We start from the raw sequence: 57671 nt of genomic DNA, 5'->3' as shown, positions 1-57671 counted from the left end.
CGCCGCATCCTCGGTTGGCGCACGAGTACGAGCATGACCACAGATCGTGTGCTGGATGCGATCGAGCAGGCCATCTGGACCAGAAACCGGGACGGCCAGGCGGATTTGGCTGGCCTCGTGCAACACACCGACGCGGGCAGTCAGTACACATCGCTCACCTACACCGAGCGACTCGCCGCCGCCGGCATCGACGCGTCGATCGGCACCGTCGGTGACAGCTACGACAACGCGCTCGCCGAGACGATCAACGGCCTCTACAAGACCGAGGTGATCAAACCCCGCAAGCCGTGGCGCACTGTCGAGCAGGTCGAGCTCGCGACCGCCGAATGGGTCGACTGGTTCAATCACCGACGTCTCTACGAGTACTGCGGTGACATCCCACCAGCCGAGCTCGAAGCCACCCACTACGCTCACCACCGAGCCCAGCCCGCCGCTGAGCTCACACACCGATAAGTCTCCGGACACCCCGGGGCGGTTCAGGAGGAGAACTTGATCGACCTCGCAGCCGACGGCACCTTGCCGCAGACCAAGGTCAAAGCCAAGCTCCGCGACATCGAACGCCAGAGACGGCACCTCAACCAGCGCCTCGACACCGCCTCCGCCGACCTCACCGATGCCGCCCGCTTGATCGACGTGAGCCTGAAGCTGCTCGAACGCCCCGAACAGTTGTACCGGCGGTGCAACGACGAGCAGCGGCGCCTGCTCAACCAGGCGGTCTTCCACAACATCTACATCGAGGACGAGGAAGTCACCGACCACGATCTCCAGCAACCGTTCAGTCAGCTCCATGCCATCCAGCAGACGCAACGATCAACGCGAGACACACAGCACAGCATGCCCACCGTTCCGGTGCCCCGAGACAGCAAAAGAGCCACCCGCCAAGCGGGTGGCCCGTCCTCGCCTTCCGGCGTCGCGGTACTACTCCAGGGCCTTCAATCAGGCACGTGTTCTAGTAGTACCTCTAAGGTGGAGCTGAGGGGATTCGAACCCCTGACCCTCTGACTGCCAGTCAGATGCGCTACCACTGCGCCACAGCCCCGTGTTCTCCTGTTGGCAACCTCGGGATTTCCCGGGCTTTCCGCCCCGGCCCCTCCGTTGCCTGCGGTGAACACTCTACACGACCTTCACGGCCCACTTCACGGGGGGCCGCGCAGCGCGTCTCCCCTGGAAACGGCCCTGAAACGGTGTTCATTCCCCGAAAGTCCGAACACCACGCCGATCCGCCCCGCAGACCGCTCACCCGGACCTACCGCGCGGCGCCGCGAGCTGCTACACCATGAAGCGTGTCCGTGACTCAACGCGTTCCTCCCCAGCTGGTCGCGCCCGAGGTGGAGGGGGCGGACCCGGAAAGACGGCGAGCCAACCAGCAACGCCGCCTGCGCCGGCTCATCGACCGGCTGCTGCACGCGGACGGCGTGCAGGGCCGGCGGCTGCGGGAGGCGGGCGTGTCCGCGGGGGCGGACGTGACGCTCGACGACCTGCCCCGGCTGCCCTTCACCACCAAGCAGGACTTCGCCGACCACTACCCGTTCGGGCTCCGCACGGCGGAGGAGGACGAGATCGTGTGCGTGCACGGTTCCTCCGGCACCACCGGTCGCCCCACGCTCGTGCCGTACACCACGCACGACATCGACGTGTGGGCCGAGGTCATGGCCCGCGCGCTCGGCGGAGCCGGGGCCACCCGCCGCAGCCTGGTGCACTGCGCCTACGGCTACGGCCTGTTCACCGGCGGTCTCGGGGTGCACCACGGCGTGGTGCGGCTCGGCGGCACCGTGCTGCCGGCCTCCAGCGGGGCGACCGACCGGCAGCTGCGGCTGCTGCTGGACCTCGCCCCGGACGTGCTGTGCTGCACCCCGTCGTACGCCATCTACCTCGGGGAGGCGTTCCGCTCGACCGGCATCACGCCCGACCAGCTCTCGCTGCGCTGCGGCGTGTTCGGCGCGGAGCTGTGGACCGAGGAGATGCGCGCGGAGATCGAGGAGCTGCTCGGGCTGCGGGCGCTGAACATCTACGGCCTCACCGAGGTCATCGGCCCGGGGGTGGCCTGCGAATCCCTCGACTCGGAGGGCATGCTCAACATCGCCGAGGACCACTTCTACCCCGAGGTGGTCGACGCCGCCGGCACTCCCCTGCCGGATGGCATGCCCGGCGAGCTCGTATTCACCACGCTCACCAAGACCGGCACCCCGCTGCTGCGCTACCGCACCGGGGACACCGCCTCGCTGCACCCCCCGGCACCGGACTCGCCGCGCACGCTGCGGCGCATGGGGCGCGTGCTCGGGCGCACCGACGACATGCTCATCATCCGCGGGGTCAACGTCTACCCCGTGGAGATCGAGCAGGTGCTGCTGGCCGACCCGCGCGTGGCCCCGCACTACCTGCTCGTGGAGGACCGGCGCGACCGCTCGCGGCCGGAGCTGCGCATCGGGGTCGAGGTGCACCACGCGGGGCAGGACACCGAGCACCTGGAGCAGGAGCTGGTCACCGCGCTGCGCGGCCGGCTCGGCTTCAGCTGCGTGGTGCGGGCCTTCCCGCCCCACCACATCCCCCGCACCGAAGCGGGCACGACGGTCAGGTTGGTGCGGTGGCACCACGGCCCTCCCCCGCTGCCGGGCCTGGAGTGACGCGGCCTACCGCCGACCTGCGCCGGGCGGCCACCGGCCTGCCGCCTGGTGGCACCGGCCTGCACCGGCTGCCGGCCCGCGGCGGGGGCTCCCGCTCCGACCTGCGACCGGGCCCTCCGGAACGCCGCTCCTGCGTCGGGGTGAACCGACGAGGGGAGCGGCACTTCCGCGATCCCCTTCCCGAGCCCGTGACCAGCGTTTTGCGCATTCCTCGCGAAACGTGCAAACCTCGTCCGGGTGAGGTCGTTGCCAGCGCGGCTCCCTACCCGGCCTGCTCCTTGGGCTTGGGCAGGCCGCGGGTGTTCGCCGCCTTGACGAACTCGGCGCGCGGGTGGTGCAGCTCGCCGAGCGCCACCACCTGCCGCCGCAGCGGCAGCTCCATCAGCCAGTCGCCGAGGATGCGGCCCTTCAACGACCACGTGGGCATCTTGGCCAGGTGGTAGACCCGGTGCAGCAGCCACGCGGGCAGCCCCTTGAGCTTCACGCCGTAGACCTCGGCCGCGCCCTGGTACAGCCCCAACCCGGCCACGGAGCCGGCGTGCTTGTGCTTGTACACCTGCATCGGCTCGTCGCGCAGCGCGGCCAGCAGGTTGTCCGCGAGCACGCGTGCCTCCCGCACGGCGTGCTGCGCCGAGGGCCCCAGCGTGGCGTCCGGATCCTTGCTGGTCAGGTCGGGCACGGCGGCGCAGTCGCCGGCGGCGAACACGTTGTCGGTGCCGCGCACCTGCAGCGTCGGCAGGCACTGCACGCGCCCCGCGCCGTCCCGCGGCAGGTCGCTGTCCTCGAGCATCGGGTGCGCCTTCACGCCCGCGGTCCACACGATCGTGTCGGTCTCGAACTCGTCGCCATCGGAGAGCTGGGCGTGGCCGTCGGTGAAGGACTTCGCCGTGGTCCCCAGCTTCACCTCGATGCCGCGCTCTTCGAGCCGGCGGCGGGTGTAGTCGCCCATGGCGCGGCTGACCTCGGGCATGATGCGGTCCATCGCCTCGATGAGCACCCAGCGCATGTCCCGCTGCCGCAGCTGCGGGTAGTACTCGATCGCGTGGCGGGCCATGCATTCCAGTTCGGCCATGGCCTCGATGCCCGCGTACCCGCCGCCGACGAAGGTGAAGGTCAGCAGTCGGCGCCGCAGCTTCTCGTCGGCGGTGCTCGCCGCGATGTCCAGCCGCGACAGCACGTGGTTGCGCAGGTAGATCGCCTCGCCGATGGTCTTGAAGCCCACGCCCTGCTCGGCCAGTCCGGGGATCGGCAGCGCGCGGGAGATCGAACCGGGCACGACGACGAGGTAGTCGTAGCCGATCTGCTCCTCCGTGCCGTCGGCCAGCGTCGCGCTGATGCGCCGGTGCTCCTGGTCGATGCCGCCGACCTGCGCGGTGAGCACCTCACACCGGGGCAGGGCCGCGCGCAGCGGGACGACGACGTGCCGCGGTTCGAGCGAGCCCGCCGCCGCCTCGGGCAGGAACGGCTGGTACGTCATGTGCGGCTGCGTGTCGACCACGGTCACGCGCGCCTCCTGCGGCCGGATCCTCTCCTGCAGCCGCAGGGCGAGGGTCAATCCGACGTGCCCACCGCCGATGACGACGATGCGCGGTTCAGACATGGTGCGCCTCCCTCGCGCCGGTACGGGTACGTCGCGGATCGACATCCCGGTCCGGGTGCCGCCGCAGGTACTCCTGCTCCAGCTCGAACGTGCGGGCGGTGTGCTCCCGCAGCGCGTCGTCGGAGCCGTGCAGGAACGTGTCGTTGCGCGTGTGGTGCAGGTGCCGCAGCTCGCGCAGCAGTTCGCCCTCGTCGAGTGCGTGACCGGGCACTCCGCTGTTCGTGGTCATGTCGTCCTCCAGCGCTGGCCGGCCTGGCTGGTGTGGCGACGCCGGGTCCGCGCGACCCCGGCGCTGCAGCAGGACTACCCGGAGATCGCGGTGCGGGAAACCCGTGATCTCGGCTTTTCGGTCGCGGCGCGCGGGCGGCGGTCAGCCCGCCTGCTTCTCGCGGGTCTCGGGAGCGCCCACCCACGCGGCGAAGGCCAGCACGGCGGCGAGACCGGTGGCGGCGAACGCCAGCTGGAACGACAGGGCCTCGGCGATCGCGCCGGCCACGAGCGGTCCGAGGATCGCCCCGAGGTCGGCCGACATCTGGAAGCCCGCCAGCACCGGCCCGCCCCTGCTCCTGTTCCCGACGACGTCGGCCACGGCGGCGTTCTGCGCCGGGTTGAGCAGACCGGCGCCGATGCCGGCGACCAGCGAGGCGAGCATGAACCACGCGATCGTGCCGCTGAGCCCCAGCGCCACGCTGCCCGCGGCGGACACGGCCAGCCCGAGCAGCACGAGGGGCTTGCGCCCGCAGGAGTCGGACAGCCGGCCGGACACGAGCAGCACCGCCGCGTTGCCCGCGGCGAACACGGAGAGCGCCACCCCGGACAGCGAGCGGTCGACGTGCAGCACTTCGACGACGAACAGCGGGATGAGCGACATGCGCACGCCGAAGACGGCCCAGCCGTTGCTGAAGTTGGACAGCAGCGCGGCGCGGTAGCTGCGGCGGCGCAGGGCGCTGCGCACGCTCATGGTGGTTTCCTCGCCGCCGGTGTCGGGGGCGGCGAGCTGGGAGCGGCGCAGCATCAGCCAGCCGATGAGGGTGGCCAGCGCCAGCGCGACCGCGTAGGAGACGAACGGGAGCCGCAGCGAGAACCCGACGAGCGCACCACCGACGATCGGACCGCTGATGTTGCCGAGCAGGAAGCTCGTCGCCCACATGCCGGAGGCGCGGCCGCGCAGGTGCGGCGGGGCCAGCCGCACGAGCAGGGCGACGCCGGAGACGGTGAACATCGTCGAGCCGATGCCGCCGAGACCGCGGAACAGCAGCAGCTGCCAGTACGCCCCGGCGACGGCGCAGGCCGCCGTGCTCAGGCCGACGATGCCGATGCCCCACAGGTAGACGGGGCGTTCGCCGAAGAGGCCCACGAGCCGGCCGCTGGCCGGGGCGAAGGCCAGTCGCATGAAGGCGAAACCGCTGATGACCACGGACGCGGCGGTGACGCCGACGTTGAAGCTGGTGGCGAAGGCGGGCAGGGCGGGGGCGATGATGCCGGTGCCGACGGCGATGATGAAGTTGCCGAGGACGAGGATCCAGATCTCCCGGGGCATCCGCTCCGCGGCGGGGTTCGCCGGCTCGGTCCCGGTGTCGTCGCCGGAGTGCGCCGGTGCACCTGCGGACCCGCCCACGCTGACCTCCTTCGCTCGGGAGCGGTTCAGGCAAGCACGCCGGCGGCCAACGCCCCAAGACGCGCGTGCCGATGTTCACAACACCGCCGCGCGCCGGCGGATTCCATCCGGTGCCGGATTCCCGCGCAGCGGCCGACCCGCGGACTCCCTACAGCAGTTCGTCGATGCCGCGGGCGTAGGTCGTCACCGGGTAGACGGCTTCGAAGCCGCACTTCTCGGCGAAGCGCTCGGCCGCCCCGCCCTCCTCGCTGTGCGCGGCGACGAGCAGGGCACCGCGATCGCGCAGCGCCTGCACCGCCTCCCGCGCCAGGGCCTGCCCGAACCCGCGGCGCCGGCGTCCCGGGCGCACGTGCAGCTGCTCGACGAGCCCCACCCCGCGGTGGACGAAGCCCTGGGCGAACCCCGCGACCCGCTGCTCGCCGGTGTCGGTGGTCTCGGCGATGACGCGCAGCACGCAGTTCCCGTCGTCCACCCGGTGGCCGAGGTTGCGCTGCAGGCGCTGCTCGGCGGTGGCCGACAGCCCCTCCTCGTCGGCGAGGAGTTCGACCACTCCGGGCAGGTCGTCACCGGTGCAGGCGCGGGTGTGCTCGGTACCTGCCTGCTCGACGCGGTGCAGCAGCGCCATGCCCTCCTCGACCGCCCGCCATCCCGTGTCGTCGGCGATGCCGTCGATCTCGGCGACCGTCGTCGGCGAGGCGTAGACGACGGCCTCGGCGCGCCCCGCCTCGGCGAAGACCTGCTCCAGCTCCAGCAGCGTGTTGCCGACCTCGGCGAGGGTGCCCCACAGCCCGCAGGCGTGGTTGGCCTGCGGCAGCGGGTTGTCCTGGTTGAGCACGACCGCCGCCGCCCCCACCCGGGTCCGCGCGCCGTAGCGCACCACGGCCGAGGCCATCCGGGTGTTCTCCACCAGGCCCGCCAGGTCGCGCGCTTGCCGCGGGCTCAGCAGCGCCTCGTCGTCCGGATCGTGCAATGGGTCCACCCGACCATTCTGAGGGCACGATCGGCGGCCGGTGCACTCGCCCGGTCGGGCCTTTCCGCGAGCACGGGGGGTGATCCACCGCACGTGTCCATCCACATCGGACGGTTTCACTCGGATGCCGCGCCGTTCCTGCGACGTCCGGGTGATCCACCCGGCGACCCCTCGAAAAAGCTCCGCACAGCAGTAAAGTCGGCACCGCGCGTGCCCGCGACGCTACAGGGAGGCGCCGTGTCCGGACGTTCCCGCGAACACCGGCGAGACAGGCACTCCACCGGACCGCCGCTGCCGAGCTGGCAACGCCCCGTCGCCGAGCGCTTCCGCCTGGCGCACGCCGAGGGCTGGTACGCGCTGCTGCACGCGCTCGCCCCGGACACCCCGCCCCACCGGCCGGACGCGGTGCTCGTCGGCCCGCGCGGCGTCCTCGTCGTCCTGCTGCGCGCCGAGCCCCCCGCGGCGGAGCACGCCCGCGGCGCGTTCCGGTGGACCGCGGAACTGCTCGCCAACGCGCGCACCGCCACCGGGCCGGTGGCCGACACCGCCCTGCGGACCACCGCCGTGCACCCCGGCGACCACCCGGTGCCCGCCCCCGCCGACTTCCAGCTGCTCGACGCCCGCGCCGCCGGTGACCTCCTCCACCGCGGCGACGTCGTGCTCACCCCGGACGACGCGCGTGCGCTCGCGCACCACCTCGCCGGCCACACCCTCGACCTCGAACCGCACGGCTGGACCGCGCGCACCCTCCCGCAGCAGCGCAACCGCACCGATCCCGCCGGCACCGCGGCACCGGCCGAACACCCCGGTGACGACGCGGGCCGGGACTGGCGGCTCTTCCCCGACGAGGAGCAGGCCGGCATCGTGCGGCGGCGCTACGCGGGACCGGCGCGGCTCGCCGGCCCGCCCGGCACCGGCAAGACGGTGCTCGCGCTGCACCGTCTTGCGCACTACGCGCGCCGCGTCGACGGCGCGCTGCTGTTCACCGCGCACACCTCCACCGCGTCGCGGGCGGCGCGGGACCGCTTCCGCCGCCTGGCACCGCAGGTGGAGCACCGCGTCGAGTTCGCCCACCTGCACGGCTGGGCCAAGCACCTCCTGCACGCGCGCGGCGAGCCCGCGGAGGTGGACGAGGACGCGGTGCGCCGGGCGCTGCAGGCCGCCTGGCGCGATCCCCGCACCGAACCGCTGCGGCGGTTCCGGCCGCGCCAGGCGTACTGGCGCGACGAGATCGACCGGGTCATCAAGGGCCGCGGGATCGCGGACGCCACCGCCTACCGCCACGTCCCCCGCACCGGCCCGGGCCGGCTCCCGGCCCGGCTGCACGACGCGGTCTGGCACTTCTACCAGGCCTACGAGCGGGAACTGGCCGCACGCGGTGCGCTCGACCACAACGACGTCCTCGCCCGCGCGCTCGCACAGCTGCAGCGGCACCCGCTGTCGCGCCCGTACGCGATGGCCGTGGTCGACGACGTGCAGGACCTGACCCCGCTGGGGCTGCGCCTGGTGCACGCGATCAGCGGCGACGGGCCGAACCAGCTGCTGCTCGTCGGCGACGGGCAGCAGCAGATCCACTCCGGCGGCTGGTGCCTGGCCGACGCGGGCGTTCCGCTGCGCGGCCGCCACGAGGTGCTGCGGTGGAACTACCGCAACCGCGAAGCCCTCGCCGCCGACGCCCGGAGGATCGACGCGGGCAACCGCTTCGACGACGTGCACACCGCGTCCGCAGCTCCGGCCGTCCCGCTCTCCGGGGGCGGGCAGGTCGTCGAGTGGTCCGGGGGCGCCGAGCACCAGCAGCAGGCGCTGCTCGACGGGCTGGCCGAACTCACCGCACGAGCGCACTCGGGCGCGCGGCCGGCGTGGGCGAACGCGGCGGTGCTCACGCGGACCAACGCGACCGCGCGCCGGTGGAAGGACGCGCTGCGCGCCGCGGGCTACCCCGTGGCCTGGGTGGACGAGTGGCGCGGCGACCGCGCGGCGCAGGTGTTCGTCGGCACGGTGCACCGGGCGGCGCACGCCGAGTTCCGCGCGGTGTTCCTCCCGGACGATCCGGAGGTCCCGCCGCCCGAGCACCCGGAGGAGCACGACCAGGAGCGGCGGCTCCGCCTCGTCGCCCGCAGCAGAGCGGCCGACTTCCTCTGGGCGGGGACGATCACCGACGCGGCGTCCGGCTGAGGGGCTCCGCGGAACGGCTGGTGCCGCGGGCCGGCTCGGGGTTCCGCGGGCTCCCAGCCGACCCCGGCCCGCTCGCCCGGACAGCGGACGTCGGGCAACCAGCCGGTGCGCTCACCGGCGCGGGCGCTGCGGCGAACGCGGCGGCCGGTTCTGCGTCCCGCGCTGCGCCGTGCCCGGGGAAGAAGTGCTCCGCGTCCGGTCCGAGCCGGGGCGCGCGCCCGCACCGCCGCGGGGGCGCTCCCGCGAGCCGCCGGGCGGGGGTGGCGTGCCCTCGCGCCGGGACGGGCGCTCCTCCGGGAACGGCCGGTTCGCCCAGGAGTCGAACAGCAGCAGCAGCGCGACCATGACGAGGGCCACGAAGCCGAGCACCCACGTGCCCAGCATGGCCAGCACGATCGCGATGATCACCCCGGGAACGGCCGCCAGCCAGCAGAACGGGTCGATGCGCCCGAACGTCTTGAGCGGCCTCACCCCGCCACGCGGCATCGACGAGCTCCTTCCCCTCCGTCGGGGGCCGGTGCCGGCCACCCCGACCCGCGATCCGCCAGCATGCCACACGCGCGCGCCGCCACCGCCAACGAGGGGCGCGTGCCCTGGAAAATCACCGAAAGCGGGCAGATTCCCGGGAGCACTGCCCGGGGGCGCTCGGCCTCGGCGGCCGCCGGAGCGGGGCTCACCCCTGCCGCGCGCCGGGCACGCGGTCCGCCACGAGCACCGAGGCGCGGTGCAGCACCCGTTCGAGCGGCCCGCGCCCGAGCCACCACCGCCACAGGCCGCACAGCAGCAGCGTCGCGGCGGTGAACGCGCCGAGCAGCAACCACGGCTGCCGCGCCGGCGATCCCGCGCCGGCCTCGCCCAGCACGGGGATGAGCACCAGCGCCTGCGCGGTGTAGGTGGTCAGCGCGAGCGCTCCGGTCGCGGCCAGCGGCGACAGCACCGCACCGCCGCGCGCGTCGCCGAGGAGCAGGCAGACGGCGAGCGCGACCAGGGCGCACCCGCCGGAGCCGAGGATCTCGAACGGGGTGCCGGAGTGCGGCCCGGCCAGCAGCAGGACCGCGGGACCGCCCGTGGTGGGCGCGGCGCCGAAGGAAGTCGTCGCCAGCAGCTCCAGCGGATCCTCGCCCAGCCGCTCGCCCAGCGGGCGCAGCACGGACAGCAGCGGTTCCAGGGCGCGGATCCCGCCGAAGACGTGCAGTCCGAGCCACGAGCCGCCGTAGCCGAGCGCGGCCAGGCACGCCCCGGTCGCGAGCACGCGCAGGCGCACGGCCCGCGCGCGCAGGTCGAGCCGCCCGAGCGCCATGCCGGCGAGGACGAACGGCATCCACGTCAGCACCGGGTAGGTCCCGGTGAGCAGCAGCCGCAGCGCGGCCTGCCCCGCGCCGGAGGGGGAGGTCAGGTCGGAGAAGGCGACGGCACCGCCGGCCGTGCTCTGCTCGATGCCGCTGCGCAGGGCGAACGAGACCACCGGGCCGAGCAGGGCCCAGACGGCGGCGGTGGCGGCGAGCGCCGCGGGCCGCACCCGCAGCAGCGGCAGCGCCAGCAGGAAGTACGCACCGTAGGACGACAGGATCACCATGATCGGCGCGCCGAGTTCGGTCAGCACCATGCCCAGCAGGAGCAGGAGCACCGCGCGCACGGTGATGCGCACCCGGTCCCGCCGCGGCCCCGCTGCGGCGCGCGGGGCGTGCCCACCGCTGAGCAGGGCCAGCGACACCCCGGCCAGGACGGCGAAGAGCACCGAGGCGTGGCCAGCGGACAGCGCGTCGAGGACCTCGGCGGCCCCGCCCGCGTCCGGGGTGAACCGGCTCGGGCCGACGTGCGCGACGAACATGCCGAGCACGGCCAGTCCGCGGGCGATGTCCACGCCGATCACGCGTGCCCGGGCGGGCCTCGCCCGGTCCTGGCTCGCCCGGTCCTGGCTCGCTGGGCCCTGGCTCGCTGGGTCCTGGCTCGCTGGTGGTTCCGCGGGGGTGCGCGCGGCTCCGGGTGCCGCGCCGGGGGGATTCGCATCGGTCACGTGATCAGCCTGCACCGCGCGTGCCTGCTCGCGCGTCGGGCGCGGGTCGCGGCTCGGCCTGCCACCGCGGGCTGAGGGTCCTCGACCCGCGGGGTGATCGCACCTGCCTCACTCGGCCGAGCCCACCGCGGTGCCCCTGGTGGCCGCGGCGTCCTCAGCGGCCGCGGCGCTGCGGGCCTCGGCGGCATCGCGTTCGGCGAACCCGCCGAACTTCCAGACCGCCGCGGCGACCAGCCAGGTGACGAGGAACAGGCCGACGATGACGTACCCCGCGTTCTCCAGCTCGATCCCGCCGATCCAGGCCAGCGGACCCGTCTCGATGCCGAAGCGCTCGACGAGCAGCTCGGCCAGGACGACGCCCCCGATCCCGAAGGCGACCACGACCGAGAGCACCGTCACCGTGAGGTTGTAGAAGATCTTGCGCACGGGGCGCAGGAAGGCCCACCCGTAGGCCCACGTCATGAGCACGCCGTCGGCGGTGTCGAAGATCGACATGCCCGCGGCGAACAGCACGGGAAGCACGAGGATCGCGTACCAGGGCAGGGTCAGCGCCGCCGAGCTGGAGGCCAGCGCGAGCAGGGCGATCTGGGTGGCGGTGTCGAAGCCGAGCCCCATGAGCAGCCCCACCGGGTACATGTGCCACGGCTTGCTGACGTGCCGCATCACGCGGCTGAGCAGGCGGGCGAGGAACCCCCGGCTGTGCAGGTGCCGCTCCAGCTCGACCTCGTCCAGCCCCGCGGAGCGCATGCGCCGGAGCACGCGCAGCACGCCGCCGAGCGCGAACAGGTTCATCAACCCGATGAGCAGGAGGAACACGCCGGCCACGAGCGTGCCGACGAGCCCGAGGGTGGACTGCAGCTGCGAGTTCTCGTTCTGCACCGGGGAGATGAGCGCGCCGATCCCGGCGGCCAGCAGCAGCGCCAGGCCGAAGACCACGCTGGAGTGGCCGAGGGAGAACCAGAAGCCGGTGCCGGCGGCGGGCTTGCCCTCGCCGACGAGCTTGCGCGTGGTGTTGTCGATGGCGGCGATGTGGTCGGCGTCGAACGCGTGCCGCACGCCGAGCAGGAACGCGGTCACGCCGACGCCGAAGGCGCCCGCACCGCCCATGACGTTCTGCGGGGCGACGACGAGGCCGAACACGCCCCAGCCCACCACGTTGAGCAGCACCACGAAGGCGCCCATGCCCGCCAGGGAGCGCAGCACGCGAGGGGTCCACTGCGGCGCGGCACTCGCCGCACCGGTCGTCCGGGTCGCTGACGCGTTCATGGCGCGCCATTATTGTGCAACTGATCGCTGTTGCAAACAGTGTGCGACAGTGCCGACACAACCTTGACGCGACCGCCGCCGACTCACCCTCCCGGGCGCGGAACTCACCCGGGAGGCGGTTCCTCCGCACCCGACCGCCCCGCACGTGGTGAGTCCCCACGAGAAACGTTCACCACGCCCCGGAAGTGGCAGGCGGGAGGAGGGAAGGCTCCCCGCTCAGGCCACCTCGAAACCGTGGTAGTTCGCGACCGCCACTCCGTCGGCGATCAGCTTGTACGTGCCGACCCCGCCGACGAACGGCATGAAGACGCGCTGCTTGCCCGGGACGTTGGCGCCCACGTACCACGACGCCGCCCGCGGCATCACCGTCAGCGCCGCGACGTCGTTCGTCGTGTTCACCCAGTTGTCCTCCGCGTCGAGCTCCGGCTCGATGCGGCGCGCGCCCCGCTCGCGCAGATGCGCCAGCGCACCGCTGATCCAGTCCACGTGGTACTCGATGGACGTCATCATGTTCGACAGCACCGACGGGCTCTGCGGCCCGGTGATCATGAACAGGTTGGGGAACCCCGCCGACATCAACCCCAGGTACGTGCGCGGACCCGCCGCCCACTTCTCCCGCAGCGTCCGCTCGCCGTTGCGGATCTCCACGGCGTCCAGCGCACCGGTCATCGCGTCGAACCCCGTGGCGAGGACGATCACGTCGAACCCGTGCTCGCGCTCCCCGGCGAGGACCCCGCGCTCGGTGACGCGGTGGATCGGCTCCTCGTTGACGTCGACGAGCGAGACGTTGTCCTGGTTGTACACCTCGAAGTACCCCGTGTCGACGCACATCCGCTTCGCACCGAGCGGATACGACCGCGGCGAGAGCTTCTCGGCGAGCTCCGGGTCGTCGACCTTGCTGCGGATCCGGGAGCGGACGTACTCGGCCGCCGCCTCGTTGGCCTCCGCGTCGGAGAGGATGTCCGGGAAGGCCTGCATGAAGCACAGGCCGCCGTCGGCCCAGCGCCGGTCGAGCTCGCGGGCGACCTCCCCGGCGCCGGTCTCGGTGAGGGCCCGGGTGCCCGCACCGCACTGGAACCCGGCCGTGGTCGTCCGGCTGACCTCGCGGAACTCGCGGTAGCGCGTGCGGACCTCGGCCAGCCGCTCCCCGATCGGCCCGTTGTGGGCGGGCACGGCATAGGGCGGGGTGCGCTGGAAGACCGTCAGCTGCCCGACGACCGGGGCGATCGCGGTGATCGTCTGCAGCCCGGACGAACCGGTGCCGATGACGGCGACCCGCTTGCCCGCCAGGTCGACCTCCTCGTGCGGCCAGTGCGACGTCCAGTGCACCTCGCCGGTGAAACCGTCCAACCCGTCGAACTGCGGCCGCGAGGGCACCGACAGGCACCCCGTCGCCGCGATCACGAAGCGCGCGGTGGCCCGCGCGCCGTCGCCGGTGGTCACCGTCCACTCGCACGCGGACTCGTCCCAGTCCAGCATCTCCACGCGCGTGTTGAAGGTGATGCCGGTGCGCAGGTCGTGACGCTGCGCGACGTGCCGGGCGTACGCGAGGATCTCCGGCTGCGCCGCGTAGCGCTCGCTCCAGTCCCACTCCTGCTCGAGCTCCGGGTCGAAGGTGTAGGAGTACTCGATCGTCTCGATGTCGCAGCGCGCGCCCGGGTACCGGTTCCAGTACCACGTCCCGCCGACATCGCCGGCCTCGTCGAAGACCCGCGCGTCGAAGCCCAGCAGGCGCAGCCGGTGCAGCTGGTACAGGCCGGAGAACCCGGCCCCGATGATGATCACGTCGTGGTCGGACATCGGTCAGCCCGCCCTCCCCTCCCGGCGACGAACGCGTCGATGTGCTCGGCGACGAGCCGCATGCCCTCCTCGTGCCCGGGCAGGAGGCCGGCCATCTGGAAGTAGCCGTGCATCTGCCCCGCGGCTTCGTGGAGCACCACCGGCACCCCGGCGGCCTCCAGGGCCCGCGCGTAGGCGACGCCCTCGTCGCGCAGCGGGTCGCACTCGGCGACGGAGACCAGCGCGGGCGGCAGCCCGGCGTGCGTCGCGGCGCGCAGCGGGGAGGCGTCGGGATGCGTGCGCGCCCGCTCGTCCGGCAGGTAGTGGCCCCAGAACCAGCGCATCGTCTCCCGGTCGAGCAGCAACTGGTTCTCCGGCGCCAGGTAGGAGCCCCGGTCGAGGTCGCAGTCCGTCACCGGGTAGATCAGCACCTGGTGGTCGATCCGCGGCCCCGCCGCGTCGCGCGCCCGCAGCGTCATCACCGCGCCGATGTTGCCGCCGGCGCTGTCGCCGGCGACGATCAGCGGGACTCCCTCCGGCGCGAGCTCCGCGGCGTGCTCGGCCGCCCAGGTCAACCCGGCCCAGCTGTCCTCGACCGCCGTCGGGAAGGGGTGCTCGGGGGCCTTGCGGTAGTTGACGAGGACCACGGTGGAGCGCGTGGTGTTCGCCAGCCGACGCCCCACGTGGTCGTGCTGCAGGTCGATGTCGCCGAGGACCCAGCCACCGCCGTGGAAGTACACGACGATCGCCCGCGGGGTGCCCGCAGGGGTGAGCACCCGGGTGCGGAACCGCCCCTCCGCGCCGTCCAGCTTGAGGTCGCGCACCGCCGCGACCTCCGGTCCGGGACCGCTCATGCCCGCGAAGATCGGGCCGCTCATCCGGGCGATCGCGGGAGTCGACTCGTGGATCGGCGGCGTGCCGGACTCCGCGAGCCGGGCCAAGAACGCCTCGGAGGTCGGTTCCAACGGCATCGCACGTGCTCCCTCGACGTCGCCGACGACGGACCGCCGCGTTCGCCAGCCGCCGTCGCCCTCCCGGGGGCTCGTCCACGCCACCGGTGCGCAGCCCCAGGCGGCATCCCCGGCCAGCAGCTCCCGGACAGCAGCCCCGGAGCCCGGCAACTCCGCAGCCCCGAGCGGTGATGCGCATCATGTGCTCGTGATGTTCCACGGTACGGAGCGAGTTGCCGCGGGGCACGAGCCGAACCGGGTGATCCCCGCTCCCGGCCGCCGCCGCACGTCCCCGACCTCGGCGCCGAACCGGGGCGCGGTTCCGCCGGCCCGCGGCTGCGCGCCAGGGGGCCTCCCGAACGGCCCCGGGGCGGCCGCCGGCGGGCGCGGAACGCGAAAAGGGGCCACCCGCCGTGCGGGTGGCCCCTCGTCGTGCTGTGGAGGTGCCGGGATTCGAACCCGGGTCCTTCGCAGCCTCACCGAGACTTCTCCGTGCGCAGTCCGCTACGCCTCTACTCGGCTCCACCGGTCACGCGGACGAGCCGGTGTGACGAGCCCAGTCGCTGTGCGGTGTCCCACGAGGCCCCGCGACCAGGCCACGTGGTGAGCCTCCTCGCTGATGCCGGATTTCGGGACGGAGGCTTACCCGATCCGACAGAGTCGCTCCTCGCTCAGGCGGCGAGGGCGAACTCGCGCTGACTCTTGTTGTCGGCGCTTATTAGTTGACGGCGACGCTTCACGGTGGTCTCCCGCCTGCACCGGCACGCTTCCCTCGGATCAACCTACGAAGTCGAAACCAGTCACCCCCTCATCGCCCGTTCGCGCGGGCACGCTGTTCGAGCTGCACCCCCAGCATAACGCCCGCAGGCGCGCCGATCATTCCCGGTGCACCTGATTCATTCCACCGGAGTGCGCGATCGGCCCCACCGCGCTCAGCGGCGCCCCTTCCGGGCCAGGCCGATGGCGCGCTGCATCTCCCGCTCGGCATCGCGCTTGGCCATGTCGCGGCGCTTGTCGTGCTTCTGCTTGCCGCGGGCGAGCGCCAGCTCGACCTTGGCCTTGCCATCCGAGAAGTACAACGACAGCGGCACCAGGCTCATTCCGCTCTCCTGGACCCTGCCCAGCAGCTTGGCGATCTCCTCGCCGTGCAGCAGCAGCTTGCGGGAGCGCCGCGGCTCGTGGTTGGTCCAGGTGCCCTCGGTGTACTCCGGGATGTGCACGTGCCGCAGCCACACCTCGCCGCCGTCGACGGTGGCGAACCCGTCCACCAGGGACGCCTTGCCCTGGCGCAGGCTCTTCACCTCGGTGCCGGTCAGCACGATCCCGGCCTCGTAGGTGTCCACCACGGACCAGTCGTGCCGCGCGCGCCGGTTCTGCGCGATCAGCTTGCGACCGCTCTCCTTGCCCATGCCGACCAGCCTACAGCCGGACGTACAGGCGCAGCGTCACATATCCGGTGACCGCCGAGATGCCCGCGGCCACCAGCAGCAGGACCGGTGCGACCACGGCGATGTCGCCCATGCCGATCGGTGGGACGACCCCGGAGGAGGCGATCGGCGCGATCACGCCGTCCAGGAAGCTGAACTTCGCGACCACGAGCCCGCCGACCGCGAGCAGCGCGCCGATCAACCCGGACACGACCGCTTCCAGCAGGAACGGCAGTTGCGTGTACCAGCGGCTCGCGCCCACCAGGCGCATGATGCCGGTTTCCGTCCTCCGGGTGAACGCGGAGAGCTGGATCGTGTTGGAGATCAGCAGCAGGGCCGCCAGGGCCTGCACCAGCGCCACCGAGAACGTGGCGTTGCGCACTCCGTTGAGCATGTCGAACAGGCGGTTGAGGTACTCGGCCTGGTCGGTGACCGTGTCGACGCCGGGGCGCCCGGTGAACTGCTGCACCAGCGCCTGCGAACGCGACTCGTCCGAGAGCTTCACGCGCAGCGAGGCCGGCAGCGCCTCCTTGCGGACCACGTCGCGCAGCTCGGGCTGCGACTCGAAGACCCGGTTGAAGTTCTGGAAGGCCTCGTCCCGGTTCTCGTAGTCCACCGACTCCACCCCGGGCAGCTGCTGCAGCTCCGAGCGGAGGCCCGAGCACGGCTGCTGCCCGCAGGAGGGGTCGTTGGCGCTGACGTCGTCGGTCATGAACACGACGACCTCGACCCGGTCCTGGTAGGTGGCCTGCATCTTGTCGATCATGCGCACGACGAGCAGACCACCGCCGAGCAGGCCCACCGAGATCGCGGTCGTCAGGATCATGGCGATGGTCATCGTCACGTTCCGGCGCAGGCCGTTGACGACCTCGCTGAGTACGAAGCTTGCGCGCATCTGAGCTTCCTGGCTGGGTTCGGGGGTTCGGGGTGGGCGGGGAGTTACCGACCCGCGCCGTAGACACCGCGGGCGTCGTCCCGGATCACCCGGCCGAGACTGAGCTCGACGACGCGGCGGCGCATCGAGTCGACGATCGAGTGGTCGTGCGTGGCCATCAGGACCGTGGTACCGGTGCGGTTGATGCGCTCCAGCAGCAGCATGATGTCCTGACTGGTGTCCGGGTCGAGGTTCCCGGTCGGCTCGTCGCACATCAGCACCAGCGGCCGGTTCACGAACGCGCGGGCGATCGCGACCCGCTGCTGCTCACCGCCGGAGAGCTCGTGCGGCATCCGGTCGGCGTTGCCGTCCAACCCGACCAGCTGCAGCACCTCGGGGACGACGCGCCGGATGGTGTGCCGCGGCTTGCCGATGACCTCGAGCGCGAACGCCACGTTCTCGGCGACGGTCTTGTTGTTCAGCAGCCGGAAGTCCTGGAACACGCAGCCGACGCGCTGACGCAGCCGGGGGACGCGCCGCCGCGGCAGCTTGGCCACGTTCCAGTCACCCACGAGGACCCGGCCCTGGGACGGCACTTCCTCGCGCAGCAGCAGCCGCAGGGCCGTCGACTTCCCCGACCCCGACGGGCCGATGAGGAACACGAACTCGCCCTTGTCGACATGCATCGAAACGTCGTCGAGGGCGGGCCTGGACGACGTCTTGTACGTCTTGGACACGTGCTCGAGGCGGATCACGCCAGCGGAGTCTAGTCACGGGCCGTGCCCGCTCCGCCGCCCGGCCCAGGATGAGCGGCTCACCAGTGGTTTCGCCGCAAGTGCGACACGCCGCGCATCCGGGTGACCACGCAGGAGAGGCACCACGTAACGGAGTGATCACACCGCGGCGCGTGCGGCTGCGCGAGCGCCGCGCACCACGCGGCAGCGCGCAGCAGTGCGCTGTGCGCAGCAATTCGCGCGGAACGCCGGGGCGATCACGCCGCGGGCGGTTCGCCGGGAAGACCCGAATCCGCTCGCGGCGCGGCGCTGCCGCCGGGGGCGAACCCCGCGGCCGCCGCCAGCGGAGGCGGGGCGGGCCACGCCGCGGCGCGGGGTCAGGCCGCTTCCTGCTCCTGCTGGCGGCGCCAGCGGATGCCCGCTTCGAGCAGCCCGTCGATCTCCCCCTCCAGCACGGCCTCCGGGTTGCCCACCTCGTAGTTCGTGCGCAGGTCCTTGACCATCTGGTACGGGTGCAGCACGTAGGAGCGCATCTGGTTGCCCCAGCTGGAACCGGAGCCCTTCAGCGCGTCCAGCTCGGCCTGCTCCTCCTCGCGCTTGCGCGCCAGCAGCTTGGCCTGCAGCACGCGCATCGCCGCTTCCCGGTTCTGCAGCTGCGACTTCTCGTTCTGGCAGGACACGACGATGCCGCTCGGCAGGTGGGTCAGGCGCACCGCCGAGTCGGTGGTGTTGACGCTCTGCCCGCCGGGCCCCGAGGAGCGGAAGACGTCCATCCGCAGGTCCTTCTCGTTGACCTCGACGTGGTCGGTCTCCTCCACGACGGGCAGCACCTCGACACCGGCGAAGGAGGTCTGCCGGCGGCCCTGGTTGTCGAACGGCGAGATGCGCACCAGCCGGTGGGTGCCCTGCTCGACCGACAGCGTCCCGTAGGCGTAGGGCGCGTTCACCCGGAAGGTCGCCGACTTGACCCCGGCCTCCTCGGCGTAGGAGGTGTCGTAGATCTGCGTGGGGTATTCGTGGCGCTCGGCCCAGCGCAGGTACATGCGCATGAGCATCTCGGCGAAGTCGGCCGCGTCCACGCCGCCGGCCTCCGCGCGGACGGTGACCATGGCCTCGCGCTCGTCGTACTCGCCGGAGAGCAGCGTGCGGACCTCGAGGGCCTCGAGGTCCTCCTTCAGCTGCGCCCGCTCCTGCTCGGCCCGCTGCAGCTCGGCGGTGTCGCCCTCGTCCTCGCCGAGCTCGTAGAGGACCTGCAGGTCCTCCAGGCGCTGCCGGAGCGCGGTGACCCTCCGCAGGTCGCCCTGCCGGTACACGAGCTGGCTGTTGACCCGCTGGGCGTACTCGATGTCGTCCCAGAGGTCGGGCTTGGCCGCTTCGGCCTCCAGCTCGGAGATCTTCGCGCGCAACGACTCCACGTCCAGCACGCTCTCGATGCTCTCCAGCGTGTTGGACAGTTCCTTGAGTTCAGCGGCGACGTCGGAGTTCACAGTTCCAGCGTACTGGACGGGCGCGGCTCACCGACATGCGGACGCGCCCCGCCGCGGGCGGCGACGAGGCGCGCGAGTTCGTGCGGGCCCCGGGAGGGCGTCCGCACCCGCGGAGCTCACCCGACGGGGTTCACCCGACGGGGCTCATCCGGTGGGGCCCACCCGGCTGGGCTCGCCCGGGGCCAGCCCGGCCGGACCATCCCGCGGGAGCCGCCCGGCAGGTCTCACCCGGCGGGGCTCACCGGCGTGGTTCATCCGTTGGAGTGAAAACAGGCCGCTCCGGCCGTGGCGCCCCGCGACCGGGGCGCCACGGCACCGCACGACTCCGAGGGCCTCAGTCCGGGATGGCGTCGATGAGCTTGATGAGCGCCCGGTTGTAGGCCACGGTGAAGTCCGCCGCCGCCTTCTCGTACGGGTCGCTCACGGCCTTCGCCGCGGCCTTGGACTCGTCGAGTTTCTCCTGGTATTGCACGCGCGCCGAGGACTTGAGGTTGGCCCGCTGCTTCGGAGTCAGCGATCCGGAGTAGACCAACCGCAGGATCAGCGGGCTGCGCACGTTGTCCGGTCCCGGCTCGGTGTTCAACCAGGACTTGAACGCGCGCTTGCCGGCCGCGGTGATCACGTACTGCTGGCTCGACCGCGGCCCCTGCTTGCCCAGCCGCAGGTAGCCGGCATCGGTCAACGCGGGCAGCTCGCGGTACACCTGGCTGCGCGTCACGCTGAAGAAACCGCCGAAGCGCTCGGTGGCGGCGGCAACGAGCTCACCACCGGTCTTCGGCCCGTCGTGCAGTAGCCCCAGAAGGGCGGCGGATGTCGCATTCAGCTCGCTCACACCCTCACGGTGCCACGCCCGAGCCTTGCTGTCCACAATGGTCCTGGTATCTGTCCACAGTGGTTGCAGCGGACTGGTCCAAGTGGACGAACGGTTGCGCCGGTCGCGCGTTCCGGAGGGGCGTCGCACGCGAGCGCGGAGCACGATCGTGCGCGGCGCGCACGCTGCGCAGTCATCCGCCCCTCCCGACTCCCCTGAACGGGCGGTTCCCGGCCCCGACACGGTTCCCAGCGGCCACCGGGTCTGTCCAACCGGGCCCCGCGAGGAGCACCCTGCGGGCACGGCGACCTGCGGGCGAACGGAACGGGAGGTCGGCCATGCACGGGCGTTGGAACCGCACCAGGGTCATCCGCGGCCGCACGCGGGCCGCGAGCCGCCTCGGCGAGCACGGTGCCGCGGCACCGCCGCAGCACGCGCACGACCCGTGCGTGGTGTGCGGGCGCCTCCTCCCCGACCTCGGGGCCGCGCAGGCGGGGGAACGCGTGTGCTCGGCCGAGTGCGCCCGGGCCTGGGCCGCGCGGCGCTGATCCCGCGGGAGCGCACCGGCCCGTCCGCCCCTCCGGCGTCGGGCGGATCGGATCCGGCCCGCCCGGCGCACGCCGCCGCACGCCCCGGGCACGAAGAACCGGGAGGGGCGTTGCCCCTCCCGGTCACCAGTAGCGGGGGCAGGATTCGAACCTGCGACCTCTGGGTTATGAGCCCAGCGAGCTACCGAGCTGCTCCACCCCGCGCCGTATGCGGACTGTCCGTCCTTGTGCTGACCACTCTACACCCGCTCCGGGCGGCCCTCGCACGGGGGTCCCCGCGCCGCAGCCGGCGGAATCCCACGTGCCCCGGCCGGGCCCGGAGCGGCCCGGGCGCCCCGCTGCGGAAGACGAAAAATCGGGAGGGGTGCGCGACCCCTCCCGATCCAGTAGCGGGGGCAGGATTCGAACCTGCGACCTCTGGGTTATGAGCCCAGCGAGCTACCGAGCTGCTCCACCCCGCGCCGCCACGGCTGCGATGTCCGCGAAACCACCCCGGTCAACACCGCATCGATCCAGTGCATTCCCGATCCGCTCCGCGGGAGCGCCGTGTTCCGTTGTGCGCACAGCTTAGCAACCGCCGCTGCTGGGCCCGCACAGGGGGTGCGCACGGGCGGATTTCACCCGAACGGGGCGGTGGGCACTTCGCGGGAAGCGCCCACCGCCCAACCGGAAAGGCCAGGTCAGCCGCCCTGCGCCTGCTTGTACCTCTCGATCGCGGCGCCCAGCTCCTGGTAGGCGGTGCCGATCTCGCCGTAGTTGCCGGACGACTGGGCGCTGCGCAGGTGCTCCAGCGCCGCGTTGATCTCCTCGACCGCCTGCGCGGTCTCCTGGTCCGCCTGCGGCTGCTGGCCGTCCTGCGGAGGCCGCTGCTGCTGGCCGTCCTCCTGGCCCTGGCCGGTCTCGGTGCCGCTGGCGGCGCCCGCGCCGAAGACCTGCTCCAGCGCTCCGTCCAGGGTTTCGTGGAACCCGACGCGGCCGCCGAAGGAGACCAGCACCCGCGCCAGCTGCGGGTACGACTCCTCCTCGTTGCGCTGGATGTAGATCGGCTCGACGTAGAGCAGACCACCCGCCACCGGCAGCGTCAGCAGGTTGCCGAAGATCGCCGAGACGTTCGGGTTGTTGAACAACGTCCGGTTCTCGGTGACCTCCGGGGTGGACTCCATCTGGTTCTGCACCTGGTTGGGGCCCGGCGTCTGCGTGTTCGTCGGCAGCCGCAGCACGTTGATCTCACCGTAGTTCTGCGGGTCCGAGGAGGCCGACATCCACGCCGCCAGGTTCTGCCGCCGCAGCTGCGTCACCGGGCTCATCAGCTGGAACGTCGGCTGCTCCTGGCCGCGCGTCTGGGCCACCACGTAGTACGGCGGCTGCGGGCCGGACTCGCCCTCGCCCTTCTTCGTCGGATCCGGCGGGACCTCCCAGAACGTCTGGGTCGCGTAGAACTTCCCCGGGTCGTCGACGTGGTACTTCGTGAGGATCTCCCGCTGCGTCTTGAACAGGTCCTCCGGGTACCGAAAGTGCTTCCGCAGCTCGGGGCTGATCTCGCTGGCCGGCTTGATCAGCCCCGGGAAGACGCCCTTCCACGCCTTGAGCACGGGGTCCTGCTGGTCCGTGGTGTAGAGGTCCACCGAACCGTCGTAGGCGTCGACGGTGGCCTTCACCGAGTTGCGGATGTAGTTGACCTGCTCGTTCGGCTGGCCCGCGACACCGCTGCCCGTCTGCGTGTCCTGGGTGGCCTGGCCGAACTCCGTGCGCTGCGAGTACGGGTAGTTGTTCAGCGTCGTGTAGCCGTCGACGATCCACTTGATCCGCCCGTTGACCACGGCCGGGTACGGGTCGCCGTCCAGCTTGAGGAACGGCGCCACCTTCTGCACGCGGTCGCGCGGGTTGCGCTCGTAGAGGATCTTCGAGTTCGACCCGATGGCCTGGTTGAACAGGATGTTGCGCTCGCCGTGCTGGGCGGCGAACACGAGCCGCTTGAACGGGTTGTCCAGCGGCACACCGCCCTCGCCCGTGTAGGTGTAGCGCTGGGTGTCGGTGTCGTACTCCCGCGGCGGATCGCCCGGGTCACCGCCGGTGATCGCGTAGTCGCCGCGGTTGCCGACGAGCTCGCCGTAGTAGATCCGCGGCTGCTCCACCGGGATCTTGCCCTGGCCGTTGTTGGCCACGTCGCTGATGGAGAAGACCGGGTAGCCGCCCTCGGAGCCGCCTTCCTGCAGCGTCGTGTTGACCCGGTCGGCCGGCGCGGCCACGAGCCCGTTGCCGTGGGTGTAGACCATGTGGCGGTTGATCCACGTGCGCTGGTTCGCCGCCAGGCCCTGGGTGTCGATCTCGCGCAGCCCGACCAGGTAGTCCTGCAGCTCGCCCTGGTCGTTGCGGTAGCGGACCACGTCGAGCTTCTCGGTGAAGCCGTAGAAGTTGTACTGCTGCGTGAGCTGCGTGAACGTCGGCTCCAGCACGGCCGGGTCGAGCAGCCGGATGTTCGGGATCGTGCCCTTGTCCTGCGCGACCTCCTGCGGCTGCAGCTGCGTCCGCCCCGGGTAGTCCTTGAAGTTCACGTGCTCGTCGTCGACCCGGTAGGCGTCCTTGGTCGCCGCCAGGTTGCGCTCGATCGACTGCGCCTCGCGCTGGTTCGCGTTCGGGCGCACCGAGAACTGCTCCATCAGCGCCGGCCAGATCGCCCCGAGGACCACGCTGGACAGCACCAGCAGCACCGTGGCCAGCGCGGGGATCTGCAGGTTCCGCAGGAAGACCACGGCGAAGAACGCCACCGCGCAGAACAGCGCGATGAACATGAGGATGAGCTTCGCCGGCAGCACCGCGTGCAGGTCGGTGTAACTGGCACCGGTGAACAGGTCGTTGCGCGAGGACAGCAGCAGGTCGTAGCGGGCCAGGAAGTAGTCGACGGCCTTGAGCAGCACGAAGATGCCGGCCCAGATCGCCAGCTGCACCCGCGCGGCCACGGAGAACTGCCCCGAGCGCCCGGCGAGCCGGATGCCGCCGAAGACGTAGTGCGTCACCAGCGCGGCGAAGAACGCCAGCGCCACGGCGACGAACGCCCACGTCAGCACCATCCGCCAGAACGGCAGCTCGAACGTGTAGAAGCTGATGTCGTTGCCGAACTCGGGGTCGGTCTTGCCGAACGGCACGCTGTTGAAGAACAGCTGCGCGACCTGCCACTGGGCCTGCGCCGCGAGACCGCTGAAGACCGCCACCAGGACCGGAATGCCCAGCCCGAACAGGCGGGAGCGCTCGGTGAGGACGGTGCGGTACCGCGCCAGCGGGTCGTCCGGGCCGCTCGCGGGCACGAACACCGGCCGGCTGCGGTAGGCCAACCACAGCGACAGCAGCACGACGGCGCCGAGGAGCACCGCCACGCTCAGCCCCAGCCCGAGCCTGGTCAGCAGCTGGGTGGTCATGACCTGGCGGTAGCCGATCTCGCCGAACCACAACCAGTTCACATACGTCCCGAGCAGCCGTGATCCGGCGATCAGGGCGACGAGCACCACGCCGCCGAGGATCAGCAGGATCCGGGCTCGCCTGGACAACTTGGGCATCCCTGCCGGGGGCCGCATGGCCACAGCGCACGCTCCTGGTCACGATCGTCGGGCCCGGGCGGCGGAACGATCCGCCCTCGTGAGTTTTCACTCTACGATGCGGGAGAAGCACGCGCGGAAGCCCCTTCACGAACTGGACGTACTGGGCAGCCCGTGCGATTCATCCCCCGGCCCGGTGACCTCCGGGGCAGTCGTGTGCTCAGCCGGTGAGCGTCTCGTGCAGCGCGCGCAGCAGGTTCGGCGCCAGCGAGGCGTCCTGGACCACCTCGCCGTCCGCGGGGGCCTCCTGCTGGTCCCCCCGGGCCTCCTCGGCCTCCGGCTCCTGCGGGCGCAGCCGCAGCACGCACGTCTCCGACTGGTCGCGGAGCACCGCGGCCACCAGACGCGCCTCGTGCCGCTCGGGGTGCTCGGCGGCGGCCTGCCGGGCGGCCTCGTCCTCACCGGGCAGCTCCGCCTCGGCCTCCGGCGGCAGGACGACGATCTCCTGCACGACGGCGCACCCCGCCACCTGCTCGGGCCAGACGATGCGCGACAGCGCCTCGCCGAGGTCCTCGCTCGGCAGCGACTCCTGGGCGATCGGCGTGAGCGCGGCCTCGGGGTCCAGCTGGTCGGCCAGCCCCGGTTCGGCCGAGAGCAGCTGCCCGGTGGGCACCAGGGCGAACAGCTGCACCGGCTGGTTCCAGCCGTGGGCGTGCACGAACTCTTCGATCTCGCGGGTGGCCGCGGGCAACGCCGCCGCCACGTCCTCGGGGATCTGCGCGGACATGACCCCATAGTCCCCGGCGGTCGGCGGAGCGCCGCACCGGGTCCGGCGGAGCGGTCCGCGAACCCGCCGGGGATGCCCTCAGCAGGTCCGGGGCTGCTTTCCCGCGCGCACGGCGTCGAGGGCGCGGACCGCGTCGTCGAGCGTGCCGACCTTGGCCAGCTGCATCCCCTCGGGGGCCTGCGCGGCCGCTTCGGAGCAGTTGCCCGCCGGCACGAGGAAGGTCGTGGCACCCGCCTCGCGCGCCTTGGTCATCTTGAACCGGATCCCGCCGATCGGCCCGACCTCGCCGGCCGGGGTGATCTCCCCGGTGCCGGCGACGAACTCGCCGCCGGCCAGCTGGCCCGGCGTGAGCTTGTCGATGATCGCCAGCGAGAACATCAGCCCGGCCGAGGGGCCGCCGACGTCGGCCAGGCTGATGTCCACCGCGAAGTCGACGTCGGCCTGCTTCTGCGCCTGCACGCCGAGGAAGCCCTGCCGGTTCTGCCCGTCCTGGCCGTGCGGCCGCTCGGCCAGCCGGACCGTGGCGTTGCGCTCCGGCTGCCCCTCGCGCTGGTAGCGGATGTCGACCCGGTCGCCGGGGTTGGTGTCGCTGAGCGCCTCGTGCAGCGACCGCGCGTTGCGCACCGGGTCGCCGTCGGCGCGGAGGATCGCGTCGCCGGGTTTCAGCACGCCCTCGGCGGGGCTGCCGCCGACGACCTGGCCGACGACCACCTCGGTGGGGTAGCCGAGGTAGCCCAGCGCGGCGGTTTCGGCGGTGGTGCGCGAGGCGTTGAACGCCGCGGTGTTCTCCTTCTCGACCTCGCGCTCGCTCTTGCCCGGCGGGAAGTACACCTCGCGCGGGGTCAGCGCGTAGCGCCCGCTCGCCCACATGCTCAGCGCGCTGAACAGGGACAACCGGTCCGTGACGGAGACGGTGGTCATGTTCAGGTGCCCCTCGGTGGGGTAGGTGCGCTCGCCCTTGATCCGGATCACCGGCGCGTCCCCGTCGGTGCCGAGCGTGTCGTAGGTGGGGCCGGGCCCCAACGCCACGTACGGCACCGGAGCGACCGCACCGAGCAGCCCGAACACGATGACCAGTCCGACGCTGAGCACCAGCGTCCACGTGCGGCGACTCACGAGCGGCCAGGATACGTGTTCGCTCTGCGCGATGCCGCAACCGCCCGGTGCGGTCGCCGCGCCCGTCCCGATCGCCCGGCCTGCCCGGATTCCCGCGGGTCAGGCGGCCGCTCCGCCGGAAAGGCCCTGCGCTGCGGGGCGCGCGGAGCCCGCCTGCCTGTTCTGTGCACCGAGTCCGGCCGCGTACCGTGGGGACTATGAGCAACTTGCCGTTCGGGTTCAACCCGCAGGATCCCGACGACCCGGACCAGCCCAACGAGCCCGGCCGAGGCGGGTCCTCGGAGGGCGGCGGGGACTCCGGCGACTCCTCGGGCTTCGGCTTCTCCGGCATGCCCGGTCCCGGCGGCATGCCCAACTTCGACATCGGCCAGCTCGGCCAGATGCTGACCCAGCTCGGGCAGGCGATGAGCCAGTCCGGCAGCAGCAGCTCGTCCGGGCCGGTCAACTACGACATGGCCAAGCAGCTGGCGGTGCAGCAGCTGCAGAACACCGGGCGCACCGAACGCCCGAAGCAGGAGCAGGTCAAGGCGGTCGAGGACGCGGTGCACCTGGCCGAGCTGTGGCTCGACCCGAACACCGCCCTGCCCGCGGGGGTCCGCGCGGTGCGCACCTGGTCGTCGGTGGACTGGGTGGAGAACACCCTGCCCACGTGGCGCCAGCTGTGCGACCCGGTCGCGCAGCGCATGTCCAACGCCTGGCTGGAGGCGCTGCCGGAGGAGGCCAAGCAGGCCGCGGGACCGCTGCTGTCCATGCTCGGCCAGATGGGCGGCATGACCTTCGGCACGCAGCTCGGCAACGGGCTCGCCCAGCTCGGCGGCGAGGTGCTCACCTCCACCGACGTGGGCCTGCCGCTGGGGCCGAGCGGAACGGCAGCGCTGCTGCCGGCGAACATCGAGCGCTTCGTCGAGGGGCTCGACCGCGATGCCGGCGAGGCGACCGTGTTCCTGGCCGCGCGGGAGGCCGCGCACCACCGGCTGTTCGGGCACGTGCCGTGGCTGGGGCAACGGCTGCTGTCCACGGTCGAGGAGTTCGCCCGCGGCATCCACATCGACACCTCCTCGCTGGAGGACATGGCCAGCAAGATCGACCCGTCGGACCCGAGCTCGATGCAGGAGATGATGAACTCCGGCATGCTCGAGCCGCAGAACACGCCGGAGCAGCAGGCGGCGCTGAGCCGGTTGGAGACGCTGCTGGCGCTGGTCGAGGGCTGGGTCGACGTGGTCGTGGCCGACGCGCTCGCCGACCGCCTGCCCGGTGCGGAGGCGCTCGGCGAGATGGTGCGGCGGCGCCGCGCCACCGGCGGTCCGGCCGAGCAGACCTTCGCCACGCTCATCGGGCTGGAGCTGCGGCCGCGGCGGATGCGCGACGCGGCGAACCTGTGGCGGATCATGACCGAGCGGCACGGCACCGCCGGTCGCGACCAGGTCTGGGACCACCCGGACCTGCTGCCGACCGCCGAGGACCTGGACGAGCCGCTGGACTTCGCCGACCGGTGGGGCCGCTCCGGCGACCTGGACGACCCGATCGCGGCGATCAAGCGCGCCGAGGAGCGCGAGTCCGCCGCGAAGGAGTCCGAGGAGCCCGGCGGGTCCGGGAGCTCCGACGGCGGCGGGTCCGGGGGCGGATCCGAGCGCGGTGACGACTCCGCCGGGGACTCCGAGGACGAGGGCGGTTCGGACCGCAGCTGACGCGGCCCGGTCCCGCGGCCTCCGCGGCAGCGGTGACCGGCCGCAGCGGCCGGTCAGTCGTCGTTGTCCGCGTCGCCGCCGAGCTCGAGGTGCGCGGCAGCGGAGATCCCCTCCAGGTAGCCGATGGCCCGGTCGGTCTTCTCGTAGCGCCGCACCCAAGCCCAGAAGTCCGCCCCGTGGCCGGGCACGAGCAGGTGCGCCAGTTCGTGCACGAGCACGTAGTCCAGCACCCAGGCGGGCACTTCGCGCAGGCGCCGGCTCACGCGGATCGACCGGTCGGCGGGGGTGCACGAGGCCCAGCGGGTGCGCATCGGGGGCACCCAGCGCGCGACGTCCGGACGGGCCCGCCCGTCCAGGTACGTGCGGGACAGCTCGCGGCAGCGGCGCAGCAGTTCCCCGTCGGACTCGCGCGCCGGCGAGCGCCGGCGCGTCTCGCTGCGCTCGAGCCGGCTGAGCATGTCCGCGACCCATCGTTCTTCTTCCGCAGCGCTCATGCGAGCCGGGAGCAGCACCACGACCGTGTCGCCGTCGCGGTAGGCGCTCACGCTCTTCTTGCGGCGAGCACTGCGGCGTACCTCCACCCGCGGTTCAGCCACGCCACGAGAGCTTAGTCGGTGCCGCCACCGGCGGTAGGCCCCTGTGATCCGTACCGCACCCGGCGATCCCCGGTGATCACGGATCACTGCTCCGTTCGGACGAACACGCGGTGCTGCAGATGCATGCACACCGGGGGCGCCGCCTGTACCTTCCTGAGCAACACGCCGCCCCGCGCGGGACGCCCGCGCGGAGCGGACCGATGCCGGAGACGAAGGAGGGCGGCCCCGTGGCCGAGACGTACAACGGCTACTGCGTCAAGTGCCGTGAGAAGCGGGACTTCAGCGGCGAGGTCGAGGAAACCAACGGACGCCGCATGGCCAAGGGCACCTGCCCTGTCTGCGGCACGAAGATGACGCGAATTCTCGGCAAATCGTCCTGAGAGGGGCCCGGCGCGGCAGCACCGGAACGATCGACGGGCCCACACCGCGGCGTGCAGCCTCTAGCATGGCGTCGGGATGCCCGCATCCGCATCCCTGTTCGTCCTGGAGGTTCCCGCCGCACCCGAGGAGAACCCGTGTCCGACATTCCCCGCCGCGCGGCACGCCGGACCGCCAAGCTCGCCGGCCTCCCCCTCGGGGTGGCCGGCCGCTGGGCGACAGGGTGGGGGAAGCGGCTGACCGGGTACGACGCCGAGGAGGTCAGCAACGAGGTCTCCGCCAAGACCGCGGAGCAGCTGTTCGCGGTGCTCGGGCAGCTCAAGGGCGGTGCGATGAAGTTCGGCCAGGCCCTGAGCGTGTTCGAGGCGGCCGTGCCGGAGGACCTCGCCGGGCCGTACCGGGAGGCGCTCAACCGGCTGCAGTCGGACGCGCCGCCGATGTCGGCGGCCGGTGTGCACCGGGTGCTCGACGAGCAGCTCGGCACGGCCTGGCGCCAGCGGTTCGCCGAGTTCGACGACACCCCGGCGGCCTCGGCCAGCATCGGGCAGGTGCACCGGGCCACCTGGCACGACGGCCGCACCGTGGCGGTGAAGGTCCAGTACCCGGGTGCCGGTGAGGCGCTGCGGTCCGACCTGCGGCAGCTGTCCCGGTTCTCCCGCCTGTTCCAGTCGCTGGCGCCGGGGGCCGAGGTGAAGCCGCTGCTGGCGGAGCTGCAGGAACGCATGGTCGAGGAGCTCGACTACCGCGCGGAGGCGGACTACCAGCGGGCGTTCGCGGCCGCTTTCGACGGCGATCCCGCGGTGCACGTGCCGCGGGTGGTGGCCAGCTCCCCGCGGGTGCTCGTGTCGGAGTGGGTGGACGGCCGCCCGTTCGGCGAGCTGATCACCTCCGGCGAGCGCGCCGAACGCGACCGGGCGGGGGTGGCGCTGGCCGGGTTCCACTTCTCCGCGCCCGCGCGGGTGGGACTGCTGCACGGGGACCCGCACCCGGGCAACTTCCGGCTGCTGCCCGACGGCCGGCTCGCGGTGATCGACTTCGGCGCGGTGGCCAACCTGCCGCGCGGCCTGCCGGACACGCTCGGCCGGATGATGCGGCTGTCGCTGCAGGAGCGCTCGGACGAGCTGCTGGAGCTGCTGCGCGCCGAGCGGTTCGTGCCGCCGGAGCAGGACATCACCGCCGCGGACGTGCACGCCTACCTCAACCCGTTCACCGAGCCGGCGCGCACGGAGACGTTCCACTTCACCCGCGCGTGGCTGCAGCGGCAGGCCGAGCGGGTGGGCGACCTGCGCAGCCCGGACTTCCACACCGGTCGCCTGCTCAACCTGCCGCCGGACTACCTGGTGATCCACCGGGTGACCCTGGGCACCACGGGCATCCTGTGCCAGCTCGACGCGGAGGTGCCCGCCCGGGAGATCATGAACCGCTGGCTGCCCGGGTTCACCGCCGACGAGCAGCCGCAGGGTGCGTGAGCATCACCTCCGGAGAGGTGGTCTGCTGGGCGGCCGCTGAAGCGCGTGGCCGAGTTGCTCGGGAGGCACGACGTCCAGTACGTACCGATGGTCACCGCGGGGACGGCTTGATCGGAGCGTTCGATCCCCGCTGTCTCATTCCGGCACGGCAGCTCCCGAACGCTCTCCACCGCACCCCAACAACGCAACCGGGCCACCGCAGGTTCTCAGGTGCGGCCCGTGCGAGGAAGGCTCGACGTTGTGCAGGTGGCTACTCGATGTCGAGCACCCCGGGCATGGGCCGTGCCTGAGGTTCCGCTGCGGAAAGCCCGCACGCAGACCGATCCGAAGTCTTCTCAGGAACGGTGCCGAGGATGACGGAGTGCGCGGCGAGGTAGTACAGGTCCTCCCGGTTGCCGGCGTAGTGCGGGTCGTCCGGGTCGAGCAGCCGCTCCAGCACCGCGGCGTCCTCGGCTCCGACGCGTTCCGCGGCGTGCCGCTGCAGGTGCGCGAGCCGGCCGAGCACGGCGCCGCGGACGTTCTCGTCGAGCGGGGCCGGCCGGTCGACGAGGTAGCTCCAGGTTTCCACGTCCTGCAGACCGGCCTCGCGCATGGCGCTGCCCCACCCGACGGGCAGGCGCACCGCGCCTTCCATCTCGGCGCGCATGCGACGGAACCACTCGTCGTCGGTGGCGGTCAGCCGCTCCTCCAGGCCGGGTTCGCCGAGGCCCACGTCCCACGGCAGCACGCGGGGCGGCAGCCCGGTTTCGACGATGGCCACCCGCCCGCCGGGACGGGCCAGCCCGGCCAGCCGCCGCAGCCCGGCCACCTGGTCGGGCAGGTGGTGCACGGCGAACGCGGCGTGCACCAGGTCGACCTGCTCCCCGACCGCCTCGGCGAGTTCCGGCCCGGCCGCGTCGGCGCGCACACCGCGCACTTCCACGTCGGCGCTGACGGAGCACCGCGCGCGGCGGGTGGCCTCGGCCAGCAGCTGCGGCGCCGAGTCCACGACGACGACCCCCGCACCGCCCGGATCGCGCCGCCCCAGCTCCGCGGCGAAGGCCGCGGCCGTCCCGCCGGCCCCCGCGCCGATCTCGACGACCCGGCGGTCCTCGGCGCGCAGCAGCGAGGCCACCAGCTGCCGCGTTTCCGGTGCGACGAGCTCGTCGACCTGCCGCAGGTCCGCCAGCCGCGCGTCCCAGTCGATGTTGTCGTGCGAGTGCGCGTGTTCGACCATGCACAGCACTGTACGCGGGGGAACCGGGCCGTCGCCGCGATCACCGCCGGGCCCGCCGCGCCGCACCGGCCGGCTCCCCCGACCGGCTGGTGCGGCGCGGTTCACGCGGCGCGCGCGTCCCGGCCGCGCGGTTGCGGGGCGGCGGCCTCCTCGGGGGCGGGGTGCTTCCGCGGCCGGCCGCGGGGCCGTTTGCGCTGGATCACCGCGCCCTGGTCGAGGATCTCGCCTCCCCACACGCCCCAGGGCTCGCCGCGGGCGAGCGCCCCGGCCAGGCATTCGGCCTTGATCGGGCACTCGGCGCACAGCGTCTTGGCCTTCTCCAACTCGCGCGGGGTCTCCGCGAACCACAGGTCCGGGTCGGCGCGGCAGGGCAACCGCAGCGCCCGGCCGCGGTCGGCGACCGCAGGCCGCCCACCCCCAGCGGCTCCGTCCGGCCCGGCTCCGTCCGGGCCGGGCGGGGTTTCCGCGGAGGTGGGTGCTCCTCCCCCCTCCGTCGAGTTCTCCGCCACGCGGGTCCGTTGTCGGACACTCGCGGTAGCCATGCGATGACCTCCTGCTGTTCTCGTGAACGCTGTCGTGCTGCGGGAACTGGTCCTGGTGATCGCCGCGCGGCGGCCCCTGAGCGCACGAAAAAGGCCGCGGACCCGGCTGGCGGGTCCGCGGCCTGAGCTGCGCGTGCGGAGTTAGCTCAGTGAACGCGTGCGGCGTTCAGCGGCGGACCGGCGCCGGGTGGGAAACCAGCCGATGACGCGGGCGCGGTCGAAGAACGGATACGGGCGCACCGCGCGGAACGGCGCGTCGAACGCGACGAGGCCGGCCGGCGTTCCGATCGCGTCGATCAGCATGGTCGCCACCTCCGGCAGTGCGTTCGGGCCGCGTCGAGCCCCTCTCGACGGGCGTGCGGTGCCGGCCTCGCGGCATCCGCTGCTCGCGCACTCTACGAGCCGCCGCTGCGAGCTCGCAACGAATTTTTGACCTGCGAGTTCAGCGACACACGACCGGGGCTGCGGCTAGTTCTGCTCACCGCGCACGAGTGCGAGCACGTCGGAACCGAACTTCTCCAGCTTGCTCGCCCCGATGCCGGAGATCCCCACGAGCCCGCTCTCGTCGGCGGGCCGCTGCTCGGCGATCGCGATGAGCGTGGCGTCGGTGAACACCACGTAGGCCGGCACGCTGAGCTGCTTGGCCCGCTGGCTGCGCCACGACTTCAACCGGCCCAGCAGTTCCTCGTCCACGTCGGAGGGGCAGTCGGCGCAGCGGCCGATCTTGATGTGCAGCGTCTCGGTGAGCTTCTGCCCGCACAGGCGGCACCGCGCGGTCTTGCCCTTCGACTTCGCCGCGTCGGCCTGCTGGGCGTCCGAGCGGGCCTTCGCGGGCAGCGCGGCAGGGTGCCGGTCCGGGATGAGCCCGTGCAGGAACCGGCTGCGGCGCCGGTTGCGCCGGCCGCCGGCCTGCCGCGCCAGCGACCAGGACAGCCGCAGGTGCTGCCGGGCGCGGGTGACGCCCACGTACAGCAGCCGCCGCTCCTCCTCGACGGCCGCGGTGGTGTCGGCCCGCTGGATCGGCAGCGTGCCGTCGACGCAGCCGACGAGGAACACCGCGTCCCATTCGAGGCCCTTGGCCGCGTGCAGCGAGGCCAGGGTGACGCCTTCCACGGTCGGCGGGTGCTGCGCCTCGGCGCGCGCGTCGAGCTCCCGCACGTAGCGGCCCAGGTCGGCGTCGGGTTCGGTCCGCGCGAGCTCCTCGGCGAGCTCGACGAGCGCGTTGAGCGACTCCCAGCGCTCGCGCGCCGATCCGCCCGCGGGGGCTTGCGCGGTCAGGCCGAGCTCGGCCAGCGCGGCGCGGACCTGCTCGGGCAGCGGGGTCGGCTCGGCGCGGGCGACCGCGGTGCGCAGCGCGGCCATGGCCTTCCGGACCTCGTCGCGGGCGAAGAACCGCTCCCCGCCGCGCACCTGGTACGGGATCTCCGCCTCGGACAGCGCCTTCTCGTAGACCTCCGACTGGGCGTTGACGCGGAACAGCACGGCGATCTCGGACAGCGGCACGCCCCGGCCGACGAGCTTGGCGATCTCGCGGGCGACGGACTCGGCCTCCGCGGGTTCGTCGTCGTGCTCGCTGAAGTCCGGCCGCGGGCCGTCGGGGCGCTGGCCGACGAGCTGCAGCCGCGCCCCGGCGGGTCGTTCCCGCGCGGCGCCGATGACCTGGTTGGCCAGCTCCACGATCTGCGGGGTGGAACGGTAGTCGCGCTCCAGCTTGATCACCGCGGCCTCGGCGAAGCGGCGGGAGAACCCGATGAGCCACTTGGGCGTGGCCCCGGCGAAGGAGTAGATGGTCTGGTTGGCGTCGCCGACGACGGTCAGGTCGTCGCGACCGCCGAGCCACGCGTCGAGCACGCGCTGCTGCAGCGGGTTCACGTCCTGGTACTCGTCGACGACGAACGAGCGGTACTGGGCGCGGAACTGCTCGGCCACCGCCTGTTCGTCCTCCAGGATCGCGGCGATGTGCAGCAGCAGGTCCTCGAAGTCGAGCACCTCGGCGCGGTTCTTCGCCTCCTCGTAGGCGGTGAACAGCTGGGCCAGCTGGCCGGGCGGGATGCTCGTCTCCCGGCCGGCGCGGGTGGCGGCCGCCTCGTACTGCTCGGGGCCGACGAGGCTGGACTTGGCCCACTCGACCTCCGAGGCGAAGTCGCGCACGTCCTCCTTCTCGGTGGACGCGCCGATGCGGTTGGCCGCCTGCACCACCAGTCGGAACTTGTTATCCACCAACGTCCACAGCGGCGTGTCGTGCACGCGGGGCCAGAAGTAGCGCAGCTGGCGGAACGCCGCCGCGTGGAAGGTCTGCGCCTGCACCCCGGGGGCGCCGAGGGCGCGCAGCCGGGTGCGCATCTCCCCGGCGGCGCGGGCGGTGAAGGTCACCGCCAGCACGTGCTGCGGCACGACGAGGCCGCGCTGCACGAGGTGCGCGATGCGGTGCGTGATCGTGCGGGTCTTGCCGGTCCCCGCGCCGGCCAGCACGCACACGGGTCCGCGCGGGGCCAGCACCGCCTGCCGCTGCTCCGGATCGAGCCCTTCCAGCAGTCGCGGTTGATCGGCCATGCGGCCGATCCTCGCAGACCCGCGCCCGCACGCGGGCGCGCACCCCGGCGCGGTGTGCGCCACGAGACCGCGTTCCACCCGGGTGCGGTGGATTTTCGCGTGGCCCATCGCTCCGCCGGGCAAGCGGCGAAGCCCCTTCCTGCCCCGGCACGCAGACCGACCCACCGGACTCGCTGCGCGAGCCGATCCGCAGGCCCTCCCAACGTCACCCGTCCAGTGCCCACCCGCGGAGCATGCGGTAGGCGATGGACACGCCCGGGGGCAGCAGCAGGCCGTCGACCGCGCCGGTCTCGGAGTCGAGCGCGGCGCGCACCGTGTCGCGGTGCACCCACCGCGCTTCCTCGATCTCGCCGAGCGCGGGTCGCAGCGGCACCGACGGGTCGGCGACGGCGGCGAAGCCGAGCATCAGCGAGCGCGGGAACGGCCACGGCTGGCTGCCGAGGTAGCGCACGCGGTCGACGCGCACGCCGACCTCCTCCTCGATCTCGCGGCGCACGCAGGCTTCCAGCGATTCGCCGACCTCGACGAACCCGGCGAGCACGGAGTACCGCTGCGGCGGCCACACCGGCTGCCGCGCCAGCAGCACCTGGTCGGCGCCGTCGTGCACGAGGCAGATCACCGCCGGGTCGGTGCGGGGGTACTCCTCGCGGTCGCAGCCGCTGCACACGCGCACCCACCCGGCCCGGTCCGGCCGGGTGGACGCCCCGCACACGGAGCAGTAGCCGGCGCGCTGGTGCCAGCCCAGCAGGCCGACGGCCGTGGTCAGCAGCCCGGCCTCGGTGTCGCTGAGCAGGGCCCCCGCGGTGCGCAGGTCCCGCCACTCGGCCTGCGGGGCCTGCGCGCCGGGCCGCACGGCCCAGTATCCGGTGCCGTCCTCGGCGCCGAGCAGCACCGCCCCGGGCGCGGGTTCGGCACCGAGTTCCTCGGTGCGGTCGTAGCGCAGGCGGACGCCGCCGTCGGCGCACGCGGTCACGGGTGCGCGCCCGCGCCGGTCCACCTGCAGCAGCCTCCCCCCGCGCCACAGCTCCGCCGCGCCCGCGGCGGAGTCGCGCAGCTCTTCTCTGCGATCCACTGTGGACCGAGAAAGGAGCGGTGCGGTGTCCAGTTCGAACTCCGCACCGACATCGGTTCCGCTCATCACGGCAGCTCGACCCCTCCCAGGCACCGGAGCTGATCGGCGAGCTGGTCCGCGTCGCCGACGACCACCCCGGTGAACCTCGCGGGGCCGAACAACTTCGCCGCCTCGGCCACATCGTCGCGCGTCACCGCGCGCAGCCGGTCCGGATGCCCCGTCAACCACTCCACGCCCAGACCGCCTGCGGCCATTGTGGACAGCATCGAAGCGAGACCGGACTGCGAGGAGGTCGATGTGGACAGCGCTCCGATGGCGTACTGCCGAGCCGAGTCCACTTCGGACTCAGTCGGCGGTTGCACCGCCATCTTCCCGAACTCGTAGCGGGCCTCCAGCAGCGCCGCCGCGGTGACCTCGCTGGCGGTGTCCGCGTCGACGAGCAGCGTCGCACCGCTCGGGGTGAACTCGAACGTGGAGTGCGCGCCGTAGGTGTAGCCCTTGTCCTCGCGGATGTTCTCCACCAGCCGGGAGGAGAAGTAGCCGCCGAAGACGAGGTTGGCGATCTGCACCGCCGGGTAGCTCGGGTCGGTGCGCGGCACGGCCTCGGCGGAGAACCGCAGCTGCGACTGCACCGCACCCGGCCGGTGCACCAGCCGCAGGTCACCGCCCTGCACCGCGGGCAGGTCCGGCATCTCGCGCGCGGCCTCCGCGGAGCTCCACCCGGCGAACGCCCGCTGCACGCGGGAGACCGCCTCCTCCGGATCGAGGTCGCCGACGAGCACCAGGGTGGAACCGCGCGGCAGCACCGACCGCCGGTGCAGCTGGCGCACCGCCTCCGGCGTGACCTGGGAGACGTCCTCGACCTGCGGCACTTCCCGCACGAACGGGTGGTCGCCGTAGCGGCGGCGCTGCAGCTCCTCGCGCGCGATCACCCGCGGCTGCGAACGAGCAACGGTGATCCGCTCCACCAGCCGCGTCTGCTCGGCGGCGACCTCGTCCTCCCGGTAGGCCGGGGCGGTCAGCGCGTCGGCCACCACCTCCAGCAGCGTGTCCGTCCCGTCGGACAGGGCGCTGCCGGACAGCGTCAGCCGCTCCGGGTCGACCCCGGCCTGCAGGTCACCGCCGACCGCGGCGAGGTCGGTGTCCATGCGCACGCGGTCGCGCTCACCCGCACCGGTCAGCAGCGAGTCGGCCAGCACCTCCGCCCGGGCCGGGTGCAGCGCGTCGTCGGAGGCGAAGGGGATGCGCAGCCGCAGCTCCACCATCGGCACCGATCCGTGCCGGGCGGCGATGACGCGCAGCCCGCTGTCCAGCACCGTGTCCACTGTGGCCGGAGCGTCGTGCGCGCGCGGCTGTTCCAGCGGCGGCAGCGGGCGCGGGCCTTCCGGCGTCCGGCCGATCTCCTCGGCGCTGCGGTGCGTTGCGCTCATGCCGCACCTCCTGCGGTGCTCTCGTCGGGTCGGATTTCCAGCACGGCCCGGGTGTCCCCGCGCAGCGACTTCGCCGCCGCGGCCACCGCCCCCGGGGTGATGTCGGCGACCCGGCCGGGCAGTTCGGACACCAGCTCGGCGCGCCCGTGCAGCAGCTCCGTGCTGCCGAGGTCGAGCGTGCGGGACATGACGCGGTCGTGCTCCCGGTGCAGGCTCGCCGACCAGCGCGCGGTGACCCGGTGCAGCTCCTCGGCGCTGGGACCGTCCACGGACAACCGGTCCAGCTCCTCGTCGATCGCCCCGACCACGCGGTCCACCTCCACCTGCGGGGTGTGGATCGCGGTGAACGTGAACGTGTCCGGGTCGCGCGCGTCCAGCGGCGCGCCCATCAGCCCGGCGCCGGCGTGCACGTCGACGACGAGCTCGTCGCGGTGCACCAGCCGCTGCTGCAGCCGCGAGGCGTCGCCCTCGGACAGCACGGCGGCCAGCACCACGTGCGCCAGGTAGCCGTCCGGGTCCGCCACCGGGTCGGGCAGCCGGTAGCCGAGCGCCACCGCGGGCAGCGGGGCGTGCGGGTCGGTGCGCTGCTCGCGCGCGTCCGCGGCCAGGTGCGGCTCGCCGAACGAGGGCCGAGGCGGCACCTCGCGGGCGGGCACGTCACCGAAGTGCTCGTGCACCAGCTCCACCGCGTGGTCGACGTCGAACTCGCCGGCGATGGTCAGCACCGCGTTGCTCGGCGCGTAGTAGCTGTCGAAGAACGCGGCGCAGTCGTCCACCGTGGCCCGTTCCAGGTCGGTGAAGTCGCCGTAGCCGTTGTGCGCGTTGGCGAACGTGGAGTACAGCACCGGCGGCAGCAGGATCCAGGGGAACCCGCCGTAGGGCCGGTTGAGCACGTTCAGCCGGATCTCCTCCTTGACGACGTCGATCTGGTTGCGGAGGTTCTCCTCCGTCAGCCGCGGCGCGCGCATCCGGTCGGCCTCCAGGAACAGCGCCCGCTCCAGGGCCTGCGTCGGCAGCACCTGGAAGTAGTCGGTGTAGTCCTGGTGGGTCGAGCCGTTGAAGATCCCGCCGGAGCCTTGCACGTGGCGGAAGTGCGCGAGCTTCTCCAGGCTCTCGCTGCCCTGGAACATGAGGTGCTCGAAGAGGTGGGCGAAACCGGTGCGCCCTTCGGGCTCGGAGCGGAAACCCACGTCGTAGTGCACGCTGACGCCCACCACGGGAGCCGTCCCCGGGGTGGTGTCCGGCGCGAGCACCACGCGCAGCCCGTTGGGCAGCGTGACGCGATGCAGTTGGGGGTCGACCATGCCCGCAGCCTACGTCCGAACGCGGGGGTTTCGTACAACCCCCGGACGATCCACCCGGGTGAACGAGCCCGGGCGGAGGAACGCTGCGCGCCCGCTCCCGCCGGAGCACCCGCGGTGTTGTGGCACACCTCACTCTCCAGGAGGTCTGCGCTGCGCAGGGAGCACGCGCTCAGCCGAGCTGCTTGAGCATGCTCTCCACCTGGTTGCCGATCTCCCGCGCGTCGGCGGGCACGAACGCGGCGAGCTCCTCGCCGGTGCTGCCGCGCTCGGCGCGGTTGAGGTAGCGCCCGTCGGGCTCGGGGGTGTCGAACCACGCCGCGATCGACGAGCGCTGCCGCTTGCCGAGCTGGTCGCGCTTGTTCACCGCGAACTGGCCGACGCGCACGCGCGGCAGCCCGGCGATCTGCTTCGCCAGCTGCACCTGGCGGTCCCCGCTGCGCATCCGGTTGCCGGACGCGGCGGGCCGCATGAAGCCGTCGGGCTCCTCGCCCTCATCCGGCCCCCGGCGGGGTTCCAGCTCGGCCGGCGGCACGCGCACCGCGGGGTGCTGCCCCTTCGGCGCGGGCGGCAGCGTCGGCAGCAGCACTTCCGCCGCGGTGACGCGCTCGTGCACCTCCACGGTGAGCGGCCCGCCGCGCTGGGGGTCCTCGTCGGGGGGCTGCACGCCGAGCACGACGCGGGTTCCCCGCTCGCCCTCGGTGATCGCCGCGACGGTGCGCCAGCAGTGCGGCTGCCCCGCGTCCGGGTACCAGATCGAATCGGCCCACAGGTACGGCTTGGCCAGCGCGCGCAGCGCGGCGGCCAGGTTCGGCTCCACCTCGTCGTCGACGAGGACGCCGCTCGCGGTCATGTTGCCGATCTCGTTCTGCACGGTCCGCGCCCACTGCTCGACTGTGTGGCCGTGGGAGCGGGTGGTCAGCGGGAGGGTGAGGTCCTCGACGCCGAGGTAGGTCAGCACGGCGTCGAGGTGCACGGGCGGCAGCTGCCAGCGTCCCAGCTGGGTCACGGTGTCTGCTTCCTCTCTCCTGATCGCGCGGCGGCCCGGGCGGCGCCGCGCGGGCGTCGACCGGGGCTTTCGACTCCCGCTTCCCGCATCGGCGCGGCAGCCGGGAGGGACGTGGTGCAGGTCGCCGCTCGATGCTCCACCGCCTCGGGAGGGCGGCGGGGAAGCCGGGACGTGCGGGAGGTCCCTCCCCACTACCCGCCCGCAACGGGCGCACCGCTCTGAAAACGGTTCACCCCGGTGCGCCGGCCGCTGGGGCGCGGCCTGCGCACCGGGCGCGTTCCTGCACCGGGAACGGCGCGGACGCGGTCACTCGCCGAGGACGGGCGGGGCGGTCTTCGGCATGTCGTTGAACCACACGTCCTCGTTCTCCTCGAGCCACGAGGGGCGCTCGTGCTCGTCGTCCTCGCCCTGCCCCTGGCCGCCGCGGCCGCCCATGCCGCCCATGGCTCCGCGGCCGGCCGCCCCGCGGCCCGCCGCGGTTCCCGCACCGCCGGGCGCGCCGGTCTTGGCTCCGCCGTTGCCGACGCCGGAGCGCCCGCCCGGGCCGGTGCCGGCGCCGGACTTGCCGCCGGGTGCACCGCCGGGCGTGCCGACCACGCCGCCGGCGGCGCCGCCACCGCCGGGCGTGCCGCCTCCGCCCGGGGTGGCCGCACCGCCGGGACCGCCCGGGGCACCGGGCATCGCCGTCGAGGCGGGTGCCGAGGTGCTGGGGGTGGTCGACCCCGGTGCACCCGGGTAGTTCGTCGAGGGCGCGTTGCTCCCGGGACCGCCAGTTCCGGGCGTGCCCGGGTAGGAGCCGCCGCCGGGGACGCTGGACGTGCCGCCGGGGCCGCCGGGCGTCGCGTTGGCCGGGGTGGTGGCGCCGCCACCACCGCCCCAGTTCGTGGAGTCCTGCGGCTGCGCCGGGGGTGGTTCGACCGCGGTGCCGTCCGGCTTGCGGTAGGTGGGCATCTGCTGGTCCACCTGGGTGACCGTGGGGCTGTAGACGTTGCCCATGGTCTGGCGCGCGGCCTTCTCCTCCTCCTGGCGCCGCTCCATCTGGCCGAGCGCGTCGGCACCGCCCATCACGGGACTCACCGCGGTTTTCAGGCCCGATTCCCAGGCGTTGTGACCTTCCGGCTCACCGACCATGTTCTTGGCCTCACCGGCGCCGTCGCCGGTGGTCTGCATGTTGTTGCCGGTCATGTGGACGGCGTTGCCGGTGCCGGTCATCCAGTCGGAGACGGGCTTGGACGCGCTCTTGGCCTTCTCGCCCGCTTCGCCCTCCCAGCTGCCGCCGAGGATCTTGTCCATGTCCTGGGAGAACTGCGGACCCCGGTCGGCCACACCCTTGCCGAGCTTCTTCCACGCGTCCGCGATCTGACCGACCTTGCCGGCCTCGATCGAGTCCTGGTTCGTCTGGTAGATCTGGGCGTGGCTGTAGCCCTCCCAGTTGACGCGCTGCGTCACCGCGGGCGAGTCGTAACCCTCCACGCCCTCCTGCAGACCGCGGTTGCGCTGCTGCAGCTGGTTCATGTTCTGCTGGTGCGCCTGTTCGGCCTGCTGCGCCTGCTCCTTGCGGTCGGCCTCCGCGAAGCTCTCGTAGCCGAAGAGCCTGGCTCCGCCGTCGTGGATGTTCCGGCCCGTATCGCTGAAGAACTCGGTGACCCCCACGGCCTGACCCCCTCGTCGTTCCCGGCGACCACCCCAGCGGCCGCACGCACCGTCCGAACCTGATGCCGCCCGACAGGCCGGCCCCGGTGCACCACCTCCTGGCCGAGCGCGTGCAACACCTTACGATCCCGGCTGATCCCCTGTCACACGAATCCACCGATTCGTCAGGATTCCGCCACGGCGGCGGCAAGAGCGGACCACAGCGTTGTGCGCAGCGGACCCGACTCGCACCCGTCCCGGTGCGGATCCCCTTCCGCTGAACGGGAAGGAAGCTCGGTGCTGGGGTCGACCCGCATCACCCGACGAGCGGTACCGGTACCGCACCGGCCGCGCTGCAGAATCCCGGCACCCGCACCCCGGTCACTCCGGCAACCGCGCCGCCGTGGCTTCAGCGATCTTCTTCAGCTCCTGGCACGGATCCGCAGAAGAAGTAGTTTTGAGGGTGACCTGATAAATCGCAACGCCACCACCAGCATCGACGAGGATGTTGCAGCCACCGTCACCAGCACCAGGAACCTGTGCGACCGCGGCCGAACGTCCCGCGATCTGCTGCTTCTCGTACGATTCCCAGTTACCGCTCTGCTTGTACGAATCCACCGTCTCTTCGACGTTCTTGCTGAAGTCGATGATTTTCTCGTCACCGGACCAACGGCAGGACGGCTCCCAGGAGACCTGCGTCGAATCCTTCCCCTTCCCGAGCGGAAGCCCCCACGAGTTCAGCTCATCCGAGTTGAAGAATGTGCACGGATCGAAGCGCTCCAGCGCCTTCGACTGCTGCGCAGTCCCCGACGGCCGCTCAGACTCCGACCCGCCAGGCGGCGTCGCACACGCCGATACCCCGGCCAGCACCACACCGGCCGACATACCCAGCACCGAACGAGCGATCCTGTTCACTGTCGCAACCCACCTTGCATATCTCCAGCGGCCTGTTCGTCAGTAGCACGGTAATCCTTCGCCGCGCCTTCGAACGCCTCGGCCAGCTTGCGAAGCTCGTCCTCCATCTGCTCCAGCAATGGAAGCGCCCCGGCCTCGGGATCCGTCGCCTTCTGCACGAAGCGCTCTTGCAACGCCTTGCCGTCCGGATAGTTCCCCAGACCTTCGACACGTGCAATCATCTGGTTGTTACCGCGTAGCTCAGCCAGCGCATCCGCCTCGTCCCGGCACCGCTTCGCCGCCTTCTCGGCGGCCTCGGGATCGAGCCGGAGCTTGCCGGCCCCGACCTGCTCGTTGATCCAGCCGGTCTGCTTGCTGACCTCCCCCAGAGCCTGCTTCGACCCCTCGAAGCCACCACCTTCGCTCATGGCAACCCCCTTCACAGTGCCCCCGCGCCTGGCAAGTCGGGCACACTCTAACGGGACGCGTGCAGCCGCGGGGACGGTTCCCGGCATTTTCAACGGATCAAACCTCACCCGAACGGCCGCACATCGGCCGCAGATCCGGCCTCAGTCCACGTCGAACCTGCCCGTGCGCAGCGCATCCACGAAGCCGCGCCACGACCGCTGCTCCACCGCCAACCGCGCACCGGCCCGGTCCTTCGAATCCCGCACCCGCACACCGCCGCCGACGAAGGCCACCTCGACGCACTTGGTCGCCGAACCGCTCCTGCTGCTCTTGCGCCACCGCACCTCGGTCATGCCCGCCTCTCCATGAGCTCCGCGATCAACTCGCGCGTGCCCTCCTCGTCCAGGGCTTGCCGCCACAACTCGTCCCGCGCCCGCACGTAGTTCCGCGCGACGCAGGAGTCGGTCAGGAATATCCCACCTTGGCGGTTCTCCAGGTAGACGTAGGTGTTGAGCGCGGCGAACTCGTACAGCGCGAACGGCCCGTCCAATCCGGCGTGCGCTCCAGCGGAACTCGGGATGACGCGCACGTGCACGTTCGGCAGCTCGCTGCCGTCCAGCACGGTGCGCAGTTGCCGCTGCATGACGGAAGGGCCACCGATCCTCCGGTGCAGCACGAACTCGTCGAGCAGGAAGCACAACTGTGGCCCGTTCGGCCGGGTCAGCAACGATTGCCTGCTCAACCGCGTCGTCGCGCGCCGCTCCAGCTCGGCTTCGGAACGCTCCACCGTCGCGAAAACGGCACGCGCATAACCCGCTGTCTGCAGCAGACCCGGCACCAGCGCGAGTTCGAACTCGGTGACGGTGCGCGCCTGCGTCTCCAGCAGCATGATGTTGGCGAGCTGATCGGTGTACTCGTCACCGGAGGGCAGGTCCATGGACGCGCTGTCCTCCCCGCGGGCCTTGTCGACGAGCTCCTGGCACGCCTGCTCCGAGGCACCGTAGAGCGCGCACAACGCACGCACTTCGTCCTCGCCCGGGATACGTGAGCTGTTCTCAGTTCTGGACACCCACGCGGCGCTCGTTCCCAACTGCTCACCCACCGATCGGGTGGTCATTTCCTGCGCCTTCCGGAGATTCCGGAGCTCCGCACCCACCCGCACGTGAAACAGCGGACGACTCTCCCGCACGACTGACCTCCTGCTCCCTCGTCCGCACTCCGCGGTGTTTCAGCTTGTTTCAGGACGTTTCACCACATGCGCAACGTTTCGCTCGTGGATGAATCACCGAAACAGCTCTAACTTCCTTTCAGCGCAACAGGATTGAGAGAACTACAGAAGGACCCGAACGAATGACCTTCGACGTGTTTCGCGATGACTTCAGCGATGTGTTCTGGATCGTCGGCGCCGGCGCGCGCATCCGGCACGCGATGCGGACGCTGCCCGGCGCGGTGTTCGCCGGGGAGTCGGTGACGACGCTGTGCGGCAGCAGCGTCAAGGTGCCGATGAGCACGCCGGCCGGGCGCACTCCGGCGAGCGCGCACGTCACCGACCGCTGCCCGCCCTGCGCGGCGACCGCCGAGGCCGAACGCCTCGTCGGCCACGTCTGGGACTACTGACGCCGCCCCGACGCCCCTCCCCACCCGTCCGCGGCCGACGCACCCGCCCCGGTGTCCGCCGCGCCCCGGACGCGGAACTCACCCGGGAGGTGGTTCCTCCTCACTCGATCGCCCCGCGCGGGTGGGCATTTCCGGGAAATGCCCACCCGATACGGGCGGAAAGTCCGCATTTCGGGGCGGGTTGCACCAACCGGTGACGCATCCGACACCGCGCGGACCAGCGGCGGCGCGGCAGAACGGCGCGAATCGGCCCGCACGGGGCCACCGCGCGGGCCGATCACGGTACGCTCCCCACCGCGATACGACAGTTCAGCGACGTGGCCGGTCGAGGCGCACCGCCGTCCGCCGGTGTTCGGGGAGCCCACGCATGAACCAGCCGCCCTGGCCGCCGGACCGCCACCCGGATCGGCACGCCGCACCGCCCCCGCCGCAAGGCACACATCCGCAGGGCGCACCTCCCCAACAGGCCACACCGCAGCAGGGCGCACCGCAACAGGGCACCCCGCCGCGCAGGACTCCGCCCCACGGCGGACCCCAGCGCTCCAGCACGCGCGGTCCCGTCGTCGCCCTGCTCGCCGCCACGGCCATGCTGCTGTTCGCCGGCACCCTCGGTGCCGTCGCCACCACCGTCATCCGCAGCGGCTCCGCCACCGCAGGCGGCCCGGACACCCCGGCCCTCCCGGAAGCCAGCACCTCCCCCGGCAGCAACCCGCTGCTCGAGGAGAGCGAGCTCGAGTCCCGTTCGGACACGCCGAACGCCGAACCCCCGAGGAACGCGGAAAACCGGACCACCGGTCCGACCACCGCGCGGGCACCGGCCGCACCCGTGCCCGCGCTCGGCGACAACCCGCTGAACATCGCGGGCAACGGCGCGGTCAACACCCCGTGCGACCTCCCGCCGTTCGACACCGACCCCGCGAGCCAGGACGCCTTCTACCAGGCCGCGGTCCCCTGCCTGCAGCGGATGTGGGCACCGGCGCTGCGGGAGGCGGGACTCCCCACCGACGCGGCCACCGTCGTCACCACGGCCAGCAGCGTCGAGACCCCCTGCGGTCAGCGGGAGTGGAACGAGACCGCGATGTACTGCTCGCACAACCACACCATCTACATGACCGCCCGGTACTACCCGGAGATCGAGGGCCAGCAGGAACCCGGTGTCTACTTGGGACAGCTGGCGCACGAGTACGGCCACGCGGTGCAGGGGATGGCCGGGATCAGCGAGGCCTACAACAAGGCCGTGGCCGACGCCGGCGGCTACGACACGGCCGAGGGCCAAGCGCTCAGCCGCCGTTCCGAGCTGCAGGCCACCTGCTTCGGCGGCATGGCGCTGGCCGCGCTGCAGAACGGCGGGCTCAGCAACGACCACGTCTTCCCGGCGCTGCGCGACGCCAGCAACCGCGGCGACGAGCAGGGCAACGAGGGACGCACGCACGGTTCGCTGGCGAGCAACGAGAAGTGGGCCGAGCGCGGCTTCCACGCCAACCGCATCACCGAGTGCAACACGTGGAACGCCGCGGAGGCCGCCGTGCGATGAGCCACCGCCGGAGCGGGTTCCGCGCACGGCGCGCCGGTTCAACGCTCCAGGGTGGTCCAGCGGGTGCGGCAGTCAGCCGCCGACGACCGGCGCCACCGGTTCGCACGGCACCGGTACGGGGTGCTCCGGGTCCAGCGCGTTGAGCACGAAGGCCGCGCTCCGCGGGGAGAACGGCGACGCCAGGTGGTCGGAGCGGTCGGCGGGGCAACCGTCCTGCAGCAGGACGTTGCGCGCGTTCGGCCCCTCCAGGAACGCCGAGGTGTGCGGGGTGACGACCTCGTCGTACCGGGTCTGGATCACCGTGTAATCCACACCGGGCACCGTGTCCCCGCCCGCGTTCAGCCGCTCGAGGAAGTCGGATCCGGCGATCTGCTGCCGGAACGCGGGGCCCAGCCCGGCGCCGAGCACCGCGTCGACCCCGGGCAGCCGACCGATTCCGAACACGGTGGTGCCGTGGTTCGAGGGCGACAGGCCGACAAGCTTGCCCACTTCCACCGCACCGCCCAACTCACGCAGGTAATACCGGGGCATCATCCCGCCCTGGGAGTGCCCGACGATGTCGACCTGATCGGCGCCGGTGGAGGCGCGGACGCGGCCGACGAACGCGGACAGCTCCGCCGCCGACCGCTCGACGGGACCGGTGCCGCCGGGCGGGTGGGCGCCTGGGAAGCCGACGCGCGGCGCGCCCTCCTCCTGCCCGTAGTTGAGGGCGTAGACGCAGTAGCCCTCGTTGCGCAGCAGCGGTGCGAGCGCGTACCAGTTCTGCGCCATGTTCTCGATCGAACCGTGCACCAGCACCACAGGATTCGGGTGTTCCGGCGCGGGGCGACAGGCCCAGTCGTTCGCACCGGGCGGGGGCCCGTTCGGGTGCGCGGCCGCGTACGCGAGCGCGTTCGCGTAGTTGTGGTCGACGGGCAGCTCCTCGTCGGGGGCGGAGGGGCCGCCCCCGGAGGGGGTGGACGCCGCCGCCGGTGCGGCGAGTCCGACCAGCAGCGCGGAGGCGAGCAGCGCGAGCAGCCGACGCATCGGCGTCCTCCTCGGGGCGTTCGGTCCGCGCGAGAGTAGTGGCCGATGATCGGCGCCACAAGAGCGGGGGGACCGGCGTTGCTGCGGCGGCGTCCCCGGGAGCGACGGCTCGGCACCAGCGGCACGGCGCAACGTCCAGGAGCGTCAGCGGCGCGCGTACCCCAGCAGCACCGCGAAACCGGAACCGGCGGCCGCGGCGAGGCTCAGCAGCACCCAGGTCAGGCGCCTGGCCAGGTCTTCCTCGGCGGAACCCGCCGCACCGGCGGGCACCGCGGTGACCTGCCCGGACGGGCCGCCGCCCGCGCGGGCCGCCCGCTCCGCGTCCGGCGGGACGAGCACGGACAGCGCGGTCCCCTCCGCGTGCCCGCAGCCGTCGAAGCGCGCCGTGCGGGTCCGCCCGGCCAGGTCGTAGGCGACCACGTCGCCCCGGCTCGCCTGCTGCGCGCAGGGGGCGGTGCGCACGACCCTGGCCTCGACGCGCTGCCACTCCGCGAAGTTCCGCGAGGGGGCGAGGACGGTCGGCGCCACCACCGCTCCGAGCACGGCGAAACCGATCAGGCCCAGCAGGAGCAGGATCGACGCGAACGGAGCCGAACCCGAGTGCCTCACCCGATCGATACTCCCAGAACCCGCGCGGGCACGGGAGAGCCGCGTCCCGCGCCCCCGCCGGAGGCGGACACGCCGCGAGGAACGGGGCCATCCGCGGCTTTCCACGCAGGGCCGGCACCCCCGCGGCAACGGGCGGTGCCTCGGCGCGCAGCCGCGCCGGAGGTTCCCGGCAGCGACCCGCACGACCGGCGGTCACTCCTCCCGCCGCTCCTCCGCCTGCTGGGCGGGCGTCTCGTGCGGCTCGCCGCGCCAGACGTACAGCAGGCGGTCGCCGCGCTGCAGCTCGGCCACCTCGGAGGCATCCACGCGGTGCAGCTGCCCGCGCCGCACCACGCCGAGCACGATCTCGCTCACCCGCGTGGGCGAGGCACCGACCTCCTCGCGCCGCACCGGCCGCTCCGCCAGGGTGAACCCGCGCTCCGGGGTGAGCAGGTCGGCGAACATGTCCACCACCGCCGGCGTCGTCGTGGCCACCCCGAGCAGCCGCCCCGCGGTCTCGCTGGTGACGACCACCGAGTCCGCCCCGGACTGGCGCACCAGGTGCACGTTCTCCGTCTCCCGCACCGCGGCGACCAGCTGCGCCTTCGGTGCCAGCTCCCGCGCGGTCAGCGTCACCAGCACCGCCGTGTCGTCGCGTTCGGTGGCGACGACGACGGCGCGCGCGTGCTGCACCCCGGCGAGGCGCAGCACGTCGCCGCGCGTGCCCGAACCGGTCACCGTGACCAGCCCGAGCGTGACCGCGGATTCCAGCGCGGCGTTGTCGGTGTCCACCACCACGATGTCCGCGGTGGAGATGTCCTCGCCGAGCAGCGCGTTCACCGCGGAACGGCCCTTGGTCCCGTACCCGACGACCACGATGTGGTCCCGCACCTTCGACCTCCAGCGCTGGATCCGGAAAGCTTGCCGCGAGCGCTCGGTGAGCACTTCCAGCGTGGTGCCGACGAGCACCACGATGAACAGCACCCGCATCGGTGTGATGAACAGCGCGTTGACCAGGCGCGCCTGCGGTGAGACCGGGACGATGTCGCCGTAGCCGGTCGTGGACAGCGATGCGGTGCAGTAGTAGAAGGCGTCCAGCAGGCTCAGCGGCCCGCCGGTGCCGCCGTCGGAGTACCCGTCGCGCTCCAGGTAGACGACGACCACGCAGAAGGCCAGCGCCACCAGGGCGCCGAGCACGCGGCGCAGGATCGCCCGCAGCGGGCCGGCGCGGTGGTGCGCCGGGATGCGGACCGTGCCGACGAGCGCGTAGTCGGGGCGGGCGGTGAGCTGGTCGGCGGCCTGACCGGCGCCGCGCAGGAGGACGCCCGGCACGCGCCGCGAGCGCCGTCTGGCCATGACCACCCCTCCCGACCACGTCCGGGGACCGGCATGCCGCGCGAACCGCGGCGATCATACCGCGCCAAACCTGTTCCAGCCCGAGGACGGCGAGGGGCGGAGTGGACGCCCTCCTACCACTACGCCGCGGTGACGGCATACGATGCCCCGGTGCAGGAGCTGGAACACGCTGCCCGTGCCCTCGGTTGGGACGGCCACCTCGTCGCGAACCTGGAAGTGTTCGGAGCGCGTTTCGCCGCTGTCGCCGGGATCTGCCCGGAGGTGCACCGGTGGCGCCGCGCGCACGGGTGGGGCCCCGAGCTCGACCCGTCCTCGTTCCGCTCGGGCTCCGAGTCCGGCCGCATCCCCGTCGCCGCCGTCGAACTGGTCGGGATCCTCGTGCCGGCCGCGCGGGTCGAGAACGCGTTGAGCGCGTGCGGAACGCTGCTCACCCTCGCCCCGTGCGCCGTGGTGCTGCCCTGGGCGCACCCGTACGTGGCCTGGCAGATGATGGAACTGGACTACTACGGCGTGGGCGTGCTGCACGCGACCGGCAGCGGCCCGGCCGAGCTCGCCCTCGAACCGCAGGACCGCACCGCCGAGTTCGGCACCTCGCTGTTCGGCCGGTGGATGCTGGAAGTGCTGTACTCGAAGCTGCTCGAGCAGCAGCCGCAGCTCGCCGAGAACGTCTGAGCGAGGCAGTCCGCGGATCGGCCGGCGCAGCGAGCCCGGCGGCGAGCCCCCGGGAGCCCGGCCGCCTGCCCGGACCAGCGGCCCCCGGGCAGCCACCCACAGCGAACGAGCGCCCACCGGCCGCGGTGGGCGCTCGCCGTGCTGCGCTCCGCCGCGTCACGTGCCGCGGCGCCCGCGGCGGACGAGCTCGACCACGTTCACCGCGCACCCCAGCGCCCCGAGGGCGATCACGACCCACCGCACCGCGTCCGGCAGCAGCGACGGCCGGCCAGCGACGGCGTCCGGCACCACCGCCGCCAGCACCAGCGCGAGGGACACCGCCTGCAGCACCAGCAGCTCGGACGGGAAGTTCGTCATCAGCCGGAGGACAGGGCACGCGGCGCTCCGCCGGGTCCGGAACGCGGCAGCGCGCGGGCCCGGTCAATAGGCCAGGCGGTACTCGCGCCAGTTGAGCTCGTCGAAGTTCCACCGCATGCCGCGCAGCTCCTGCAGCATCCGCAGCGCCTGCACGGTGTGCGGCCAGCGCCGGACCACGTTCGCCATCGCCACCGGGGACATGAGGTCCACGGTGCGCCGGTGGTCGCCCTCGCCGATCAGCGCGATCCCGCCCTGCGTGTGCAGGATGTCCACCAGCGGCGTCTGCCCCGTCAGCGCCACGTTCTCCACGCTGACGACCGTGTCCGGCTGCAGGTTCTCCGGCCAGGCCGTGCGGTCGACGTCCGTGGCCACCGGCCGCGGGCACTCGCCGCAGGTGCAGCCGTCCTCATCGGCCCAGCCCATCTCGGGCCACGACCACACCACGCTGCCGCCGGGTTCCATGTTGGACAGCGCGGCGATGTGCGGCCACGCGGTCACCACCGCCGAGAGCGTGGTCCGCTGCCACGACGCCTCGTCCGCGTCGGGCCCGGCGCAGGTCCACGTGCCGCTCTCCTCGCACCGCACCCGAACCAGCGGTACCCGCATGGCGAGCACGTTCGCGTCCAGGTCCACCGGCGTGCCCGGCGGCGACTGGAGCTTCCACGGGTAGTCGGATGCCGTGCCTGTCTGGGTCCCCATCGCGGTGCTCATCGCGATGCATACTCGTCACCGCCCCACCGCCGGTTCAAGCTCGTCCACTCCAACGAGTGAGAGGAGATTCGTCCGGCGGTTCCGGTTCCGCGGTGTTCCAGCCCGCAGCCCCCTCGCCCGCAGCGCTCCCGTCCGCAGCGCTCTCGTCCGGCACGTCCCGCACGAGCTCGGCCAGCCCCTCGGCGTCGAGCAGCTCCTCCGGACGCACCGTGCGCTCCGCGCGCACGTAGTGGAACGCGGCCCGCACCCGCTCCAGCGGCGTGCCGGACAGCTCCGACCACGCCACGCGGTACGCGGACAGCTGCACCGCCGACTGCCGGGCTTCCTCGCCCTCCGGCAGCCGACCCGTCTTCCAGTCGACCACGGTCCAGCCGCCGTCGGCATCGGCGAAGACCGCGTCCATGCGCCCGCGCACGAGCACACCGGCCAACCGCGTCTCGAACGGCACCTCCACGCGGTGCGGCGTGCGGTCGGCCCACCCGCTGCGTTCGAAAGCTCGCCGCAGCTCGGTGAACTCCACGTCCTCGCCGCCCTCCTCGGCGGCGTCGTCGGCCGCGCCCGGCAGCTCGCCCAGGTCCAGCAGCGCGTTCGAGCCGAACCGGTTCTCCAGCCACTCGTGGAACTCGGTGCCCCGGCGCGCCACCCGGTTCGGCGGGAACGGCAGCGGCCGGCGCAGCCGCTCGGCCAGCCGGTCCGGGTCCCGCGCCAGCTCCACGAGCTGGCTGACCGACAACCGCTCCGGCAGCCGCACCCGCTCCCGGCGCCGACCGCGGGAGCGCTCCGCCAGCAGCACGTCCACGTCGTGCGCCCAGCCCTCGGGATCGTCCGCGTCCCCGCCCGGACCGACCGGTTCCGGCGGTTCGGCCGGCGCACCGCCCTCCGCGGGCGGTTCGGGTGGTTCCGGCGGCGCGTCGAGCTCCGCGTCGTGCGGGGCACCGCCGGGCGCGGCCGGTTCCGCCTGCGGCTCCACCAGCGGGGGTTCCTCCTCCGGCGGCGGCTCGTCCAGCGGCGGTTCCTCCTCCGGCGGGGGCGGCTCCTCCGGCAGGGGCCGTTCGCCCGGCACGGCCTCCTCCCCGGCGTCGAGCCGCGCCATCGCCCGGCGCACCCGCTCGGCGCCCTCGGCGACGGCGGCGCGCCGGTGCTCCAGCGGGTCGGCGGGCCACCGCGCGCTGCGCACCTCCGCGGTCAGCGGGTTCTCCGCCTCCTCCCCCGGAGCCGGAACCCACTGCTGCACCTCGCCGGAGGGGCCGCACAACTCGGCCAGCTCGGTGAGGAACTCCGACGGCCCCTTGGGCCTCTCCCCGGTCTCGGCCCACCAGTGGCCGGACAGCAGCAGCACCCGCTCCGAACGGGTCAGCGCCACGTACAGCAGCCGCCGTTCCTCGGCGAGCCGCCGGTCCTCGAACTCCTCGTCGTGCTCGGACAGCCGCGCCTGCAGCTCCTTGCGGTCCAAACCGGACAGCTGCGCCGTGTCCAGCCGCGGCAGGTCCACCGCATCGCCGCGCAGCTGGGCCGGCAGTTCCGTGACCGAGCGCAGCCAGCACGAGCCCTTCCGCCGCGCGGGGAACACGTCGCGCACCAGGTGCGGCAGCGCCACCACCTCCCACTCGAGGCCCTTGGCGGCGTGCATCGTCAGCACCTGCACCCGGTCGGCGGCCACCTCGACCTCGCCCGGCTCCAACCCGTCCTCGGCGCGTTCGGCCGCGTCCAGGTAGTGCAGCAGGTCCGACAACCCCGCAGCGGGGCTGGCGGTGGCGAACTCGGTGACCACGTCGGCGAACGCGTCCAGCTGCACCCGGCCCGCCGTCCCGGGGCGCGCGGTGCTCTCGATGTCCAGGCGCAGCTCCCGCTCCACGTCGGCGACCAACTCCGGCAGCGGCCGGTCGAGCCGTCCGCGCAGCCGCTCCAGCTCCCGGCCGAGCTCGCGGACGCGCCGGTAGCCCGCCGCGGAGTAGCGCTCCGGCTCGCCCGGGTCGTCCAGCGCGTCGACCAGCCCGCTCTGCTCGGCGTTCTCCCCGGGCAGCGCGGCCGTCACCGCCGCGGAGGCGTCCGCGTCCGCCGGCGGGTCCACCCGCGTGCCCAGCTCCCGCGCGCGGTCGTGCAGCGCGACGAGATCGGCCGCGCCGAGGCGCCAGCGCGAACCGGTGAGCACTCGCATCGCCGCGGTGCCCGCCAGCGGGTCCACGAGCATCCGCAGCACGGAGACGAGGTCGCGCACCTCGGGCTCGTCGAGCAGACCGCCGAGCCCGACGACCTCCACCGGCAGCCCCTGCGCGCGCAGCGCCGCAGCCATGTCGGCCATGTCCGCGCGGCGGCGCACCAGCACCGCCGTGGTCGGCGGGGCGCCCTGCTCGTCGGTGACCGTCTTCCACCGGGCGGCGACCTGCTCGGCCACCCACTCGCGCTCCTGCCGCACGTCCTCGGCCAGCGCCAGCTGCACGTCGCCCGCGTCCGCGTCCGGGCGCGCCCGCAGGTCGGGGACGTCCACACCGGACTCGCGCAGCGGCTGGGAGACGGCGTTGGCCAGCCGCAGCACCTCCGGCGGGTTGCGGAAGCTCGTCACCAGCCCGTACCGGGGTGCGGGCGGGCGCTGCCCCTGCCGCAGGTGCGGGAAGTCCGTGCTGAACCGGGGAAGGTTGGCCGCGCTCGCCCCGCGCCAGCCGTAGATCGCCTGCACCGGGTCGCCCACCGACGTCACCGGCAGCGGATCGCCCCGCCCGTAGAGCGCGCGCAGCAGTTCCCGCTGGGCGTGCCCGGTGTCCTGGTACTCGTCCAGCAGCACCGCACCGAACCGCGCGCGCTCGCCGGCCACGACCTCCGGGTGCTGCAGGGCCAGGCGCGCGGCGAAGGACATCTGGTCGGCGAAGTCCATCGCGCCCTCGCGGCGCTTGGTGCGGGCGTACTCCTCCACCAGCGGCAGCAGCGCGGCGCGCAGCCGCTGCGCGGACGTGACCCTGCGCAGCTCCTGCGGCAGGTCGGCGCGCTGGCCCTTGGCCCGGGGCGCGCTCTCCACGACCCGGCACAGCTCCTCGGCGTGCGCGCGCACCTGCTGCGGTTCGACGAGGTGCTCGGCCAGCTCGCCCGCCAGCGACAGCACGTACTGGGTCACCGTCGCCGGGATGCGGTCCGTGTCGAGGTCCTCGGTCCAGGTGGCGACCACGCGGTGCGCCAGCTGCCACGCGGCGGTGCCGGTGAGCAGCCGCGCACCCGGTTCGACCGGGATGCGCAGGCCGTGCTCGGCGACGAGGCGCCCGGCGTAGGCGTGGTAGGTCAGCACCGTCGGCTCGGCGGCCAGCACCGCGGTGGACAGCTGCCGGCTCGGGTCGACCTCGTCGAGCAGGCCCGACCCGGCGAGCCGCCGCAGCCGGGCCCGCACCCGGTCGGCGAGCTGCCGCGCGGCCTTGCGGGTGAACGTCAGGCCGAGCACGCGTTCCGGTTCGACGTGCTGGTTGGCGACGAGCCACACCACGCGGGCGGCCATGGTCTCGGTCTTGCCGGCGCCCGCGCCGGCGACGACCAGCGCCGGCTGCGGTTCGGCGGCGACCACCGCGGCCTGCTCCTCGGTCGGTGCGGGCAGCCCGAGGGCCTGGGCGATGCGCTGGGGGCTGACCTGCTGGCTCACTCCGCGACCTGCCTTCCCTGCAGCGGACAACTCGTGCGCACCGGGCACCGCGAGCAGTCGGAGCTCTCGTAGGCGACGTAGCCGGGGCCGGTGCTGGACTCGGCGGCCGCGTGCACCTCGTCGAGCCACCGGTGCACCTGCTCGTCGTCCAGCCCGGACTGCACGCGCTCGGTGGCGACCCCCGCCCGGTCGGGTTTGGCGACGTAGAGCAGCCGCGCCCCGCCGGGCGCGGCGCCGCCCTCCTCCGCGCGGAACGCGCCGAGCGCGGCCGCCAACTGGTACACGGCCAGCTGCGGGTGCTGTTCGGCGTCGTTCTTGCTGATCGGGGACTTGCCGGTCTTGATGTCGACGATGACCTCCTGGCCGGAGGCGTCGGTCTCCAGCCGGTCCACCCGGCCGCGCAGCTGCAGCCACGGCCCGCCGTCCGAGCGGGGCGGCAGCTGCAGGTCCAGGTCGTGTTCCACGCCCCGCTGGGTGAGTTCACCGCGGGTTTCGGCCATCCACCGCAGGAACGCCTCGACCATCCCGGCGACGCGTTCGCGCTCCTTGCGGGAGAACCACGGCGCGCCCGCGTCCACCGACTTCCACGCCTCGTCGAGGGCGCGCCGCAGCTCCTCGGGGTCCCTGCCCTCGGCGGCCAGCCGGGCCACCTCGTGCACGAGCGTGCCGGTGACCGCGGCCAGTTCCGCGCCGTCCTGGCCGCCGTGCCGCTCCAGCAGCCAGCGCAGCGGGCACTGCCGCAGCAGCTCCACCGTGGACGGTGACACGCGCACCGGCTCGTCCTCGCCGACCGGGGCGTCGTGGCTGGACACCTCGGCCAGGCCGTACCAGCTGCCCGGATCCGCCCCGGGAACGCCGGCGCGGGCCAGGCGGGCCAGCTGGGTGGCGGCGCGTTCCCGCCGGTCCGGATCGGACTCGGGGTCGCAGACGGCGCGGCGCAGCTCGCCGACCAGCTCGCCCGCGGACAACCCGCGCTGCGGCGGGGTCACCGGCCGGGGCTCGACCTCGCCCTCGGCATCGGTGCCGTCGAGCTCGTCGAGGAACCGCGACGGCTGCTCCTCCTCCCCGCGGACCGCGCTGACCAACAACCGGGAACGGGCGCGGCTGGCCGCGACGAACAGCAGCCGCCGCTCCTCCGCCAGCAGCGGCGCCGTCATCGACACCGCGCCCTCGTCGCCGCGGAAGGTGTCCAGCAGCCGCTCGATGCCCAGCAGCGAACCGCGCTGCCGCAGGTTCGGCCACACGCCCTCCTGCACCCCGGGGACGGCCACGACCGTCCACTCGCGACCGGCGGCGCGGTGGGCGGTGAGCACCTGCACCGCGTCGTCGCGCGGCGCGGCTGGCGCGCGCGAGTCGCGGGCGATGTGCTGCGCGTCCAGCTCGTCGGCGAAGGCCGCCGCGTCCTGGCCGGACCAGCGCTCGTCGAAGCCGCGGGCCTCGTCGAACAGCTCCACCACCGCGTCCAGGTCCCGGTTGGCCTGCGCGCCGGCCACCCCGCCGCGCTCGGTGTCCTCCAGCCACGCGTCCTGCAGGCCGCTGGCGCGCCACGCGCGCCAGAGCACCTCCTCCACCCGCGCGCCCGCGGTGACCGACTCGCGGGCCTCGTGCAGCAACCGCGCGAGTCGGCGGGCCGGCGCCGCGGCCGCGTCGGGCAGCCCGACGAGGCGGTCGGTGTCCTGCAGCACCTCGACGAGCAGCTCCCCGCTGGGGCGGCTGCCCCCCGCGGCCAGCTCCAGCCGCCGCAGGCCGCGGCGCAGCCGGCGCAGCGCCAGCGGATCGGCCCCGCCGAGCACCGAGGACAGCAGCTCCTCGGCGGTGTCGGCGTCCAGCGCGTCCGGCCGCGCGGCGCAGCGCAGCAGCCGCAGGAACGGGCGCACCGCGCCGCGCTGCGACAGCGGCACGTCGTCGCTGGGCACGTTCACCGGCACGCCGGCGGCCAGCAGGGCGCGGCGCAGCACCGGCAGGGTGTGCCCGAGCGAGCGCACCACCACCGCCATCTCGGACCACGGCACGCCCCGCTGCAGGTGCGCGCGGCGCAGCTGGTCGGCCACCCACGCGGCCTGCTGTGCCTCGGTGGCCAGCAACCGCACCCGCACCGCGCCGGAGTCGGCGGTCTCCTGCGCGGCCGTCTCCGGCTCAGGGGTCTCCTGCGGGGCGGTCAGCTGCCGCTGCGGGCCGCTGCCGGGCATGCGGGCGGCGAGACGACCCACCGCGGTGCGCACGGCCGGGGCCATACGGTGGTCGGCCGCGAGCACCTCGGTGGGGGCCTCGTCGGACTTGATCAGCTCCGGCTCGGCGCCGCGGAAGGAGTACACCGCCTGGTCGGGGTCGCCGAACAGCAGCGTCTCGGCGGCGGTCTCGCGCAGCCTGCGGACGAGCTCGTACTGCTGCTCGTCGAGGTGCTGGGCGTCGTCGACGACGACGTACCGCACGCGGCGCCGCTCCTCGGCGAGCAGCTCGGGGTCCTGGTCGAACGCGGCCAGCGCGGCGCCGATGAGCTCGGCCGCGTCGTACTCCGGTGGCTGGTTGCCGGTGCGCTCCCGCAGCCGGGCGATCTCGCGGTACTCGGCGCCGAACCTCCCCACTGCTGTCCACTCGGGACAGCCGAGCTGCTCGCCGAGCTCGACGAGGCGGTGCTCGCCGATGCCGCGCTCGGTGGCGCGCAGCAGGAAGTCCCGCAGCTCCACGGCGAACCCGGGAACGCCCAGCGCCGGGCGCAGCGACTCCGGCCAGACCGCGGCGCCCTGGTCGATGTGCTCGCGCAGCAGTTCGCGGATGCGGTGGTCCTCCTCCGCGCCGGTCAGCAGCTTCGGCGGTGCCTGCTCCGCGCGCACCGCCCGGTTGCGCAGCACGGCGAAGGCGTAGGAGTGCACGCTGCGGGCCAGCGGCTCCGGCGTGGTGCGCGGCCGGGTGCCCGCCTCGGTGAGCACGCGGGTGATCTCACCGCGCATCCACTCGGAGGACGAGCGGCTGGCCGTGAGCACGAGCACGTTCTCCGGCGAGACCCCGGCGCGGGTGACGCGGTCGGCCGCGGCCCGCGCGGCCAGCGTGCTCTTGCCGGTGCCGGGCCCGCCGAGCACGCGCAGCGGCCCCTCCGCGTGGTCGAGGACGCGGCGCGCGGCCGGTTCCCGCGCGGCGGCACCACCCGGCCCCGCGGCGCGCGCGTGCGGCGTGCGTACGAGCAGAGGTGCGGTCCGGCGCATGCCTCCGATGGAATCACGGCCCGCCCCCGCCCCCGCGGACGTGCCACGCCGATCAGTCCCGGCTCACACCGCCCCCAGGCGGGACGTTTCTCCGCGGTCTTCCCGCACCCCTCGCGGACGAGGTGCGCTCGCTCCACTTGCCGCAGCCCGCTCGGCGCAGACTGGAACCGTTCCAGAGAGCGCAATTTTCATGAAAATTGGAAGCCGTCCCCACACGTTTGGCCCACAAATGATCCACACCCCCGCAACTGATCCCCACTCCAACGTGGATGTATCGCACCGGAAGCCCGGACCCGGTGAGGGCGTGGAAACAGGCTTCGGACCGGTAGGGTCGCAGACGTGGACGAGCGGAGGCTGGAACAGGTGCGGTCGGTGGTCGCCTCGATCCCTCCCGGGGCCGTGCTCTCCTACGGCGACGTCGCCGAGCTCGCCGGACTGCCCACCCCTCGCCTCGTCGGCCGCATCCTCGCCGAGGACGGCG

General features: G+C 73.1%; 49 protein-coding genes, 3 tRNA genes, 1 other RNA gene and 1 pseudogene (2 of these 54 only partly in view). 12 read left to right on the top strand and 42 right to left on the bottom strand.

All coding sequences use genetic code 11. The features are described from left to right. Window positions 1-453 (top strand): annotated as a pseudogene (locus ACVGV0_RS04125) (IS3 family transposase); it begins 822 nt to the left of the window's first position. Window positions 454-489: 36 nt separating this feature from the next. Next, entirely contained in the window at window positions 490-1002 is a 513-nt protein-coding gene (locus ACVGV0_RS04120; protein ID WP_459158523.1) for a hypothetical protein, read from the top strand. On the opposite strand, the gene ACVGV0_RS04115 is transcribed toward ACVGV0_RS04120, so the two are convergent. Then, a tRNA-Ala gene (locus ACVGV0_RS04115) sits at window positions 968-1039 on the bottom strand. The genes ACVGV0_RS04120 and ACVGV0_RS04115 overlap by 35 nt on opposite strands. 244 nt (window positions 1040-1283) lie before the next feature. Here ACVGV0_RS04115 and ACVGV0_RS04110 point away from each other — a divergent pair. After that, window positions 1284-2624 (top strand): phenylacetate--CoA ligase family protein, encoded by a 1341-nt coding sequence (locus tag ACVGV0_RS04110; protein WP_459158522.1) that lies wholly within the window; start codon window positions 1284-1286, stop codon window positions 2622-2624. 262 nt (window positions 2625-2886) lie between these two features. On the opposite strand, the gene ACVGV0_RS04105 is transcribed toward ACVGV0_RS04110, so the two are convergent. The 4 genes from ACVGV0_RS04105 to ACVGV0_RS04090 form a co-directional block, all read right to left on the bottom strand. Then, window positions 2887-4224 (bottom strand): NAD(P)/FAD-dependent oxidoreductase, encoded by a 1338-nt coding sequence (locus ACVGV0_RS04105; protein ID WP_459158521.1) that lies wholly within the window; start codon window positions 4222-4224, stop codon window positions 2887-2889. Beyond that, window positions 4217-4453, bottom strand: a complete 237-nt coding sequence (locus ACVGV0_RS04100; protein ID WP_459158520.1) for a DUF6158 family protein — start codon at window positions 4451-4453, stop codon at window positions 4217-4219. The genes ACVGV0_RS04105 and ACVGV0_RS04100 overlap by 8 nt, the downstream gene beginning before the upstream one ends. Window positions 4454-4594: 141 nt before the next feature. Beyond that, the gene (locus ACVGV0_RS04095) at window positions 4595-5842 is read right to left on the bottom strand and encodes an MFS transporter (RefSeq protein ID WP_459158519.1); all 1248 of its coding nucleotides are present in this window, start codon (window positions 5840-5842) and stop codon (window positions 4595-4597) included. Window positions 5843-5990: 148 nt separating this feature from the next. Further along, complete coding sequence (locus tag ACVGV0_RS04090) at window positions 5991-6821, bottom strand: GNAT family N-acetyltransferase (protein ID WP_459158518.1); 831 nt, start codon at window positions 6819-6821, stop codon at window positions 5991-5993. Window positions 6822-7049: 228 nt separating this feature from the next. On the opposite strand from ACVGV0_RS04090, the gene ACVGV0_RS04085 reads away from it, so the two are divergent. Then, window positions 7050-8987: a UvrD-helicase domain-containing protein gene (locus tag ACVGV0_RS04085; protein WP_459158517.1), complete on the top strand. Its 1938-nt coding sequence runs from the start codon at window positions 7050-7052 to the stop codon at window positions 8985-8987. A 111-nt stretch (window positions 8988-9098) separates the two neighbouring features. Here the strand turns inward: ACVGV0_RS04085 and ACVGV0_RS04080 are convergent, their stop codons facing one another. From ACVGV0_RS04080 to ACVGV0_RS04030, 11 genes are all read right to left on the bottom strand, one after another. After that, window positions 9099-9473, bottom strand: coding sequence for a hypothetical protein (locus tag ACVGV0_RS04080; protein WP_459158516.1), 375 nt, complete (start codon window positions 9471-9473; stop codon window positions 9099-9101). 187 nt (window positions 9474-9660) lie between these two features. Beyond that, complete coding sequence (locus ACVGV0_RS04075; RefSeq protein WP_459158515.1) at window positions 9661-10851, bottom strand: DUF418 domain-containing protein; 1191 nt, start codon at window positions 10849-10851, stop codon at window positions 9661-9663. A gap of 261 nt (window positions 10852-11112) precedes the next feature. Further along, on the bottom strand, window positions 11113-12270 hold the full coding sequence (gene nicT, locus ACVGV0_RS04070) for a Nickel transporter NicT (RefSeq protein WP_459158514.1): 1158 nt from the start codon (window positions 12268-12270) through the stop codon (window positions 11113-11115). A 216-nt stretch (window positions 12271-12486) separates the two neighbouring features. Then, window positions 12487-14070: a flavin-containing monooxygenase gene (locus tag ACVGV0_RS04065; protein ID WP_459158513.1), complete on the bottom strand. Its 1584-nt coding sequence runs from the start codon at window positions 14068-14070 to the stop codon at window positions 12487-12489. Beyond that, window positions 14052-15020: an alpha/beta hydrolase gene (locus ACVGV0_RS04060; RefSeq protein WP_459158512.1), complete on the bottom strand. Its 969-nt coding sequence runs from the start codon at window positions 15018-15020 to the stop codon at window positions 14052-14054. The genes ACVGV0_RS04065 and ACVGV0_RS04060 overlap by 19 nt, the downstream gene beginning before the upstream one ends. 414 nt (window positions 15021-15434) lie before the next feature. Beyond that, window positions 15435-15807: a transfer-messenger RNA gene (gene ssrA, locus ACVGV0_RS04055) on the bottom strand. Between the two features lie 124 nt (window positions 15808-15931). Further along, the gene (gene smpB / locus ACVGV0_RS04050; protein ID WP_459158511.1) at window positions 15932-16408 is read right to left on the bottom strand and encodes an SsrA-binding protein SmpB; all 477 of its coding nucleotides are present in this window, start codon (window positions 16406-16408) and stop codon (window positions 15932-15934) included. A 10-nt stretch (window positions 16409-16418) separates the two neighbouring features. Next, the gene (gene ftsX, locus ACVGV0_RS04045) at window positions 16419-17321 is read right to left on the bottom strand and encodes a permease-like cell division protein FtsX (protein WP_459158510.1); all 903 of its coding nucleotides are present in this window, start codon (window positions 17319-17321) and stop codon (window positions 16419-16421) included. A gap of 44 nt (window positions 17322-17365) precedes the next feature. Next, window positions 17366-18055, bottom strand: coding sequence for a cell division ATP-binding protein FtsE (gene ftsE, locus ACVGV0_RS04040; protein ID WP_459158509.1), 690 nt, complete (start codon window positions 18053-18055; stop codon window positions 17366-17368). Window positions 18056-18411: 356 nt separating this feature from the next. Beyond that, window positions 18412-19521: a peptide chain release factor 2 gene (gene prfB, locus ACVGV0_RS04035; protein WP_459158508.1), complete on the bottom strand. Its 1110-nt coding sequence runs from the start codon at window positions 19519-19521 to the stop codon at window positions 18412-18414. A 334-nt stretch (window positions 19522-19855) separates the two neighbouring features. Beyond that, on the bottom strand, window positions 19856-20353 hold the full coding sequence (locus ACVGV0_RS04030; protein WP_459158507.1) for a PadR family transcriptional regulator: 498 nt from the start codon (window positions 20351-20353) through the stop codon (window positions 19856-19858). Window positions 20354-20670: 317 nt separating this feature from the next. Between ACVGV0_RS04030 and ACVGV0_RS04025 the strand changes: the two genes are divergently transcribed. Further along, entirely contained in the window at window positions 20671-20880 is a 210-nt protein-coding gene (locus ACVGV0_RS04025; RefSeq protein WP_459158506.1) for a hypothetical protein, read from the top strand. A 130-nt stretch (window positions 20881-21010) separates the two neighbouring features. Here ACVGV0_RS04025 and ACVGV0_RS04020 read toward each other — a convergent pair. The 5 genes from ACVGV0_RS04020 to ACVGV0_RS04000 form a co-directional block, all read right to left on the bottom strand. Beyond that, window positions 21011-21084 (bottom strand) — tRNA-Met (locus ACVGV0_RS04020). Between the two features lie 183 nt (window positions 21085-21267). Then, window positions 21268-21341, bottom strand: a tRNA-Met gene (locus ACVGV0_RS04015). 219 nt (window positions 21342-21560) lie between these two features. Next, complete coding sequence (locus ACVGV0_RS04010; protein ID WP_459159918.1) at window positions 21561-24452, bottom strand: UPF0182 family protein; 2892 nt, start codon at window positions 24450-24452, stop codon at window positions 21561-21563. A 181-nt stretch (window positions 24453-24633) separates the two neighbouring features. Beyond that, entirely contained in the window at window positions 24634-25200 is a 567-nt protein-coding gene (locus tag ACVGV0_RS04005) for a PPA1309 family protein (protein ID WP_459158505.1), read from the bottom strand. 78 nt (window positions 25201-25278) lie between these two features. Then, window positions 25279-26316 (bottom strand): YlbL family protein, encoded by a 1038-nt coding sequence (locus ACVGV0_RS04000; protein ID WP_459158504.1) that lies wholly within the window; start codon window positions 26314-26316, stop codon window positions 25279-25281. 197 nt (window positions 26317-26513) lie between these two features. On the opposite strand from ACVGV0_RS04000, the gene ACVGV0_RS03995 reads away from it, so the two are divergent. After that, a complete protein-coding gene (locus ACVGV0_RS03995) occupies window positions 26514-28004 on the top strand; it encodes a zinc-dependent metalloprotease (protein ID WP_459158503.1) in 1491 nt (496 codons plus the stop codon). 53 nt (window positions 28005-28057) lie between these two features. On the opposite strand, the gene ACVGV0_RS03990 is transcribed toward ACVGV0_RS03995, so the two are convergent. Beyond that, window positions 28058-28600 (bottom strand): SprT-like domain-containing protein, encoded by a 543-nt coding sequence (locus tag ACVGV0_RS03990; RefSeq protein ID WP_459158502.1) that lies wholly within the window; start codon window positions 28598-28600, stop codon window positions 28058-28060. A 227-nt stretch (window positions 28601-28827) separates the two neighbouring features. Between ACVGV0_RS03990 and ACVGV0_RS03985 the strand changes: the two genes are divergently transcribed. Both ACVGV0_RS03985 and ACVGV0_RS03980 read left to right on the top strand, forming a co-directional pair. Next, window positions 28828-28980 (top strand): DUF5679 domain-containing protein, encoded by a 153-nt coding sequence (locus ACVGV0_RS03985; protein WP_459158501.1) that lies wholly within the window; start codon window positions 28828-28830, stop codon window positions 28978-28980. A gap of 135 nt (window positions 28981-29115) precedes the next feature. Then, the gene (locus ACVGV0_RS03980) at window positions 29116-30447 is read left to right on the top strand and encodes an ABC1 kinase family protein (RefSeq protein ID WP_459158500.1); all 1332 of its coding nucleotides are present in this window, start codon (window positions 29116-29118) and stop codon (window positions 30445-30447) included. A 250-nt stretch (window positions 30448-30697) separates the two neighbouring features. On the opposite strand, the gene ACVGV0_RS03975 is transcribed toward ACVGV0_RS03980, so the two are convergent. The 13 genes from ACVGV0_RS03975 to ACVGV0_RS03915 form a co-directional block, all read right to left on the bottom strand. Further along, a complete protein-coding gene (locus ACVGV0_RS03975; protein ID WP_459158499.1) occupies window positions 30698-31663 on the bottom strand; it encodes a class I SAM-dependent methyltransferase in 966 nt (321 codons plus the stop codon). 101 nt (window positions 31664-31764) lie between these two features. Then, window positions 31765-32205 carry a WhiB family transcriptional regulator gene (locus tag ACVGV0_RS03970; RefSeq protein WP_459158498.1) on the bottom strand — a complete coding sequence of 147 codons (441 nt, stop codon included), beginning with the start codon at window positions 32203-32205 and terminating at the stop codon, window positions 31765-31767. Window positions 32206-32346: 141 nt separating this feature from the next. Further along, window positions 32347-32508: a hypothetical protein gene (locus tag ACVGV0_RS03965; RefSeq protein WP_459158497.1), complete on the bottom strand. Its 162-nt coding sequence runs from the start codon at window positions 32506-32508 to the stop codon at window positions 32347-32349. Window positions 32509-32673: 165 nt separating this feature from the next. Then, the gene (locus tag ACVGV0_RS03960; RefSeq protein ID WP_459158496.1) at window positions 32674-34758 is read right to left on the bottom strand and encodes an ATP-dependent DNA helicase UvrD2; all 2085 of its coding nucleotides are present in this window, start codon (window positions 34756-34758) and stop codon (window positions 32674-32676) included. Window positions 34759-34963: 205 nt separating this feature from the next. Continuing rightward, window positions 34964-35896, bottom strand: a complete 933-nt coding sequence (gene nudC, locus ACVGV0_RS03955) for an NAD(+) diphosphatase (protein ID WP_459158495.1) — start codon at window positions 35894-35896, stop codon at window positions 34964-34966. Beyond that, window positions 35896-37260: a M16 family metallopeptidase gene (locus tag ACVGV0_RS03950; protein ID WP_459158494.1), complete on the bottom strand. Its 1365-nt coding sequence runs from the start codon at window positions 37258-37260 to the stop codon at window positions 35896-35898. The genes nudC and ACVGV0_RS03950 overlap by 1 nt, the downstream gene beginning before the upstream one ends. After that, a complete protein-coding gene (locus ACVGV0_RS03945; protein WP_459158493.1) occupies window positions 37257-38564 on the bottom strand; it encodes a M16 family metallopeptidase in 1308 nt (435 codons plus the stop codon). The genes ACVGV0_RS03950 and ACVGV0_RS03945 overlap by 4 nt, the downstream gene beginning before the upstream one ends. 169 nt (window positions 38565-38733) lie before the next feature. Further along, window positions 38734-39570 carry an ESX secretion-associated protein EspG gene (locus ACVGV0_RS03940; RefSeq protein ID WP_459158492.1) on the bottom strand — a complete coding sequence of 279 codons (837 nt, stop codon included), beginning with the start codon at window positions 39568-39570 and terminating at the stop codon, window positions 38734-38736. Between the two features lie 306 nt (window positions 39571-39876). Next, window positions 39877-41223: a PPE domain-containing protein gene (locus tag ACVGV0_RS03935; protein ID WP_459158491.1), complete on the bottom strand. Its 1347-nt coding sequence runs from the start codon at window positions 41221-41223 to the stop codon at window positions 39877-39879. Between the two features lie 360 nt (window positions 41224-41583). Next, the gene (locus ACVGV0_RS03930) at window positions 41584-42117 is read right to left on the bottom strand and encodes a DUF3558 family protein (RefSeq protein WP_459158490.1); all 534 of its coding nucleotides are present in this window, start codon (window positions 42115-42117) and stop codon (window positions 41584-41586) included. Continuing rightward, window positions 42114-42524, bottom strand: coding sequence for a hypothetical protein (locus ACVGV0_RS03925; RefSeq protein ID WP_459158489.1), 411 nt, complete (start codon window positions 42522-42524; stop codon window positions 42114-42116). Before ACVGV0_RS03925 ends, ACVGV0_RS03930 begins: the two co-directional genes overlap by 4 nt. 141 nt (window positions 42525-42665) lie before the next feature. Next, entirely contained in the window at window positions 42666-42857 is a 192-nt protein-coding gene (locus ACVGV0_RS03920) for a DUF397 domain-containing protein (protein WP_459158488.1), read from the bottom strand. Next, window positions 42854-43660, bottom strand: a complete 807-nt coding sequence (locus ACVGV0_RS03915; RefSeq protein ID WP_459159917.1) for a helix-turn-helix domain-containing protein — start codon at window positions 43658-43660, stop codon at window positions 42854-42856. Before ACVGV0_RS03915 ends, ACVGV0_RS03920 begins: the two co-directional genes overlap by 4 nt. Window positions 43661-43854: 194 nt before the next feature. On the opposite strand from ACVGV0_RS03915, the gene ACVGV0_RS03910 reads away from it, so the two are divergent. Next, a complete protein-coding gene (locus ACVGV0_RS03910) occupies window positions 43855-44121 on the top strand; it encodes a hypothetical protein (RefSeq protein WP_459158487.1) in 267 nt (88 codons plus the stop codon). A gap of 367 nt (window positions 44122-44488) precedes the next feature. Then, a complete protein-coding gene (locus ACVGV0_RS03905; RefSeq protein ID WP_459158486.1) occupies window positions 44489-45655 on the top strand; it encodes a neutral zinc metallopeptidase in 1167 nt (388 codons plus the stop codon). Between the two features lie 72 nt (window positions 45656-45727). On the opposite strand, the gene ACVGV0_RS03900 is transcribed toward ACVGV0_RS03905, so the two are convergent. The 3 genes from ACVGV0_RS03900 to ACVGV0_RS03890 all read right to left on the bottom strand — a co-directional run bounded on the left by ACVGV0_RS03900 (window position 45728) and on the right by ACVGV0_RS03890 (window position 48625). Continuing rightward, entirely contained in the window at window positions 45728-46681 is a 954-nt protein-coding gene (locus ACVGV0_RS03900; RefSeq protein ID WP_459158485.1) for an esterase/lipase family protein, read from the bottom strand. A 144-nt stretch (window positions 46682-46825) separates the two neighbouring features. Beyond that, on the bottom strand, window positions 46826-47290 hold the full coding sequence (locus tag ACVGV0_RS03895; protein ID WP_459158484.1) for a hypothetical protein: 465 nt from the start codon (window positions 47288-47290) through the stop codon (window positions 46826-46828). 192 nt (window positions 47291-47482) lie between these two features. Further along, a complete protein-coding gene (locus ACVGV0_RS03890; RefSeq protein ID WP_459158483.1) occupies window positions 47483-48625 on the bottom strand; it encodes a potassium channel family protein in 1143 nt (380 codons plus the stop codon). A gap of 150 nt (window positions 48626-48775) precedes the next feature. Here ACVGV0_RS03890 and ACVGV0_RS03885 point away from each other — a divergent pair, with 150 nt between their 5' ends. Beyond that, window positions 48776-49297 (top strand): hypothetical protein, encoded by a 522-nt coding sequence (locus ACVGV0_RS03885; RefSeq protein ID WP_459158482.1) that lies wholly within the window; start codon window positions 48776-48778, stop codon window positions 49295-49297. A 156-nt stretch (window positions 49298-49453) separates the two neighbouring features. Here ACVGV0_RS03885 and ACVGV0_RS03880 read toward each other — a convergent pair whose 3' ends face one another. The 4 genes from ACVGV0_RS03880 to ACVGV0_RS03865 form a co-directional block, all read right to left on the bottom strand. Next, entirely contained in the window at window positions 49454-49654 is a 201-nt protein-coding gene (locus ACVGV0_RS03880) for a hypothetical protein (RefSeq protein WP_459158481.1), read from the bottom strand. A 63-nt stretch (window positions 49655-49717) separates the two neighbouring features. Continuing rightward, window positions 49718-50353 carry a hypothetical protein gene (locus ACVGV0_RS03875; RefSeq protein ID WP_459158480.1) on the bottom strand — a complete coding sequence of 212 codons (636 nt, stop codon included), beginning with the start codon at window positions 50351-50353 and terminating at the stop codon, window positions 49718-49720. Window positions 50354-50399: 46 nt separating this feature from the next. Then, window positions 50400-53987, bottom strand: a complete 3588-nt coding sequence (locus ACVGV0_RS03870) for an ATP-dependent helicase (protein WP_459158479.1) — start codon at window positions 53985-53987, stop codon at window positions 50400-50402. After that, on the bottom strand, window positions 53984-57190 hold the full coding sequence (locus ACVGV0_RS03865) for an ATP-dependent helicase (protein WP_459158478.1): 3207 nt from the start codon (window positions 57188-57190) through the stop codon (window positions 53984-53986). The genes ACVGV0_RS03870 and ACVGV0_RS03865 overlap by 4 nt, the downstream gene beginning before the upstream one ends. 339 nt (window positions 57191-57529) lie before the next feature. Here ACVGV0_RS03865 and ACVGV0_RS03860 point away from each other — a divergent pair, with 339 nt between their 5' ends. Continuing rightward, a protein-coding gene (locus tag ACVGV0_RS03860) for an MGMT family protein (protein WP_459158477.1) crosses the window boundary here: on the top strand, window positions 57530-57671 show its 5' portion. 149 nt of this gene lie beyond the right edge of the window; the window shows 142 of its 291 coding nt (coding positions 1-142); the start codon lies at window positions 57530-57532; the stop codon falls past the right edge of the window.

Source organism: Salinifilum ghardaiensis (assembly GCF_054491345.1).
The sequence above is the reverse complement of the archived record's forward strand: the minus strand, read 5'-3'. Positions and strand labels throughout refer to the sequence as shown.

Bases quoted from the DNA above. Each gene is read 5' to 3' on its own strand.
- ACVGV0_RS04105 (WP_459158521.1), bottom strand. From the start codon at position 4,224: ATGTCTGAACCGCGCATCGTCGTCATCGGCGGTGGGCACGTCGGATTG.
- ACVGV0_RS04100 (WP_459158520.1), bottom strand. From the start codon at position 4,453: ATGACCACGAACAGCGGAGTGCCCGGTCACGCACTCGACGAGGGCGAA.
- ACVGV0_RS04080 (WP_459158516.1), bottom strand. From the start codon at position 9,473: ATGCCGCGTGGCGGGGTGAGGCCGCTCAAGACGTTCGGGCGCATCGAC.
- nicT (WP_459158514.1), bottom strand. From the start codon at position 12,270: ATGAACGCGTCAGCGACCCGGACGACCGGTGCGGCGAGTGCCGCGCCG.
- ACVGV0_RS04065 (WP_459158513.1), bottom strand. From the start codon at position 14,070: ATGTCCGACCACGACGTGATCATCATCGGGGCCGGGTTCTCCGGCCTG.
- ACVGV0_RS04060 (WP_459158512.1), bottom strand. From the start codon at position 15,020: ATGCCGTTGGAACCGACCTCCGAGGCGTTCTTGGCCCGGCTCGCGGAG.
- smpB (WP_459158511.1), bottom strand. From the start codon at position 16,408: ATGGGCAAGGAGAGCGGTCGCAAGCTGATCGCGCAGAACCGGCGCGCG.
- ftsX (WP_459158510.1), bottom strand. From the start codon at position 17,321: ATGCGCGCAAGCTTCGTACTCAGCGAGGTCGTCAACGGCCTGCGCCGG.
- ACVGV0_RS04025 (WP_459158506.1), top strand. From the start codon at position 20,671: ATGCACGGGCGTTGGAACCGCACCAGGGTCATCCGCGGCCGCACGCGG.
- ACVGV0_RS04010 (WP_459159918.1), bottom strand. From the start codon at position 24,452: ATGCGGCCCCCGGCAGGGATGCCCAAGTTGTCCAGGCGAGCCCGGATC.
- ACVGV0_RS04005 (WP_459158505.1), bottom strand. From the start codon at position 25,200: ATGTCCGCGCAGATCCCCGAGGACGTGGCGGCGGCGTTGCCCGCGGCC.
- ACVGV0_RS03995 (WP_459158503.1), top strand. From the start codon at position 26,514: ATGAGCAACTTGCCGTTCGGGTTCAACCCGCAGGATCCCGACGACCCG.
- ACVGV0_RS03975 (WP_459158499.1), bottom strand. From the start codon at position 31,663: ATGGTCGAACACGCGCACTCGCACGACAACATCGACTGGGACGCGCGG.
- ACVGV0_RS03970 (WP_459158498.1), bottom strand. From the start codon at position 32,205: ATGGCTACCGCGAGTGTCCGACAACGGACCCGCGTGGCGGAGAACTCG.
- ACVGV0_RS03965 (WP_459158497.1), bottom strand. From the start codon at position 32,508: ATGCTGATCGACGCGATCGGAACGCCGGCCGGCCTCGTCGCGTTCGAC.
- ACVGV0_RS03960 (WP_459158496.1), bottom strand. From the start codon at position 34,758: ATGGCCGATCAACCGCGACTGCTGGAAGGGCTCGATCCGGAGCAGCGG.
- nudC (WP_459158495.1), bottom strand. From the start codon at position 35,896: ATGAGCGGAACCGATGTCGGTGCGGAGTTCGAACTGGACACCGCACCG.
- ACVGV0_RS03950 (WP_459158494.1), bottom strand. From the start codon at position 37,260: ATGAGCGCAACGCACCGCAGCGCCGAGGAGATCGGCCGGACGCCGGAA.
- ACVGV0_RS03945 (WP_459158493.1), bottom strand. From the start codon at position 38,564: ATGGTCGACCCCCAACTGCATCGCGTCACGCTGCCCAACGGGCTGCGC.
- ACVGV0_RS03925 (WP_459158489.1), bottom strand. From the start codon at position 42,524: ATGAGCGAAGGTGGTGGCTTCGAGGGGTCGAAGCAGGCTCTGGGGGAG.
- ACVGV0_RS03920 (WP_459158488.1), bottom strand. From the start codon at position 42,857: ATGACCGAGGTGCGGTGGCGCAAGAGCAGCAGGAGCGGTTCGGCGACC.
- ACVGV0_RS03910 (WP_459158487.1), top strand. From the start codon at position 43,855: ATGACCTTCGACGTGTTTCGCGATGACTTCAGCGATGTGTTCTGGATC.
- ACVGV0_RS03905 (WP_459158486.1), top strand. From the start codon at position 44,489: ATGAACCAGCCGCCCTGGCCGCCGGACCGCCACCCGGATCGGCACGCC.
- ACVGV0_RS03900 (WP_459158485.1), bottom strand. From the start codon at position 46,681: ATGCGTCGGCTGCTCGCGCTGCTCGCCTCCGCGCTGCTGGTCGGACTC.
- ACVGV0_RS03890 (WP_459158483.1), bottom strand. From the start codon at position 48,625: ATGGCCAGACGGCGCTCGCGGCGCGTGCCGGGCGTCCTCCTGCGCGGC.
- ACVGV0_RS03880 (WP_459158481.1), bottom strand. From the start codon at position 49,654: ATGACGAACTTCCCGTCCGAGCTGCTGGTGCTGCAGGCGGTGTCCCTC.
- ACVGV0_RS03875 (WP_459158480.1), bottom strand. From the start codon at position 50,353: ATGGGGACCCAGACAGGCACGGCATCCGACTACCCGTGGAAGCTCCAG.
- ACVGV0_RS03865 (WP_459158478.1), bottom strand. From the start codon at position 57,190: ATGCGCCGGACCGCACCTCTGCTCGTACGCACGCCGCACGCGCGCGCC.